Genomic DNA, 54,291 nt, shown 5'->3' with positions numbered 1-54,291 from the left:
CGCCCGAGGCGGCCGAGAAATTTTTTCTGCCGCTCACCGCTGCATTCTGGCGCGGTCGCTTTCCGAACGATGTCGCCAGGTATGAGGCGGAAAATCCCGCGCCCGATTTCGAGCGGCTGTTCGATCTGGTAAAGGCGATGTGGTTGAACGGCGATGCGGGGAACTATCCGGCGGGTATCGAGCGGATCGCCATGCCTGTATTGATCCTGAACGGCGATGCAGATGAACTCGTCTCGCGGCGGGAGACGGTGGCTCTGGCCGAAGCTATACCGCATGCCGCCTTGGCGTTGATCCCCTATGCCGGCCATATGGTCCATATCGAGCAGCCGTCGCTTGTCGCGCGCGCCATCCGGTCTATGCTCGAACGGGTGGCATAACTTTTCCTTGCCCCCGCGGTCTTCTTCCTGTAGGAAGCCGCATCCGCGAGTCCGGGGTTCCCCGGAATCGTCGGTACCTCATTGATCCACCGGGTTGCAGGTCACCCTTGCAGAAGGGGCCGTCCGGTGATTGTGAAAGGAAAAAGGCGATGAGCGCCCAGGAACTCAACAGCAAGACCCCGGATCAGCTCCGGGACGAGCTGGTTGCACTGAAGAAGGAGGCGTTCAACCTCCGCTTCCAGAAGGCGACCGGCCAGCTCGAGAACACCGCCCGCATCCGGCAGGTCCGCCGTGACGCCGCGCGCGTGAAGACCATTCTGAACCAGAAAGCCGCTGCGGCGGCGGCGAACTGAGGATCACGAGATGCCCAAACGTATCCTTCAAGGCACCGTCACCTCTGACAAGAACGATCAGACGATCACCGTTCTGGTCGAGCGTCGCTTCACGCATCCCGTGATGAAGAAGACGGTTCGGAAGTCGAAGAAATACCGCGCCCATGACGCGGAGAACCAGTTCAAGGTCGGCGACAGCGTTCGTATCGAGGAATGCGCGCCGATTTCGAAGACGAAACGCTGGACGGTCGTGAGCGACGCTCAGGCCTGAGCCAGATACATCGAAACCCTGGGGCGGCGGCTGATAACCGTCCCCAAAGGTCGGGAGTAACCCAATGATCCAGATGCAGACCAATCTGGATGTCGCTGACAACTCCGGCGCTCGCCGGGTGCAGTGCATCAAGGTTCTGGGCGGCTCGCATCGTCGGTATGCCTCCGTGGGCGACATCATCGTGGTGTCGGTCAAGGAAGCCATTCCGCGCGGTCGCGTGAAGAAAGGTGACGTTCGCAAGGCCGTCGTCGTTCGTACCGCCAAGGAAGTTCGCCGTGAAGACGGCACCTCCATCCGTTTTGACCGCAATGCGGCCGTCATCCTGAACAACCAGGGTGAACCGGTCGGCACGCGTATCTTCGGGCCGGTGGTGCGTGAGCTTCGTGCGAAGAACTTCATGAAAATCATCAGCCTCGCGCCGGAGGTGCTGTGATGGCCGCCAAGCTGAAAAAAGGCGACAAGGTCGTCGTGCTCACCGGCAAGGACAAGGGCAAGCAGGGTGAGATCACCCAGGTTCTCCCGAAGGAGAACAAGGCTGTTGTCGATGGCGTGAACATCGTCATCCGTCACACCCGTCAGTCTCAGGCGAGCCAGGGCGGCCGGATCCCGAAAGCGGCTCCGATCCAGCTTTCGAACCTCGCGCTGCTTGACACCAACGGCAAGGCTACCCGCGTCGGCTTCCGCTTCGAAGACGGCAAGAAGGTGCGTTTCGCCAAGACCACCGGGGAGGCGATCTGATGCTCGACTCTGCGAACTACACCCCGCGTCTCAAGACGCTCTTCAAGGACACGATCCGCGCCGCTCTGAAGGAGGAATTCTCCTACAAGAACGACATGCAGATCCCCCGGCTCGACAAGATCGTGCTGAACATGGGCGTCGGCGAAGCGGTCAAGGACACCAAGAAGGTGAAGCAGGCTGCCGAGGAGCTGTCGCTCATCGCCGGTCAGAAGGCCGTGGTGACTCACGCCAAGAAGTCGATCGCCGGCTTCCGCGTCCGTGAGGAAATGCCGCTGGGCTGCAAGGTCACCCTTCGCGGTGACCGGATGTACGAGTTCCTTGATCGGCTGATCACCATCGCGCTGCCCCGCGTCCGCGACTTCCGCGGCGTCAAGGGCACGTCCTTCGATGGTCGTGGCAACTATGCCATGGGCCTGAAGGAGCACATCGTGTTCCCCGAGATCAACTTCGACAAGGTCGACGAAGTTCTCGGCATGGACATCATCATCTGCACCACCGCGGCGACTGACGCGGAAGCGAAGGCGCTGCTGAAGCAATTCAGCATGCCCTTCAACAGCTGATCGCGCGAGGAGACTGAAACACATGGCCAAGAAATCCATGGTCGAACGTCAGAAGAAGCGCGAGAAGCTGGTGGCTCAATACGCCTCCAAACGCGCGGCTCTGAAGACCGTCATCGCCAATGAGGAGCTGCCGATGGAGCAGCGCTTCAAGGCGTCGCTGAAACTTGCGGAACTTCCGCGCAACTCCTCGGCCACGCGGCTTCACAACCGCTGCCAGCTGACGGGTCGCCCGAAGGCCTACTACCGCAAGCTTAAAATGTCCCGGATCATGCTCCGTGAACTGGCCTCCTTCGGCCAGATCCCGGGCATGGTGAAATCGAGCTGGTAAGGAGGTCGCGATGTCTGTGAACGATCCTATCGGCGATATGCTGACCCGTATCCGCAACGCGCAGATGCGTGGCAAATCCACCGTCAGCACGCCCGCCTCCAAGCTCCGCGCCTGGGTGCTCGACGTGCTCCGCGACGAGGGCTACATCCGCGGTTACGAGCGCGCGACGACCGAAAAAGGTCTCGATGAGCTCGTCATCAGCCTGAAGTACTTCGAGGGCACCCCCGTCATCCGCGAACTGAAGCGGGTTTCGAAACCGGGTCGTCGGGTCTACATGGCCGTGAACGATCTGCCGTCTCCGCGTAACGGCCTCGGCGTGTCGATCGTGTCGACCCCCAAGGGCGTGATGTCGGATACGGCTGCGCGCACCGCCAATGTCGGCGGCGAAGTGCTCTGCACTGTGTTCTGAGGAGTAGGCAATGTCTCGTATTGGGAAAAAACCGGTCGAGCTGCCGAAGGGGGTCACCGCCTCCGTTTCCGGTCAGACGATCGAAGTGAAGGGCCCGAAGGGCACGCGCAGCTTCACCGCGACCGACGATGTGTCGATCACGGTCGAAGACAATCTGGTGAAAGTCCAGCCGCGCGGCCTGTCCAAGCGGGCACGTGCGCAGTGGGGCATGTCCCGCACGATGGTGTCGAACCTCGTGCAGGGCGTGACCACGGGCTTCAAGAAAGAGCTGGAAATCAGCGGCGTGGGTTACCGCGCTGCAATGACCGGCAACGTCCTGAAGCTCTCGCTGGGCTACAGCCACGAAGTGAACTTCGAAGTGCCGCAAGGCGTGACGATCACCGCTCCGAAACAGACGGAGATCGTTGTCGAAGGCATGGATCAGCAACTCGTCGGTCAGGTCGCGGCCAATATCCGCGAATGGCGCTCTCCGGAGCCCTACAAGGGCAAGGGGATCAAGTACAAGGACGAGTACATCTTCCGTAAGGAAGGCAAGAAGAAGTAAGGACGCAACAGATGGCGAACACAAAGCGAGAGCTGTTCCTGAAGCGCCGCCTGCGCGTCCGGAACAAACTGCGGGCTCAGGCCAACGGGCGTCTGCGCCTGTCGGTTCACCGCTCGTCGAAGAATATCAGCGTTCAGCTGATCGACGACGTGAAGGGCGTGACCGTGGCGGCTGCCTCGACCCTCGAGAAAGATCTCGGGCTCGTTGGCAAGAACAACGTGGAAGCGGCCGGCAAGATCGGTGCGGCGATTGCCGAGCGGGCCAAGAAGGCCGGCGTGGAAGAAGTCTACTTCGACCGCGGTGGCTTCCTGTTCCACGGCAAGATCAAGGCACTTGCCGATGCTGCCCGCGAGGGTGGCCTGAAGTTCTGATCCCGTCTCCCGCCTTTGCGGGAAGGGGCTGGAAATGATACGCCGTGTCTTCGCGACACGGCGTATGTCTGACGAAAGTGAAGGCGCCGCACGCCGCGACGCCTCGATGATCCGGCGATGCGGCTTGACTGCAGCGACCTGGATTGAATCAGCCGGGCCATCATGCCCCCTGAAATTAGGAAAGCCGTATGGCAGAACGTGAGAACCGCCGGGATCGTCGCGAGCGCGAGGAAAATCCGGAATTCGCCGATCGTCTCGTGGCGATCAACCGTGTGTCCAAGACCGTCAAAGGGGGCAAGCGTTTCGGCTTCGCCGCTCTCGTGGTAGTTGGCGACCAGCGGGGCCGTGTCGGCTTCGGCAAGGGCAAGGCCAAGGAAGTTCCGGAAGCCATCCGCAAGGCCACCGAGCAGGCGAAACGCAGCCTGATCCGCGTGCCGCTGCGCGAGGGCCGCACCCTGCATCATGACATCGAGGGCCGTCATGGCGCCGGCAAGGTCGTGATGCGGACCGCTGCTCCGGGTACCGGGATCATCGCGGGCGGGCCGATGCGCGCCGTGTTCGAGATGCTGGGCCTCCAGGACGTCGTGGCGAAGTCGCTGGGGTCGCAAAACCCCTACAACATGATCCGGGCCACCATCGACGGCCTGCAGAAGGAAGCCAGCCCCCGTTCGGTCGCGCAGCGTCGCGGCAAGAAAGTGGGCGACATCCTGAAGCGCGCCGAAGCCGAAGCGGCAGAAGCGTAAGGAGCGGAACAATGGCGAAAACCATCATTGTCAAGCAGATCGGCTCGCCGATCCGTCGTCCGGCCAGCCAGCAGCGCACGCTGATCGGGCTTGGTCTGAACAAGATGCACCGCACCCGTGAGCTGGAGGATACGCCCTCTATCCGCGGTATGGTGAACTCGATCCCGCACCTCGTGCAGATCGTCGAAGAAAAAGGCTGATCCTTAGCCGTCAGCCATCAGGACGCCCCGGTCGCAGGATCGGGGCGTTCTGCTTTTAGGCCGGCTGCGTGGGCGAACAATCCCGCGGCGGATACGCGAAGTGCCTTGATCCGCCTCCCCGCAACCGGTATATGCCGCCGGTGGTCCGCGACGGGCCTTTTTGAATCACCCATATGCCGTGTTCGCCCAACTCGCTTCGGGGGCGATTCCGGTAAGGAGAAGCGATATGAAACTGAACGAACTCCGCGACAACGAAGGCGCGGTCCGCAAGAAGAAACGCGTCGCCCGTGGTCCTGGCTCCGGCAAGGGTAAAACCGCCGGTCGCGGTATCAAGGGTCAGAAGTCCCGCTCGGGCGTTGCGCTGAACGGTTACGAGGGTGGCCAGATGCCGCTCTACCGCCGTCTGCCGAAGCGCGGCTTCACCAAGCCGAACGCGAAGTCTTACGCGGTCATCAACCTTGGCCTGATCCAGAAATTCGTTGACGCCGGCAAACTCGACGCTGCGCAGCCGATCACGGAAGACGTGCTCGTGACCTCCGGTCTCGTGCGCCGCAAGCTCGACGGTATCCGGGTGCTTGCGAAGGGCGACGTGACGGCGAAGCTCGCGCTGGAAGTGTCCGGCGCCTCCCAATCGGCCATCGAGGCGGTTGAGAAAGCCGGCGGCTCCCTGAAAGTTGCTGTCGCCGCCGCCGAATAAGGCGTTGTGTGCGGCGCTCGCGCCGCTTACACCTGCGACGAGATTTTCCGCGCCGCCGGACCGGTCAACGGGCCGGCGGCGCTGTCCATGAAAGAGACGTGGTCTCGGAAAGAGTCTGGGCATGGCATCTGCTGCTGAGCAAATGGCCGCGAACCTGAGCTGGGGAACCCTCGGCAAGGCGACCGACCTGCGCCACCGCATCTTCTTCACCATCGGGTTGCTGATCGTCTACCGGCTCGGCACCTACATCCCCGTTCCGGGCATTGACGCGGCGGCGCTGCGCAATTTCATGGAGCAGGCGCAGACCGGGCTGGGTGGCATCCTGACGATGTTCACCGGCGGCGCGCTCGGGCGGATGGGGGTCTTTGCGCTCGGCATCATGCCCTATATCTCCGCCTCCATCATCGTGCAGCTTCTCGTCGCGATGATCCCCTCGCTTCAGGGCCTGAAGAAAGAGGGAGAGGCCGGGCGGAAGAAGATCAACCAATACACCCGCTACGGTACGGTGGCGCTGGCGATCTTCCAGGCATGGGGTCTGGCGGTCAGCCTTGAGGCCGGCGGTCTCGTCGCCGATCCGGGGATGTTCTTCCGCGTGGCCTGCGTGATCACGCTGGTCGGCGGCACGATGTTCCTGATGTGGCTGGGTGAACAGATCACCGCGCGCGGCATCGGTAACGGCATCTCGCTCATCATCTTCGTCGGCATCATCGCGGAAGTTCCCGCAGCGCTTGCTCGGTTCCTGAGCCAGGGACGCTCCGGCGCGGTTTCGCCTGCCGTCATCATCGGCGTGCTCCTGATGGTCGTCCTGGTCGTCGCCTTCGTGGTGTTCATGGAGCGGGCTCTTCGCAAGATCCATATCCAGTATCCGCGCCGCCAGGTGGGGATGAAGGTCTATGACGGCGGTTCATCGCACCTGCCGATCAAGGTGAACCCGGCCGGTGTCATTCCCGCCATCTTCGCCTCCTCGCTGCTCCTGCTCCCGACCACGATCGCCACATTCTCCGGCGGACAGACCGGGCCGGTCATGTCGTGGCTGCTGGCCTACTTCGGGCCGGGGCAACCGCTCTACATGCTGTTCTTTGCAGCGATGATCGTGTTCTTCGCGTATTTCTATACGGCGAACGTCGCCTTCAAGACGGATGATGTCGCCGACAACCTGAAGAACCAGAATGGCTTCATTCCGGGCATTCGCCCCGGCAAGAAGACCGAGGAATACCTGACCTACGTTGTGAACCGCATCCTCGTGCTCGGCTCGGCCTATCTTGTCGCCGTGGTCCTGCTGCCCGAGATTCTGCGGTTCCAGATGGGTATCCCGTTCTACTTCGGCGGCACCTCCGTGCTGATTGTCGTCTCGGTGACGATGGACACGATCTCTCAGGTCCAGTCGCATCTGTTGGCGCATCAGTATGAAGGGCTGATCGAGAAGAGCCAGTTGCGCGGCAAAAGACGCAATGGCACGGCGCGTAAAGGGGGAACGATCCGGCGATGAACGTCATACTGCTAGGGCCGCCGGGGGCGGGGAAGGGCACTCAAGCCCGCCGTCTCGTGGAGGAGCGTGGCATGGTCCAGCTTTCGACCGGGGATATGCTGCGGGAAGCGCGGCATTCCGGTACGGAGATGGGTCGCAAGGTCGCCGAAGTGATGGACAGTGGCCAGCTTGTGACCGATGAGATCGTGATCGGGCTGATCGAGGAACGTGTTGCGGGCGCCGAGGGTACAGGGTTCATCTTCGATGGTTTTCCCCGGACGCTGCCGCAAGCCGATGCGCTTGGCGCGATGTTGCAGCGCGTGGGCCAGTCCCTCGATGCAGTGATCGAGATGCAGGTGGATGACGCGGCGCTGGTGTCGCGTATCACCGGCCGATTCACATGCGGGAACTGCGGCGAAGTCTATCACGACGTCACCAAGCCCACGAAAGTGGCTGGCGTCTGCGACGTCTGCGGCTCCACCGACATGCGTCGCCGGGCCGATGACAACGAGGCCAGCCTGACCAAGCGGTTGATGGAGTACTACAAGAAAACCTCTCCGCTGATCGGATATTACTACGCGAAGGAAATGCTTTCTCCGGTCGACGGGCTGGATGAGCCGGAAGCAGTTTCGGACGCGGTCCGCAAGGTGCTTGACAAAGGCTGATCCGTTTTTGGCGCCTCTTGACCTGAGGCGCCAAAGCCCATAGATCACAGCCTCTCGCAAGAGAATCGTCCTGACGGGCGGGCTTCGGTCTGCTCCGCCCTTCGGGTCAGAGCGTGTGGGGATCGGTTCAGACCGCAAAACCCGCGTTGTGAAAAAAGGTTCCGGCATTACGGAACCGCAACAGAAAAGGAAGCCCTAGTGGCACGTATTGCTGGTGTAAACATCCCCACGGGTAAGCGCGTTCCGATCGCGCTGACCTATATCCACGGCATCGGTTCGAAGATTGCCGATGAAGTCGTTCAGGCCGTCGGCATCGACCCGTCGCGCCGCGTGAATGATCTCTCCGACGCCGAAGTGCTTGCGATCCGCGAATACATCGACGCGAACCTGACCGTCGAAGGCGATCTTCGCCGCGAAGTTCAGATGAACATCAAGCGTCTGATGGACCTCGGTGCCTACCGCGGCCTGCGTCATCGCCGCAACCTCCCGGTCCGCGGTCAGCGGACTCACACCAACGCCCGCACCCGCAAGGGCCCGGCGAAGCCGATCGCCGGCAAGAAGAAATAAGGGGAGGGTATCATGGCTCGCGACAAGACCCGTATCAAGCGCAAGGAGCGCAAGAACATCGCCGCTGGCGTTGCTCACGTGAACTCCTCGTTCAACAACACCAAGATCCTGATCTCCGACGTGCAGGGCAATGCGATCGCCTGGTCGTCCGCCGGCACGATGGGCTTCAAGGGCTCGCGGAAATCCACGCCCTATGCGGCGCAGATGGCTGCCGAAGACGCTGGCCGCAAGGCGCAGGAACATGGCGTCCGCACCCTGGAAGTCGAAGTGCAAGGCCCCGGCTCCGGCCGTGAATCGGCGCTTCGCGCGCTGGCCGCCGTCGGGTTCAACATCACCTCGATCCGCGATGTGACGCCGCTTGCGCACAACGGCTGCCGTCCGCCGAAGCGCCGCCGGGTCTGAGGAACCGGAAATTTTGCTCGGGTCGCGCGGAAATTCGCGCGGCCCGAGTGTGTCATTCTGAACCTCGGGCGTTCTGCGGCAACCGGTTCATGCGCCGCGGAACAGGTATGGAGGCAATTGCATGATCCACAAGAACTGGCAGGAACTCATCAAGCCGACCCAGCTCGAGGTCAAACCCGGCCCCGACGCTTCGCGTCAGGCCACCGTGGTTGCCGAGCCGCTGGAACGCGGCTTCGGCCTCACCCTCGGCAATGCGCTGCGCCGCGTGCTGATGTCCTCGCTTCAGGGTGCTGCCATCACGGCGATCCAGATTGACAACGTGCTGCACGAGTTCTCTTCGATCTCGGGCGTGCGGGAGGATGTCACGGATATCGTCCTGAACCTCAAGGGTGTTGCGCTCAAGATGGAAGTGGAAGGGCCGAAGCGCCTGACCATTTCTGCCAAGGGTCCGGGTGTGGTCACCGGTGGCGATATTTCCGAGTCGAACGGCATCGAGGTGCTGAACAAGGAGCATGTCATCTGCCATCTGGATGACGGTGCGAACCTGTTCATGGAACTGACGGTGAATACCGGCAAGGGCTATGTCGCAGCCGACAAGAACCGGCCGGAAGATGCACCGATCGGTCTGATCCCGATCGATGCGATCTATTCGCCGGTCAAGAAGGTCGCCTATGAAGTCACGCCCACCCGTGAAGGGCAGGTGCTTGACTATGACAAGCTGACCATGAAGATCGAAACGGATGGCTCCGTCACGCCGGACGACGCGGTGGCTTTCGCCGCGCGCATCCTGCAGGATCAGCTCACCGTCTTCGTCAACTTCGAAGAGCCGGAATCGGCCACGCGTCAGGATGCGGAAGACGGGCTGGAATTCAACCCGCTGCTGCTGAAGAAGGTGGACGAGCTGGAGCTGTCGGTCCGTTCGGCCAACTGCCTGAAGAACGACAACATCGTCTACATCGGCGATCTGATCCAGAAGACCGAAGCGGAGATGCTGCGCACGCCGAACTTCGGCCGCAAGTCGCTCAACGAGATCAAGGAAGTGCTGTCCGGCATGGGCCTGCACCTCGGCATGGAAGTCGAGGACTGGCCGCCGGAGAACATCGAAGACCTCGCCAAGCGGTTCGAAGATCAGTTCTGATTGACCTTTGCGGGGCGTTTCGCTAGAGGCGCCCCGAATGCCCGGATGTCCGGGGAAATCATGGGCAATCCCGCCCCAAGGAGAGCGCGGTTCGCATCCGCGCCGGACAAAGCAAAAGGAGTAAGACCATGCGTCACGCCCGCGGATACCGCCGCCTGAACCGCACGCACGAGCACCGCAAGGCGCTCTTCGCCAACATGTCCGGATCGCTCATCGAACATGAGCAGATCAAGACGACGCTTCCGAAAGCCAAGGAACTGCGTCCGATCATCGAGAAGCTCATCACGCTCGCCAAGCGTGGGGACCTGCACGCCCGCCGCCAGGCCGCCGCGCAGCTCAAGCAGGACGCCTATGTCGCGAAACTGTTCGACGTGCTCGGCCCGCGCTACAAAGAGCGTCAGGGCGGCTACGTTCGCATCATGAAAGCGGGCTTCCGCTACGGTGACATGGCACCCATGGCGATCATCGAATTCGTCGATCGCGATCCGGCGGCCAAGGGCGCTGCCGACAAGGCGCGCGTCGAAGCAGAGTTCGCCGACGCCGAATAATATTCGTCACGTACCGAGAGTATAGATACCCCGCCCGAGAGCGGGGTATTTTCTTTTTTACTCAATATTAATTACTGATATGCATCGTTCGCAAATGAAGAGATATCAGAGACCTGTGTTGTGATCTGTTCTATCAGCTCGTCGAGATCCAAATCTTCCATCGGCGTTGCGCCGATAAATTCGAGAAGATCGAAACGGTCATTCGCGGGAAGGCGCATGAGTTTTGCAAAGAGGTTTGGGCTTATGGATCGCATTGAAACACCTTTCGACCGGTGGTCGATGGATCCACACTTTAAAGTTGACGCTGCAGGGGGCAACTTGTCTAAAAAGACATGTCCTTGACGGTAGGCCTCGAGCTCGAACTTCGCAATCTCGCCCGCATAGCGCCGGTGGGATATTACGTCGCGCTGCACATCCGCTTCGGCGCACCCATGCTGATGTTCCGCACCTTCCCGCAGGACTGGACCGATCGGTACACCGAGCAGGCCTATACGCTGCGGGATCCGCTTGTCGCCTGGGGATTTTCAACCGAAGGCACGACGCGGTGGAGCGAGATCACCATCGATCCGTTCGGCATCATGGCGGAAGCGGCGCGTTATGGCCTTGGTTTCGGAGCCTGCGTCGCCTGTGGCCCCATCAGCTCGCGGACGATCGCCGGTATCGCAAGGAACGACCGAGAGTTCACGGATGCCGAGATCGCGAAGGCGGCCACCCTGGTGCGCCATATCCACGCGATCACCGAGCCGCCGGAAAGCCTCACCCCCGCTCAGATAGAAGCTCTGCGTCTCATCGCCGCCGGAGACCGCCATGCAGCGGCAGCGGCGAAGTTGAACATCTCCGAAAGCGCCTTGAAAGCGCGGCTGAATTCCGCCCGCCAGCGCCTGTTGGCGCGCACGACGGCCGAGGCGATCCAGCGCGCGAAGGATTACAGGCTGCTTTAGGAGGGTGTCGGAGCGTCGCCGCGGGTTCGGATTTCTTTAACCCAACCCACGGAGACGACCATGCAAATCACCACGCTTTCCTTTGAGAACCTGCACAAACACGGCGAACTCTTCGCCAACCTGCTGCGCGCGCGCCACCAGTCCTTCATCGTCCAGAACAAATGGAACCTGCCCGAGGCCATGGGCATGGAGTATGATCAGTACGATACGCCCGCTTCCCGCTGGATCGCCATCCATGACCTGGGACGCGTGGTGGGTGGCATGCGCCTGACCCCGACCACCGCGCAATGCGGTATCTACAGCTACATGATCCGCGACGCGCAACGCGGATTGCTGGGGTCCATCCCGTCTGACCTGCTTTATCATGAAGCCCCGGTGGATCCGCATGTCTGGGAAGTGTCGCGCGGCTTCGTTTGCCACACGGTGCCGATGGCGGCACGGCGCCGGGTTCATGCGCTGATGGTGGCAGGGATGAACCGGGCCGCGCGGGAGCTGGGGGCGACACGGACCATCGGTCTTCTTTCGTCGAGCTGGCCGCGTTGGGCCGCGCGCTGTGCCTTGGATATGGAGGCCGCTGGCCCGGCCAGCATCATCGACGGAGTGGAGAACCAGTGCATCTTCATCAACTTCGCCGGCAAGCTGCATTGAGGAAGGCCAGCACGGGGCGGGAGCGGGCAGCGATCAACCGGCTTTTACGCTGCGTTGAAGCTGCTCCCCCGCTGCTCCATATCAAGCTGCTCAGCCCGGAGGTTGCCCGATGCGCATGATCACTACCTTGTTGGCGCTTTTGCTCGCCGTTCAGCCGCTTGCGGCACAGACCGTGCCGACGAGTCCGGCGGAAATCACGATGAGCTTTACCCCGGTGGTCAAGGCCACGACGCCTTCCGTGGTGAATATCTACACGCAGCGGGTCGTCTCTCAACGGGAGACGCCTTTCGGCATTGATCCGTTCTTTGCCGACATCTTCCGCAACTTCGGGCGGGAGACGCCGCGCGTGCAGAGTTCGTTGGGATCCGGTGTGATTCTTACGGCGGATGGGATCATCGTGTCCAACTTCCACGTCGTGCAGGAGGCCAGTCAGATCCGTGTCGTGCTGACCGATCGACGGGAGTTCGATGCGGAGGTGCTGCTGGCGGATGAGGAGACCGATCTTGCGGTGTTGAGACTAAAGGGCGCGAGCGGCCTTCCCGCCCTCGCGCTCCGCGACTCCGACGAGGTGGAGGTGGGAGAGCTTGTGCTGGCCATCGGCAATCCCTTCGGCGTCGGGCAGACGGTGTCCAGCGGCATTGTCTCCGGGCTCGCCCGATCCAATCTCGGTATCGGCGGGGGGCGCGGCTATTTCATTCAGACCGACGCGGCGATCAACCCCGGTAACTCCGGCGGCGCGCTCGTGGATGTGGCGGGGCGGCTCGTCGGTATAAACACCGCGATTCTCAGCCCCTCCGGCGCATCGAGCGGCATCGGTTTCGCAATTCCCGCCAACCTTGTCCGCGCGGTCGTCACGCAGGCCGAGGCGGGGCGGAGCCGGTTCGAACGTCCATGGGCCGGAATCGCCGGGCAGGCGGTGGATGCGGGTATGGCGGAGAGCTATGGTCAACGCGCGCCGCAGGGCCTCGCCATTCTGGATTTCGCGGACGGAAGCCCGTTCGAAGAAGCGGGGCTGTCGCGGGGAGACGTGATCCTTCAGCTTGATGGCGTGCCGGTCAACACGCCTGCCGAGATGATCTTCCGCATGTCCGTTCAGGGCGTGGGCGCGGAGACGGAGGTCACCTACCTCCATCAGGATCGACAGGAGACGACCCGGGTCCGACTGATCGCGCCCCCCGATACTCCCGCCCGGGATGTGCTCACGCTCACCAGCGGGCCGTTCCAAGGCTATACGGCCGCAAATCTCAACCCCGCAGTGACGAGCGAGATGGCGCTTCCCGATGGACTTTCCGGTGTGGTCATCACCGATGTCGGGCAGCAGACGCTGGGCCTTGGACTGCGCTCCGGCGACATCGTGCGGAGCGTGAACGGCACAGAGATCACGACGACGGCCGATCTCCGCGCTGCCAATGCACAACGGGTGAGCCGTTGGCAGATCGAGTATGAGCGGGAAGGGCGGCGCGCGCTCCTCCGCTTCCGGAGCTGAGGGGATGAGCGACCTGTTCGACACTCCGGAGACGACGGCGGCGGCAAACACGGCCCCGCGCCCCCTGGCGGACCGGCTGCGCCCCCGCGAGATTTCGGAGGTCATCGGGCAGGCGGCGCTGCTGGCGCCGGAAGGGCCGCTCGGCGCGATGCTGGCCTCCGGTAGTCTGTCTTCCCTGATCCTGTGGGGACCGCCCGGCGTCGGAAAGACGACCATCGCGCGGTTGCTGGCGGATGCGACGGAGATGGCTTTCGTTCAGATCAGCGCGATCTTCAGCGGTGTCCCGGAACTGCGCAAGGTGTTCGAGGCCGCGAAGCTCCGCCGCCAGAACGGGCAGGGGACACTGCTGTTCGTCGACGAGATCCACCGTTTCAACAAGGCCCAGCAGGACAGCTTCCTCCCCTATATGGAGGATGGCACGATCCTGCTCGTCGGCGCCACGACGGAGAACCCCTCCTTCGAGCTCAACGCGGCGCTGCTGTCGCGGGCGCAGGTCATGGTGCTGGAGCGGCTGACGCTGGCCGATCTGGAGCGTCTTGCCCAGCGGGCGGAGAAAGAGCTGGACCGCCCGTTGCCGCTCCGCCCGGAGGCGCGGGATGCCCTGCTGGAGATGGCGGATGGCGACGGACGCGCTCTGCTGAACCTCATCGAGCAGGTCATGGCCTGGAAGATCAGGGAACCGCTCGACCCGGGTCAGCTCGGCCAGCGGTTGATGCGGCGGGCGGCGAAATACGACAAGTCGGGTGATGAGCATTATAATCTGATCTCCGCCCTGCACAAATCCGTCCGGGGGTCGGACCCGGATGCCGCGCTCTACTGGTTCGGGCGGATGCTGGAGGGCGGAGAGGATCCGCGCTACCTCGCCCGCCGCATCACCCGCATGGCGGTGGAGGATATCGGCCTTGCCGACCCGCAGGCGCAGACGGTCTGCCTCCATGCGTGGGAAATCTATGAGCGTCTCGGCTCGCCGGAGGGGGAGCTGGCTCTGGCGCAGGCGCTCGTCTATCTCGCCCTCGCGCCGAAATCGAACGCGGGATACATGGCCTACAAGGAGGCCCGCGGCCTGGCCCGCAAGACCGGGTCAGAGCCGCCGCCCAAGCATATCCTGAACGCCCCCACCCGGCTGATGAAGGAGCAGGGCTATGGCGCGGGCTACGCCTATGACCACGATCAGGAAGATGCCTTCTCCGGCCAGAACTACTTCCCCGACGGCGTGCGGCGGCCCGTGCTCTATCAGCCGGTGGAGCGGGGCTACGAACGGGAGTTGAAGAAGCGGCTGGAGTATTTCGCCCGCCTGCGCGAGAAGCGGGGCGAAGGTTGACACCCGGCGAAGGTTGACACCGGTGAAGGTTGACAGGGGCCAAAGGTTGACACGGACTGGCCCACGCGCGAAGGGTCCGCGATGAACTGGACGAGCTTTCTTCAGGTGGCGCTTGGCGGCGCGGCGGGGTCGGTGCTGCGCTATGCGGCGACGTTGGGCATGGCCCGCGTGGTGCCGGGCTTTCCGCTGGGCACGATGCTTGTCAACATTGCCGGATCCTTCGTGATGGGGATGCTGGCGATGTCGATCGCGGCGCATCTGCGGCCCCTGTTGCTGACCGGCCTTCTGGGCGGGTTCACCACCTTCTCGGCCTTCTCGCTGGAGACACTGATGCTCTGGGAGGAGGGCCGGACGCTCTCCGCCGCGGGCTATGTTGCGGGTTCACTCATCCTGTCGCTTCTTGCCGTTCTCGCAGGCGCGACCCTTGCGCGGAGCATGATGTCATGAGCGTGAAACTCTTTACCATTGCCGAGGATGAGGGCGAGCAGCGGCTGGACCGGTGGCTGAAGCGCCATTTCCCCACGCTGACCCAGGGGGCCATCGAGAAGATGGCGCGGACGGGGCAGATACGCGTGGACGGTGGTCGGGTGAAGGCGTCGAGCCGCGTCGCGCCCGGCATGGTCGTCCGCGTACCGCCGATTCCCGAACTCCCGGCTATCGAGCGCCGCGCCCCGGAACCCCGCATCAGCGAAAGCGATGACGAGATGATCCGCCGCGCCGTGCTCTACAAGGACGACCATATCATCGCCATCAACAAGCCGCCGGGTTTGCCCAGTCAGGGAGGCTCCGGCCTCGCCGACCGGCATGTCGATGCCCTGGCGGAGGCGTTGAAGTTTGGTTTGCCGGAGAAGCCGAAGCTCGTGCATCGGCTCGACAAGGACACATCGGGTGTCCTGCTGCTCGCACGGACCAACCGGGCGGTGCGCGATCTGTCGGAAGCCTTCCGCTCCCGTGCGACGCGCAAGATCTACTGGGCGGCGGTGGCGGGCGTTCCTGCGCCGCGCAAGGGCACGATCCGCTACGGGCTGGTCAAGGCCGCCGGTCACGGTGGCCGGGGGGAGGGGGAACGCATGATCGCCATCCATCCGTCCAAGGTGCAGGAGACTGAGGGCGCAAAGCGTGCTACCACCGATTATGCCGTGCTGGAGAGCCTCGGCACCCGCGCATCCTGGGTGGCGCTTGTCCCGATCACCGGGCGGACGCATCAGCTTCGCGCGCATATGGCGGAGATCGGCCATCCCATCGTGGGCGACGGCAAGTATGGCGGGTCGGGGCAGGAGAACCTTGGCGATGGCTGGGGCGCGCAGCTGGGCGGGGATATCAGCCGGAAGCTGCATCTCCATGCCCGTTCGCTGTCTTTCGATCACCCGGTGACGGGCAAGCGCATCACCGTGACCGCGCCTCTCCCCGAGCACATGCAGCGCACCTGGAAGACTTTCCAGTGGGCGGAAGGCGACGTCCCCGCCGACCCGTTTGCGGAGGAGGATGAATGACAGCGCTGCGCCTTGTCGTCTTTGACGTGGATGGCACGCTGGTGGACAGCCAGCAGGCCATCCTTGCCGGAATAGCCGCCGCCATGGCGACAGTCGACCGCCCCATGCCCACACGCGAACAGGCGCTTTCCATCGTCGGTCTGTCGCTTCCGGTCGCGCTGGCACGGCTCGCGCCCGGGGCGGATGTGGCCCGGATGGTCGAGGGCTATCGCGGCGTCTTTCACGGTGACGATGCGCCCGAGGTCTCCCCGCTTTATCCGGGCGCACGCGCGGTGCTGGACGGGCTGGCGGCCGAGGATAGCACACTGCTCGGCATTGCCACGGGCAAGGCGCGGCGGGGGCTGGAGAAGCTGCTCGCGGGACATGGTCTTACCCGGCATTTTCTGACGACGCAGGTCGCGGATGACCATCCCTCGAAGCCCCATCCCGCCATGTTGGAGGCCGCCGTGGCAGAAGCCGGCGTTGCGCCGGCGCAGGCGGTGATGATCGGCGATACGAGCTTTGACATGGAGATGGGACGTGCTTCGGGCGTGCCCACCATCGGTGTCACCTGGGGCTATCACAGCCCTGACCGCCTGCGCGGCGCTGGAGCAGACCTGATCGTGAGCGATTATGCCGAGCTCGCACATGCGTTGGAGCTGAGGGGGATCGCAGCATGAGCGAATGGCGTCCGAGGCGATTCTGGAAGGCGACATCCGTTCTGCCGGAGAGCGAAGGCTACGGTGTCGGGCTGGATGACCGGCCCTTGCGGACACCGGCGCGCCATCCGCTCCGTGTGCGGAGTCGCGCGCTTGCCGAGGCGCTTGCCGCCGAATGGGAGGCGCAACGGGAGCATGTCGCTCCCGAGACGATGCCGCTGACCCGCATGGTCAATTCCGCCATCGACAAGGTGACGGACCAGCGGGATGTCGTGGCGGAGATCGTCGGCGACTATGGGGGAACGGACCTCTTGGCCTATCGCGCCGAGGCACCCGCCGAACTGGTCGCACGGCAGGCGGACCGCTGGGATCCCCTGCTTCTCTGGGCAGAGGAGGCTCTGGCAGCCCCGTTGACCGTGACGGTGGGCGTGATGTTCAGAGCACAGCCGCGGGAGACGCTGGACCGGCTGGAGGCACGCGTGGCGGCGCTCGACCCGTTCGAGCTTACAGCGCTCCATGATCTCGTGGCGCTGAGCGGCTCTCTCATCCTCGGGCTTGCCGTCGCGGATGGACGGCTCACACCGGAGGAGGCGTGGGATCTGTCGCGTCTGGACGAAGACTGGCAGGCCGAGATCTGGGGCAGGGATGAACAGGCGGAGGCACAGTCCGCACGACGGCGCGCCGATTTCCTGGATGCCGCTCGGTTTCTGAGCCTCTACCGTCAGGCTGATTAAGCTTTTCGCACATTTTTTAAGCATTTTAACCGCGAGTTTAATGTCCTCTTGCGGCACATCGTCCGTAAACGACGATCCTATTGACGTTTTCAGGACGTCCCGCGCAAGATTTGCCTGCTGGGCGGCGGTTCTCGCAACGCTGTCGGACACCGGGAGGAACTCCGGGGCCAGCGCTCCGCAAGGAGCTGACCATCAGGAAAGGTAACCTATGAAAACGAAGGTATTTCTCGGCGCGCTGGCAGGGATCGGGCTTGCTGGCGCCGCTTCCGCTGCGACGCTTGACGACGTGAAGTCGCGCGGCGAACTGAACTGCGGGACGAATACCGGCCTCGCGGGCTTTGCCGCCCCGGACGCGAATGGCGTCTGGGAAGGGTTCGACGTGGCGATTTGCCGTGCCGTGGCTGCGGCGGTGCTTGGCGATCCGATGAAGGTGAAGTTCGTGCCGACCACCGGCCAGACCCGCTTCACCGCGCTGGCCTCCGGAGAGATCGACTTGCTGGCGCGGGTGACGACCTGGACCTTCTCGCGCGATGTCGACCTGAAGTTTACCTTCACCGGTATCAACTATTACGATGGTCAGGGCTTTCTCATCCGCAAGGACATGGGTGTGACCTCGGCGAAGGAACTGGGCGGCGCGCGCGTCTGCATCCAGACCGGGACCACGACGGAACTGAACCTCGCCGACTTCTTCAAGACAAGCCAATTGACCTATGAGGCCAAGCCGATCGAGACGCAGGCAGAGGGCCAGCAGGCCTATCTCGCCGGCAACTGCGACGTCTATACGACGGATGCCTCCGGCCTGGCGGCGATGCGGGGAACCTTCCCCGACCCGGAAAACCACATCATCCTGCCCGAGATCATCTCCAAAGAGCCGCTCGGCCCGCTGGTCCGGCAGGGCGACGACCAATGGGCCGACATCGTGCGATGGACGCAGAACGCCCTTGTCGCGGCCGAAGAATACGGTGTGACCTCCGCCAATATCGACGAACTGTCGAAGGCGGCCGGAGATAATCCGGAAATCAACCGGCTGCTGGGCACCGAAGGCAACCTTGGCGCCATGTTCGGACTGGACAACCAATGGGCCTACCGGGCCATCAAGGCCGAAGGAAACTACGGCGAGATTTTCGAGAAGTACCTGGGTGAATCCACGCCGATCGGCCTTGCGCGCGGGCTGAACGCGCAATGGACGCAGGGCGGCCTGCAGTATTCCCCGCCTTTCCGCTGATCTCGGTGGGGGCGCTTCCGGAGCCGGAAGCGCCCCTTTCGATTTAGAGACCACGATGCCGAAGAGCATCGGGCCAAAATCCAGGGAGACAGCCCATATATGGTAACGACCACAGAACAGCCTCCGCGCGAGACGTTTCGTCTGAGCATGCTGCTCTACGACACGCGTTACCGCGCGCTGACGATTCAGATCATCTTTCTCATGGCGTTCATGGCCGGCGCGGCATGGCTCATGCACAACGCGGTCGACAATCTCCGGGCGCTTGGCAAGGATTTCAATTTCGGCTTTCTCAATGTGCGCTCGGGGTATGACATCAACCAGCGGCTGATCGAATATTCCAACGACAGTACCCACGGCCGCGCCCTGCTGGTCGGGCTGCTGAACACGCTCCTGCTGGCCGTCATGGGATGTGTGGCAGCAACGATCATCGGTGTCATCGGCGGTGTACTGCGTCTTTCCAACAACTGGCTCATTTCCCGCCTGGCGGCGTTTTACGTCGAGATTTTCCGCAATGTGCCGCTTCTGATCTGGATCCTCGTGGTCTTCGCGATCTTCAGCGAAAGCATGCCCGCGCCGAATGCCTTCAGGGGCGACAATCCGGCCGCGACCATGAAGCTGTTCGATACCATGGCAATCACCAACCGGGGCGTCTATCTCGCCGGGCCGGTGTTCGACCGCAGCCTTGGCGCCCTTACGCTCGGGCCGTTCACGATAAGCCTCAATTTCCTGGCCGTGCTGGCGGCGCTCGTCCTCGGCTGGTTGATCCACCGCGCGCTTACCCGCAACGCGGAGAAGGTGCAGAACGCGACGGGCCGCAGGCCCATCATCTGGTGGAAAAGCCTGCTGGGTTTCGTCGTGCCCTTCGTCTTCGTGCTCTACGCGCTCGGCTTTCACCTTGATCGGCCGTCGCTGCAGGGGTTCAACTTTCAGGGCGGCATCTACCTGCGCGATTCGCTCATCGCCATGTGGATCGCCCTTTCGCTCTATACCGGCGCCTTCATCACAGAAACGGTGCGCGGCGGTATCCTTGCCGTGCCGCGCGGCCAGTCGGAAGCGGCGGCCGCTCTTGGCCTTCGTCCGTCGCGGACGATGCGGCTCGTGATCCTTCCCCAGGCAATGCGGGTCATTATTCCACCGCTGATCTCGCAGTATCTCAACCTGACCAAGAACACCTCTCTGGCTCTTGCGGTTGGCTACATGGACCTACGGTCGACGCTCGGCGGGATCACTCTCAATCAGACCGGGCGGGAGTTGGAGGCCATGATGCTCATGATGCTCATCTACCTCGTGATCTCTCTGATCATCTCGGGTGCGATGAACCTCTACAACAGCACCGTCAAGCTGAAGGAGCGCTAGGATGAGCGATATTTCCTTCGTCCGCAGGCATATGCTGGAGCCGGAAGACCCCCCCGCGCGGGAGCAGGGCGCGGTGAAATGGCTGCGGGAAAATCTGTTCTCCGGCCCCGTGAACATCATCCTGACGGTGATTGCGCTTTATCTTTGCTACCTGATCATCGCTGCGGTCGGCCCCTGGCTGGCGCGCTCCGTCTGGCATGCGGGCTCGCTGACGGAATGCCGGCAGATCCTCGCCGAACGTTATGGTCCCGATGTCAACGGCGCCTGCTTCGCGGTTATCACCGAACGCTGGAACCAGCTTCTGTTCGGTTTTTACCCGCGACAGTTTTACTGGCGCCCGACACTGGCAATGGTGCTGCTGCTCGTCGCCATCGCGCCGATTCTGTTCAACTGGGCGCCCAGGGCGCTGCTGTACTTCACGCCGCTCTATCCAGCCATCGCCTATTGGCTGCTGTGGGGCGGCACGCTGTGGTATCCGCTTGCCGTGATGGCCGGGCTGGCCCTCATCATACCTGCCTTCAAGCTGGGCGAACGGGTCAGCAAGCTGGTCGGGCTGGTGGCGGCGGTGGTGGTGCCGCTGCTGTGGTGGGGCTTCGTGCAGCAGTGGGTGGTGGCGGGGCTTTCCTCCATTCTGCCGCTTACGCTGACCTATGTGCCTTCGAACAATTTCGGCGGCTTCATGCTCTCCATCATCATCGGCGTGACGGGGATCGCTCTTTCGCTCCCGCTGGGCATCCTGCTCGCGCTCGGGCGGCAATCCGACCTGTTCATCGTCAAGACGATTTGCGTCGGCTTCATCGAATTCATTCGTGGCGTGCCGCTCATCACCCTGCTTTTCACGGCATCGCTTCTGCTGAACTACTTCCTGCCGCCGGGGACAAATTTCGACATCATCCTGCGCGTCGTCATCATGGTGACGCTCTTCGCGGCGGCCTATATGGCGGAGGTGATCCGGGGTGGGCTCGCGGCATTGCCCCGCGGGCAGTATGAGGCTGCCGATTCCCTCGGGCTGGACTATTGGCAGGCTCAGCGGCTCATCATCATGCCGCAGGCCCTGAAGATCTCCATCCCCGGGATCGTCAACACCTTCATCGGATTGTTCAAGGATACGACGCTGGTCGTCTTCATCGGCCTGCTCGACCCGATCGGGCTGTCCAATTCCATTCGGGCCAACCAGAGCTGGAACGGCATCTATTGGGAGCTGTTCATCTTCATCGGCCTTTGCTTCTTCATCTTCTGCTTCGGCATGTCGCGCTACTCCCTCTATCTGGAGCGACGGCTGAAGACGGACCACCGCTAGGAGAGACCCATGTGCGCCACACCCGCGCGGCAGCCCGCGTCCGACATCGCCGTCCAGATCATCAAGATGAACAAGTGGTACGGACAGTTCCACGTCCTGCGCGACATCGACCTGACCGTTGCGAAGGGCGAGAAGATCGTGATTGCCGGCCCTTCGGGCTCCGGCAAATCGACGCTGATCCGCTGCATCAACCGGCTGGAGGAGCATCAGTCCGGCAAGATCATCGTCGATGGCACGGAACTCACCAACGACCTGAAGAACATCGACAAGGTCCGTTCCGAGGTCGGGATGGTGTTCCAGCACTTCAACCTGTTCCTGCATCTCACCATTCTGGAAAACTGCACTCTCGCGCCCATCTGGGTGCGCAAGGTGCCGAAGAAGGAAGCGGAGGAGACGGCGATGCATTTCCTGCGCAAGGTGAAGATCCCCGAGCAGGCGAACAAATATCCCGGCCAGCTTTCGGGCGGTCAGCAGCAGCGGGTTGCCATCGCCCGCTCACTCTGCATGCGGCCGCGGATCATGCTGTTCGACGAGCCGACCTCCGCGCTCGACCCGGAGATGATCAAGGAGGTGCTGGACACCATGATCGAACTGGCGAACGAGGGGATGACCATGCTTTGCGTCACCCATGAGATGGGCTTCGCGCAGGCGGTGGCTGATCGGGTGATCTTCATGGATCAGGGGCAGATCGTGGAGCAGAACAATCCGACGGAGTTCTTCAACAACCCCCAGTCCGAGCGTACCAAGCTGTTCCTCAGCCAGATCCTCGGGCACTGAGCCTCGTTATCGCTCCAGATCGCGGGGCGTGACGAAATCCACGGTGCGACCGCTGCGGGGCGCTATGTCCTTCCAGCGGTCCTCCTCGAAATCCACGATCAGGGTAGCGCCGGTGGGGTAACGCCCGAAGTCGCGATGAACCGGCGGATCCGAAACGATCCGCTGGGCAAATTCGCCGATTCCAGGGTTATGACCGATCAGCGCAACGACGGGCTCCTCCGCCTGACGGAGCAGGGCGAGAATCACCGCAGGCTCTGCATGGTAGAGTTCCGGTACGAAATGCAGCGCCTTGGGTTCTGGGAGATGCTGGGCCATCCGCTCCCAGGTCTGCCGCGTGCGCATCGCCGTGGAGCAAAGAACCTGCTGCGGAAGGTACCCGCGCTCGGCTAGCCACGCTCCGATATCCGTCGCCGCCTGCTGACCGCGGTTGTTCAGCTTGCGGTCAAAATCAGCGGCAGTCGGGTCTCCCCAACTGGATTTGGCATGGCGGGTGAGGATCAGGCGGAGCGTCATGATTGCGGATCATATCCTGCTCGCAGAAAAGCGGAAGGATGGAACTGCGTCATATGATAGGCGGATTGCTCCTCAAGTCTGCCATAACCTTGAGATAGCGGGCAGGCGCGCCGAACGGCGCAACCGCGGGAGAGGTTGTCCGTCCCTTCCGTCGTATCGAGATAGGCGTGGCAGCGATCCAGGTCATAGCCCTCTCCCGTCAACGCGCGCGCAGGACAGGCGGTGAGGCAGGGCCTGCCACAGGCATCACACGGCCGGGGGGAGGGCGGAGAGAGGTCAACAGCCTCCCGAAGTGCCAGCGCGCCACGATAGGATACCATCAGCCCCGCAGTGTCATGCACAAGCAGCGTAACGGGAGAGACGAAGGCCCGCCCGGAGCGTAGCGCCCATCGGGTGAATGGCTTCCATGGCGGCCCGCCAAAGGGGAAATACGCCTTCGCCCGGAGATCGCAGGCCATCCGCCCGATGACACGCCGCGACCAGCGGTCCAGCGGATCGGGGCGACTGTCGTTGAATTCCGGCTCCGCGGTTACATGCGGCCAGAAACCGGGTTCCGCGGGGCCGAGCAGGAGCAATGTGCCGATTCCGTCAGGCAGCCCATCCTCCGGCAGTGGTCGAAAGCCGCCGAAGATCGCGAGCCGATGCCGGGCCGCGATCTCCGCTACCTCGGCCTGGCTCGTCACCGGCGACGCGGCTTGAAGCGCGGCTCGGTCGAACGAATCAGCGTGCCCGCCCCGTGTTCGGTGAACAGTTCCAGAAGGCAGGCATTGGGTTGGCGTCCATCCAGGATGACCGCCGCGCGGACACCGCCTTCGATGGCCTCCAGCGCGGTCTGGGTCTTGGGAATCATGCCCCCCGAGATCACGCCGTCATCCGTCATGCGCTTCACGTCTTCGGGTGAAAGCTGCGTCAGCACGTTGCCGTTTGCATCCTTGACGCCCGATACATCGGTCAGCAGCAGCAGACGATCGGCTTTCAGCGCCGCCGCGATTGCACCGGCTGCCGTGTCACCGTTGACGTTGAAGGTCTCGTTGTCGTCGGTGCCCGTCGCCACGGGAGCCACGACCGGGATGATCCCGGCAGCGAACAGATCCTGCAGCACCTGCACGTTCATCTCCACCGGCCGTCCGACGAACCCCAGTTCCGGATCATCGGCCACGCAGACCATCAGATCGTCATCCTTGCCGGACAGACCCACCGCGCGGCCGCCCTCGTCATTGATGGCCTGAACGATCCGCTTGTTCACAAGGCCGGAGAGAACCATCTCCACGACCTCCACGGTGGCCTTGTCCGTGACCCGCTTGCCCCGCACGAAACGCGATTCGATGCCCAGGCGCTTCAGCAGGTCGTTGATTTGCGGACCGCCGCCATGCACCACGACGGGATTCACGCCCACCTGGCGCATCAGCACGATGTCGCGGGCGAATTCCGCCATCGCCTCATCGTCGCCCATGGCGTTGCCACCGAACTTCACCACCACGATGGCGTCATTGTAGCGCTGGAGGTAGGGCAGCGCTTCCGAGAGCGTCTGCGCGGTTGCAATGGGATCGCGGACCACCTGTTTCCTCACCATTCCTGTCTCCCGTAGGCTTTCAGCCCTGCCTAGTGGTTTCGTGGCAGCGTGCCAAGACTCGCGTCTCGCTACTCCAGCGTCGCGATGATGGCGCGCAGCGTCTCTATCCCCTCACCCTTTTCAGAGGATGTGACGATGATCTCCGGGTAGGCGGCAGGGTGCTTGGCCAGCGCCTTGCGCACCTGCGTCAGCACCTTTTCCCGCTCGGCGGCAAGGATCTTGTCCACCTTTGTCAGCACCACCTGAAAGGTCACGGCGGAGCGGTCGAGCAGCGTCAGGATCTCCTCGTCCACAGCCTTGATGCCGTGGCGCGCGTCGATCAGCACGAACGCGCGGCGCAGGGTGGCGCGGCCCGAGAGATAGGCCTTCAGCAGCGCCTGCCACTTCCTCACCGTGGCGACGGGCGCCTCGGCGAAGCCGTAGCCGGGCAGGTCGACGAGGTAGTGATCCTCTCCCGCCGTGAAGTAGTTGATCTCTTGTGTCCGTCCCGGCGTGTTGGAGGCCCGCGCCAGCGCCTTGCGGCCGGTCAGCGCGTTGATAAGGGAAGACTTCCCTACGTTGGACCGTCCCGCAAAGCACACTTCCAGCCGGTCGGCGGGGGGCAACCCGTCCATCGCGACGACGCCTTTCAGGAAGTCTACCGGTCCGGCGAAAAGCAGGCGCCCGCGTTCGCGCGCGGCGTCTTCCGGCTCCGGGGCAAGGGTAAAGGTCAGGTCGGTCATGGGAAACTCTCGATCAGAATGCGGTCAGGCCAGTTCCACGCGGTCACCCGGGCCGACGGTGCCGCCTTCCAGAACCACGGCGTAGACGCCGAAGTCCTGCACGCCCACCAGTTCACGGAGACCTTTCAGCGTATCGGCATCGACCTTGCCGGTGGCGGGATTGGCAGTGGTCGCCTTGCACCGCCCGATGCGGTCCACGACGCGGAGCCGTGCGGCCCCGATGCGGAGGTCGCGTCCGATCCAGGACACCTCCTCCCAGGCGGGCAGATCGTCCAGCCAGACGTTACCGCGCCAGCGGTGAATGGAAAGATCCGTGCCCATATGGGCCGACAGGGCGGCATTGGAGGCAAGGTTCTTCAGCGACACGGTCGGAAGCTGGCTGTCCGTCATTCCCCGTCCGGCAGACACCAGCGCGACCGGCTGCATCGGGGGCTCCGGGCTGATCGGGCGCACCCAGTCGAGAAACCGCTCCGCCTCCGTCACCGGGTCGAAATCGATAGGGCCAAGGTCGGGATGATCGAGGGCGAGCCGCCCGGTTGCCTCATCGAACCGCGCGGTGATCGCCATCAGCGCCGGCGTGCGTGCGCCACGCTCGAAGTTCACACAAGGCATCCATGCCGGCGCGCCGCTATCGAACTTGGACATCCCGTGGGTCACGGCCCAGTGCCGGTCGAAGGGAAGGCACTCCGCCTCCGAAAGCAGAACGGACGCGAGTTCTTCGCGTCCGTGAGCCTTGATGGGATGGCGGTAGAGGTGGGCGATGGTCGCCATATACCGTTCCTACTTCTTGGCGGGCTTCTTGTCCGCCGGTTTCGCCGACTTGTTCGCGACGGGCGTGGCGGGTTTCTTTCGCCTGAAGCTCGCCTTTATGTTCCCGAACAGGTCCACCCTCGCCCCGTGACTGCGCATGATCGCATATTGCTGGATGAAGGTGATGACGTTGTTGGTGATCCAGTAGAGCACAAGACCGCTCGCGAAGGATCCCAGCATGAACATGAACACCCAGGGCATCCAGGCGAAGATCATCGCCTGCGTCGGATCCGGCGGGGCCGGGTTCAGCTTCTGCTGGAACCACATCGAAATGCCGAGGCAGATCGGCAGGATGCCGAGGAAGATCGTCGCCATCAGCGTGCCGTGCACCGGTGCCGCCCAGGGTAGCAGGCCGAACAGGTTGTAGAGCGACGACGGGTCCGGGGCCGAGAGATCGCGGATCCAGCCGATCCACGGCGCGTGGCGCAATTCGATGGTGACGAAGATCACCTTGTAGAGCGAGAAGAAGATCGGGATTTGCACCAGCACAGGCAGACAGCCCGCCGCCGGGTTCACCTTCTTCTCCTTGTAGAGCGCCATCATCCCCTGCTGGAGCTTCATCCGGTCGTCGCCGACCTGCTCCTTCAGCTTCTCCATCTCCGGCTGAAGCTCCTTCATCCGGGCCATGGAGACGTATGATTTGTAGGCAAGCGGCAGCACCAGCGCCTTCAGAACGAAGGTCAGCGCGATGATCGACCAGCCCATGTTGCCGATGAAGCCGTGCAGCCAGTGCAGCAGCCAGAAGATCGGCTTGGTCAGGAAGAAGAACCAGCCCCAGTCGATCACGTCGACGAAGCGGTCAACGCCCACATCGTTCTGGTAGTGCCGGATGGTTTCCCATTCCTTCGCGCCGGCGAAGAGCATGGTGGAGGAACTGCCGGTCTCGCCTGCCGCGATGGTCAATGTCGGCAGGCGCGCTTCCGTCTGATAGACGTTCGACTGATCCGAATACTTGGCGACGGCGGTGAAGCTCTGTCCCGGCATGGGGACAAGCGTCGTCATCCAGTATTTGTCGGTGAAGCCGATCCAGCCGTTGGAGCCGACGTCGATCGCCTCGGCCCGTGCGCCGCCCTCGCGGTCGGAGCGGGGCAGGTCGGCCATCTTCTTGTACTTGATCTCGGTCAGCTTGCCGTCCGCCATCTGCACGACGCCTTCATGCAGGATGAAGAAGTTCTGCAGATCGGCAGGCAGCCCATGGCGTGCGACGATGCCGTAGGGAGCAAGCCGCACTTCGGCCCCGGTGTTGTTCTCGACCGACTGGGTGACGGTGAACATGTAGTTCTCGTCGATGGCCATCTTCTGATGGAAGACGAGGCCCTGGCCGTTGTCCCAGACAAGCTCCACTGGCGTGCCGACGCCCAGCCTGTCGCCGGAGGCCAGCGTCCAGGGCGTGTTCGGCCCCGGCATCTGCACATAGTCGAGCGTGCCGCCCGGTGCCCAGCCATAGAGTGCGTAATACGCCCCCGGCGCGCCGACAGGGGAGAGGAGCCGCACGAAGGGGCTCGCGTCGTCCAGTGTCTCGCGATAGCCGGTCAGTTCCAGATCGTCGATCCGGCCCCCCACCAGCGAGACGCTGCCCGCGAGGCGAGGCGTCTCGATCGCCAGCCGCGGTGCAGCCTCCGGCGTTGCTTGCGCGGAAGTACCGGGTGCGGCGCCGGGTTCTGCTGTCGGCGGGGGCAGCATCCCCTCCACCTGTTGCGTCACCGCTTCGGGTGTGGTCGGCTGCACCTGATCGGCGGGTGGAAACAGCAGGAACCACACCACGATCACGATGAAGCTCAGGACGGATGCGATGATGAGGTTCTTGTTCTGATCGTCCATCACGGACTTCCACCTGTCGTGCCTTTGGAATCAGGGCCGGTTCAACAGGCCGACCGGGCAAAGGTCAAGCAGATTTCCCCGAATCGTCCCCTGCGTGGTCACTTCCCGGAGAGATGGAAGGTGGTGTCGGGTCGGATCGTGCCATCCGTCCGGGCGACGCCGCGCTCCGCAAGGTCTATCAGGTGGGCGAGGACATTGCGCTCCGCCGCCGGGATGAGCGGCGCGGGCGTGTCGGTATAGATCGCCGCCGCGATGCTGCGGGCCGTGCCGCCGCCCGCCTCCAGCGCCGCGCGGATCTGTCGCTCCCGCATCCGGCGATGATCGCGCAGCGAGCCGATCCGCGCGGCAGCGTCGGTGATCGGTGCGCCATGACCGGGCAGGAACACCGCCTCCGCCTGCGGCATCAGCCGGTCGAGAGAGGCCATGTAGGCCCCCATGTCGCCATCCGGCGGTGAGACGATGGAGGTGGCCCAGCCCATCACCTGATCCCCCGACAGCACGAAGCCGCCCCACAGGAAACTCAGGTGATTGCCGAAATGGCCGGGCGTGTGGAGGGCGCGGAGCGGCTGCCCGCCCACGAGGATCTCCGCCCCGTCGGCCAGTTCCTCATCGGGGGCAAAGGTCGAATCCGCCCCTTCGCCGCCATCCGACATGCCCGCCGCAACCAGCCCTTCCATCAGGCCGCTCCGCCCCGCCGCGCTGTCGCCGAAGGCGGTGACGGGCGCGCCCACTTCCCCTGCCAGACGGGCGGCGAGCGCGGAGTGATCCACATGGCTGTGGGTGACGAGAATCCGTTCGATCCGCTCTCCGGGGCGCAGGGCCTCCAGTATCGCGGAAAGGTGCCGATCGTCATCGGGGCCGGGATCGACCAGCGTCACGCGCCCCTCGCCCAGCAGGTAGGTATTCGTGCCGCGATAGGTCATGGCCGACGGGTTCGGTGCGACGATGCGGCGCAAGCCCACCGCCAGCGTTTCGGGCGCACCCGCCGTCGGATTGAAATCGTCCATCTCTGTCCTCTCCACAGCCTCTGGCCATTCTCCCTGACCCGTCCTAGGGTTCTGGCATGGATTTCGGCTGGTTGAAACGGATGATGCCCCGCGGTCTCTATGGCCGGGCCGCGCTCATCCTGATCGTGCCGGTGGTGACCATTCAGCTCGTCGTCTCCGTCACCTTCATTCAGCGGCATTTCGAGGGGGTCACCCGCCAGATGACCCGCAGCGTGGCGAGCGAGGTGACTTTCGTCGCGGCGATGGTCAACGCCGCTTCCTCGCTGGAGGAGGCGCAGCGCCGTGTGGGCGAGGTGATGGGTCCGCTGGAACTTGGCGTCACGCTGCCCGCGCCCAACGCCCCCCGCACCAACGAGCGTATCTGGATCGATTTCTCAGGCCGTGTCGTGATCGCCACATTCGAGCAGGCTGTGCCGAATATCACCGGCGTTCATCTGCTGGATGAGGAAAAGGCGGTGCGCATCGGGTTGCAGACCCGTTACGGGCCGATGGAGGTGCGGATGACGCGCCTTCGGGTGTCTGCGTCCAACCCGCACCAGCTTCTGGTGCTGATGGTCTCCACCTCCATCCTGATGACGGCGGTGGCCTATCTGTTTCTGCGCAACCAGCTCCGCCCGATCAAGCGCATGTCCGCGGCAGCGGAGGCCTTCGGGAAGGGGCAGACAGTGCGGTTTCGTCCGACAGGGGCCACAGAGGTCCGCTCCGCGGGTCGCGCCTTTCTGGAGATGCGGGACCGGATCGAACGTCAGATCGAGCAGCGGACCCTGATGCTTTCCGGCGTGAGCCACGACCTGCGCACCCCGCTGACCCGGCTGAAACTTGGCCTTTCGCTGGTCGATGACGGCAGCGAGGAGGTGGAGGAATTGCAGCGCGACGTGCGGGACATGGAGGTGATGTTGGACAGCTTCCTTGCCTTCTCGCGCGGAGATGCGCTGGAAGACCCTGTGCCGACCGATCCGGCCGAGCTGCTGGAGCGCGTGGCGGCGGATGCGGAACGCGCGGGCCAGAAGGTCACCATCGGCCATGTGCGCGGGCGCGTGGAACCGGTGCCATTGCGCCCCATGGCGGTGGAACGGGCGCTCCATAACCTCATCGGCAATGCCGTCCGGTATGGCACGCAGGCGGAGCTGTCGCTCGACATCTCCGACCGGGTGGTGTGCTTCACCGTGGAGGATGACGGGCCGGGCATCCCGGAGGAAAGCCGTGGCGCGGCATTGCGCGCGTTCTCCCGGCTCGATTCCTCGCGCAATCAGGACCGGGGGACGGGGGTGGGGCTTGGCCTCGCCATCGCCGCCGATATCGCGCGGAGCCACGGCGGGCGGCTGAAGCTTGGAGAAAGCAGCCGCTTCGGCGGGCTCCGGGCGGAGATCGAGCTGGCCCGCTGATCGCCCCACCTTGCTCTTTGCCCGCAGGCGATTACCTGACAAGCGAACCATCCGAGGAGAGACGTCATGTCCAATACGCCCCACACGCTCGAGGAAGAATTCCCCGACCGGATCGAAGCCATTCATGCGCGAAAGGCGAAGGACGCGGTCTTTGCCCTCCTGCTGAAACAGTATGACGAGGTGAATGACGCAGTTCATCTCGCGGAAACCCGCATCACCCCGATGAGCGAGGACGCGGAGGAGGAACTCCGCCGCAAAAGGCTCGCCATCAAGGATGAGATCGTCCGGTCGCTCGCACAGGAGTGACGGGCGGGACATGCGGTCGCCCCGCCGAAGCGGCGGCCGCAACCCCGGGCGTAGGTCCGTTCTGCGGTGCAGACCCTTCCGGGCAGGGTTCCGGCTATCGGCAGGGTATCTCCGGTCGTCCGGGAACCGCCCTCCGGTGCCCTGTCCCGCGCGAGCGGTCTGCCCGGGTACGGCCGGGCCGGGGGCTGGTGCAACCGTCCGGCCTGTCCTATGTCGGGTATCTCCCCCCTTGGGCTGCGGCCCGGACTTCAGGCAGGACGCGATGGCGAAGATCACCTATATCGAAGCGAATGGCACCGAACATGTCGTGGACGTGCCGAACGGCCTTACCGTCATGGAAGGCGCGCGGGACAATGACATTCCGGGGATCGAGGCCGATTGCGGCGGCGCCTGCGCCTGTTCTACCTGCCACGTCTATGTCGCGCCCGATTGGGTGGATCGCCTGCCCGCCAAGGATGCGATGGAGGAGGACATGCTGGACTTCGCCTGGCAACCCGATCCCGTCCGTTCGCGCCTGACTTGCCAGATCAAGGTCACAGAGGCGCTGGACGGCCTCGTCGTCCAGATGCCCGAGAAGCAGATCTGACTACCTCGCCTCGGCTCCTCTGGTCATGAGCAAGCGATGCGGTTGCACGGCGTTCGCTTGCGGTAGCCTCTGAGCGGTTCGCTGCCCTATGCCCATTCGGCGCTTTCACGGAGCGGATGTCGGGATGACGCATGAGCGGCTCTCTCCCTACGCCCGTCGCCGATCATGTCTCGGGCTGGGGCGGGTCATCGCCCGTTGCCCTGCAGCGGAAGGGGGAGCAGCCTCCTGCAATCCGGGTGACGGCACGGATTTCTCCGTGCCGATGCCGGGCCTGAAGCGGCTCGCGGGCAGGCTGTATCTTCGCGTTCGTGCTTGGCTGGACGTCCGCGCCGGGGGCAATGCCTGGCGGCGGCCATGACAGCGGGCCGGGGCCGTCGCTAGACGTCCGCGCCCGGGGCAGTGCCGGATGCTTGATGGAGGGCGGGTCATTCACCCACGAGGGGGATGGCGCTCTCCGCCCGCTGGCAACGCCGGCTGTATCAGAGGGCGCGCCAGCCGATGTCATGGCGGCAGAATCCCTCCGGCCAGTCCACCCGCTCGACCATCGCATAGGCCCGCTCCCGCGCTTCTGCCAGTGTCGCGCCCCGCGCGGTAAGGTTGAGCACCCGCCCGCCATTGGCAAGGATGCGCCCTTCCCGCTCCACCGTCCCCGCATGAAAGCACATGCGCGAACTGTCGGAGGGCAGCGCGTCCAGCCCGCGGATCTCCGTGCCCTTCACGTAATCGCCCGGATAGCCATCCGCAGCCATCACGACGGTCAGGGCATGGTCATCGGCCCAACTCACCGTCATTTCCGCGAGACGACCCTCCGCAGCGGCGTGGAGCAGGTCGAGCGCCTGCGCCCCGAGCCGCATCATCAGCACCTGACATTCAGGGTCACCGAACCGAACATTGTACTCCACAAGCCGCGCCCGGCCGTCCTTGATCATCAGCCCGGCATAGAGGATGCCCTGAAACGGCGTGCCGCGCCGCGACATCTCCGCCATGGTGGGCTTCACGATCTCGTCGAGGGCCTGCCGCTGGATCGCCTCGCTGAGCACGGGGGCAGGAGAGTAGGCGCCCATGCCGCCGGTATTCGGGCCGGTATCGCCATCGCCGACGCGCTTGTGATCCTGCGCGGTGCCGACGGGAAGCACCGTTTCCCCGTCGCAAAGGATGAAGAAGGAGGCTTCCTCCCCCTCCATGAACTCTTCGATGACGACCTCCGCGCCGGCCTCACCGAACTGCCCGCCGAACATGTCTTCGATGGCCTCCTCGGCCTCCGCCAGCGTCATGGCGACGACCACGCCCTTGCCGGCCGCCAGACCATCCGCCTTCACCACGATGGGCGCGCCGGTCTGCCGCACATATGCAAGGGCCGCCTCCCGCCCGGTAAAGCGGGCATAGCCTGCGGTGGGCGCATGGGCCGCGTCGCAGACTTCCTTGGTGAACGCCTTGGAGGCCTCCAGCCGTGCGGCGGCGGCGGAGGGGCCGAAGGTCAGAAATCCGGCGGCGCTCAGGGCATCGGCGATCCCGGCAGCCAGGGGGGCCTCCGGACCGATCACCACGAAGTCGATGGCATTCGACTCGCAGAATTCGAGCACGTCGGCCGCGTCGAGAATGTCGAGCGCCGCCGTTTCCGCCAGCTCCGCGATGCCCGCATTGCCCGGCGCCACGATGAGCCGGTCGCATTTCGGGTTCTGCTTGATCGCCCAGGCCAGCGCATGTTCGCGCCCGCCGCCGCCCAGTATCAGGATGTTCATGTCTCGGCCCGTTCCGTTCGGTTGGCGGGCGTTCTAAGATGGCCGGGCCCCTTGAGCAAGCGAGTGTGATGTGTCCGACCTGTTTGAAGATCCCGAACCCCAGGGCGATAACCGCCGGAATGAGCCGGAATTCACCGTCTCCGAGCTGTCGGGGGCGGTCAAACGCTCCATCGAGGGCGGGTTCTCCCACGTCCGCGTGCGGGGAGAGGTGGGACGTGTCGTGGTGGCGCGCACGGGCCATGTCTATTTCGATCTGAAGGACGACAAGGCCACGCTGGCTTCCGTCTGCTGGAAGGGTACGGCCTCCCGCCTGACCGTGATGCCGGAGGAGGGGATGGAAGTGGTGGCCACGGGGCGGCTCACCACTTTCGCCCAGCAGTCGAAATACCAGATGGTGGTGGAGGACGTGGCGCCTGCCGGTGTCGGGGCGCTCATGGCGATGCTGGAGAAGCGCCGCGCGCAATTGCAGGCCGAAGGGTTGTTCGACCCCGCGCGCAAGAAGCAGATCCCGTTTCTGCCGGAGGTGATCGGCGTGGTGACATCGCTTCAGGGGGCGGTGATCCGGGATATTCTCCATCGTCTGCGCGACCGTTTCCCGAGGCGCGTGCTGATCTGGCCGGTCGCCGTGCAGGGCAAGGACTGTGCGCCGCAGGTTTCCGCCGCGATCCGCGGGTTCAACGCGCTGCCCGTTGATGGCCCGATCCCCCGGCCCGATCTGCTGATCGTCGCGCGCGGGGGTGGCTCGATCGAGGACCTGTGGGGCTTCAACGAGGAGGAAGTGGTGCGTGCTGCCGCCGGCTCCCGCATTCCGCTGATCTCAGCCGTTGGGCATGAGACGGACACGACGCTGATCGATTTCGCCTCTGACCGCAGGGCGCCGACGCCAACCGCCGCCGCGGAGATGGCGGTTCCGGTGCGGCTGGACCTGCTTGCGGCGGTGGAAGGGCAGGGCGCGCGGCTCATGCGGGCGGCGGGGCAGGGGGTAGCCCTGCGCGGCCAGCGGCTTCGCGATCTCTCGCGCGCGCTGCCCCGGCCTGAGGCGCTGCTGGCCGGCCCATCGCAGCGGCTGGACCTGTGGAGCCACCGGCTTCCCGCGGCGCTCCGCGCGCTAGCCGCCCGGCGCCGGGCGGGGTTCGAGCGGGCGGGCGTCCGGCTGCAACCGGCGCTGCTGTCGCGATTCCTCATTCACGAACGGCGGATGGCGGAGGACAGGGCGGCTCGCCTGCCGGGCCTTTTGGGGCAGGGGCTGGTGCGGCGACGGGAAAGCCTTGGGCGGCTATCGCTGGCTCTGGAGGCCGGGTTTCGCCGCAGCCTTGCCGACAACGCCCGTGCGACCACGCGGGGGCGGGAGCGGCTGGCGGTACTGTCTACCCGGCTCGATACCGGCGTCCTGCAGCGGCTGGAAGGGGTGCGGGTCCGGCTGGAAGCGCTTGAGCGGCTCCGCCAGACGCTCGGTTACCGGGAGACGCTCCGTCGCGGCTATGTCGTCGTCCGGGCGGAGGGGCAGGTCGTCACCTCCCTCATGGCGGCGGAACCGGCCCCTGTGCTGGAGCTGGAGTTCCATGATGGCAAGCTCCTCGTCGGCCCTGCGCTGCCGGCTCCTCCGAAACGACGCAAGAAGGCCCCGCCCGCTGCAGACGGGCCGGAGGGGGAGGACGGTCAGGGCACGCTGCTCTGAGCGGACAGGATTGCGCCTCAGAACTCCCGGACGCCCGCTGCTCGGTTGGTATTGGCTGAGGTGGAGCAATTGATCGCCGTGCCCCGTTCGAGAGGCGCGGGCCCGGTTCGTGACTGAGAGAAGCACTGCTGCGCGGCTGATCCCTTCCGCGCGGCAGAAAGCCGGCAGATCGGCTCTGAGCAGGCCGACGGGGAACTTTCATTCCTGCCTTGAGCAGCCCTGCCCATGTCACGTCGTGCCCAAAGCCGTGCAGCAGCGTTCCTCAAGGGGGCTGAGGCGGGTGTGGCGCCGCTGCGGGACAGATGGCAGTCGCCTGCCGACCTCCTGCCCCGCTCCCTCCGGCGGAGAAGGGTCGCGAGGGCAGGGGCCTGTATGGCGCCAGATTTGCCGGAGAGGCGAAAACGAAAAAACCGCGCCTCACGGCACGGTTCTTGCGTCTTCCGAAGGAGGCAGGATTACTTGATCTTGCCTTCTTTGTATTCCACGTGCTTGCGCACGACGGGGTCGTACTTGTTGACCGTCATCTTTTCGGTCATCGTGCGGGCGTTCTTCTTGGTGACATAGAAATGCCCGGTGCCCGCCGTCGAGTTCAGACGGATCTTGATCGTCGTCGGCTTCGCCATTGGTGTTCTCCTGCAGTCGGACGGTGCGCCCGTCCGCGAAATTCTTTGGAGCCTGCCTTTTACGCATGGCTCGACCGGAGTCAACCGCTTTTGATAGGTTTCGGCCTCTAGGAGTGGTACTCAATGGGCTCATGGTTTGCATTGTATCGCGATTCACTTCAGCGGACAGCGGAATGGTCGATTGAGTCCGCGCTCTAGTGGCCACCCACCCCTTCAGCGGCCGCTTGCGGACGCTGAACCAGTGGCACGAGCAGCAGGGTCACGCTGAACATGACTGCCAGCATGAGGAAGACATCAGCGAAGGCCATCACCGTCGCCTGTTGCCGCACCATCCCCGCGATTCGGGCCAGCGCGGCTCCGTCGGCCGCCGGGCCGAGGCTGCTGGAGAGACCGGCCGCGATATCCGCCAACCGCTCCTCCGCCGCGACGCTACCCCAGCGGACCTGCTCTGCAAGACGCTGGTAGTGCAGGTCGGTACGACTTTGAAGCACGGTGTTGATGGTCGCGAGCCCCACCGCACCCCCAAGGTTTCGGGTGAGATTGAACAGGCCGGAGGCGTTCTTAACCCGATCAGGCGGCAGCGTGCCGAGCGCGATGGTGTTGATGGGAATCATGCAGAGCATGAGCGCAACGCCCCTGAAGGCCTGCGGCCAGAACAGTTCGCCAAATGCCCAATCCGCGGTAAGCGGGGTAACCATGTAAGTCGAGGCCGCGAAACCCGCGAGGCCAAGGCCGATGAGCTTGCGCGGATCCACCCGCCGCACCAGATTGCCGACGATCGGCGCGGTGCAGAACATGGCCGCCCCTGTGACGAAGACCGTCTCGCCGATCTGAAGGGAGGTATAGTTGCGTATCCGCGCGAGATAGAGCGGGTAGAGATAGGTCAGCCCGTAAAGCCCGATCCCAAGAACGAATGTCAGGAGCGATCCGACCGCGAAGTTCCTGTCGCGATAGGTGGAAAGGTCCACGATCGGCGTTCGCGCGGTGAACGTCCGCCAGAAGAAGGCAACCGCGCCGCCCGCGGCCAGCGCGGCCATCAACACGATGGCCTCGTCTGCGAACCAGTCGTTGGTCTGCCCTTCCTCCAGCACATATTGCAGCGAGCCGAGGAACACGGTCATCGTGGCGAGGCCGAGGAAATCGAAACGCCGGAGCAGGGCGTAATCGGGTTCGTCGAAGTCCACGAGAAACCAGGCCAGCAGCGTCGCCGCGATCCCCGGCGGTACGTTGATCAGAAACAGCCAGTGCCAAGACAGAAGTTCCGTCAGATAGCCGCCGATGGTCGGCCCGATGGTGGGGGCGAGTGTCACCGTCAGCCCGACCACCGCCATGACCGGTCCCTGAAGGCGCTTGGGGAAGATGATATAGGAGGCCGCGAAGGCAGTGGGGATCATGCCGCCACCGATGAAGCCCTGAAGCGCCCGATAGACGATCATCTGGTTCAGGCTTGTGGCAGAGGCACAGAGCGCAGAGGCCAGCGTGAATCCCGCAGCCGAAATGGTGAACAGGACCCGCGTGGACAGCGCCCGCGACAGGAAGCCCGAGAGCGGGATCATCACCACTTCGGCGATGAGATAGCTCGTCTGCACCCACGACACTTCGTTCGGGGCGGCGGACAGGCCCGCCTGGATCTGGCTGAGGGAGGAGGAGACGATCTGGATGTCCATGATCGCCATGAACATCCCGAAAACCAGCGCGGCGAAGGCGATGAAGCGGCGCGTTGTGACCACCGGCTCCGGGCGGGAGGCGGGGGATGCGAGAGCGGTGTCGGCCATGGCCTCAGTCCTGACGGGAGGGCGTCGTGCGCGTATCCGCCGTCACCACCACCGACATGCCGGGAAGCAGCCATCCGGCCGTGGCCACATCCTCGGGCACATGTATGCGGACGGGCAGACGCTGAACCACCTTGGTGAAGTTGCCCGTGGCGTTTTCCGGCGGGAGCATGCTGAAAACCGCGCCGGAGGCAGGGGAGATGCCGATCACCGTCGCATCGAAGCTGCGGTCGGGATAGGCATCCACTTCCACCCGGACATGGGTGCCGGGCAGCAGTCTTTCGATCTGCGTTTCCTTGAAATTGGCCTCTATATAGCTGTCCTTGAGCGGCACGACGGCCATCAGCCGTTTGCCCGGCGTGACGTAATCGCCGATGGCGACCGACAGGTTGCCCACGACACCATCGGCCGGTGCCCGGAGCACCGTTTCGTCGAGCACCCGGGCGGCCCGATCGCGCTGGGCGGTCAGGCCCGGAACCATCGCCTCCGCCTCCGCCTTCTGGGCGGAAACCACGCGGGCATTGGCCTCCGCGGCGGTGACGCCCGCACGGGCTTCGGCCAGTGATGCCTCCGCCGTCGCTGCAGCGGCCCGTGCTGATTCGAGGCGCTGGGCACTGGCCGCATCGGTCTGGGCGAGACGGGTATAGCGGGTGAGATCCGCCGCAGCCTGCACGGAGATGGCTTGTGCCGCAGTGACCTGTGCCTCGGCTTGCGTAATGCTGGTCGCGGCGGCTGCCTGCTGACTCTGGATTCGCTGGATGGAGGCTTCCTGGACGGCAAGCTGCGCCTCCGCCTGGGCCAGGGCGTCACGCGCGTCACCATCCTCCAGCGTCACAAGCGTATCGCCCGCATGGACCGCCTGATTGGCGACGGCAGGAACGGTGGCGACATAGCCCGCCGTCTTGGGGGCGAGGATGGCGAAGTCGACACGGACATAGGCATCGTCGGTGGACACCTCGAACCGCCCGATCGTCCAGTAGTGCCACCCATATGCCAGCAGCCCGATGAGCGCGACCAGGGCGAGACCGATCAGGATGAACCGCTTGCGGCCGGGCGGGGCCTTCTGCGCGGCAGGCGGGGCGGCGTCGGTCCGCGGCAGAGCGGCGTCTGAAGGTTGGAGCGAATCTCGGGGCATGTGAGGCTCGTTGGCGGGAGGATGCGACGAATTGACCGAACCGTTCGGTCAGATGTTGACATACTCCTCTCTCCCGCTAAAGCAAGGGCTGATGACACGGAGTTGCAGGAATGAATGCCAGCCCGATCGCAGGCGCGACTATGGCCAGTCCGACGGAAGACGTCTCGCCGGGGGCCTGTGCCAAGCGGGCACAAATCCTGGAGGGTGCGCGTCGCCGCTTCCTTGCCGTGGGATTTGAGGCAGCCAGCATGGAGACCATTGCGCGGGAGGCAGGCGTGTCAAAGGGCACGCTCTACGTCTACTTCCCGAACAAGGAGGCGCTGTTCGTCGCGCTGGTGGAGGAAAGCAAGCGGCAGACGGCGGAGCATCTCACGCCTCTGGACCCGGCGGGTGCTCCAGAGGAGGTGCTCACACGCTACGCCGTCGATCTGATCACCCGCCTGCTGGAGCCCGAGCATATCGCTTTGGTCCGTATGGTCGTGGGCGTGGCGGATCGAATCCCGGCCCCTGCGCAAAGCTTTTTCCAGGCGGGCCCGGTGGCGGGCGCACGGCGGATCGCCGGCTATTTCGAGCAACTCGTCGCGGCGGGGCGGCTCGATATGCCGGATGTGGAGGCAGCAGCGTGGCAGTTCTTGAGCCTGTGCACGCACCCCGTCATGGTGCGAACGCTGATGGCGGCGGACAGGGAGCCGACGGCGGAGGTCATCGCAGCCCATGCGCGCCGATCCGCGGCGATGGTCTTTGCCGCATATCCTTTGCTGAACAGGGGCGGAGCCGGGCAGTCCGGCGGGCGCGCGTAGAGTCGAGCGTTCAGGTGACAGGCGGGAAGGCGGGGGTCAGCCTGCTGGCATGTCCTTGAACTTGATGGACTCACCACAGCCGCAGGCTTCGGAAACGTTCGGATTGTTGAACTGGAACCCGCTTTCCAGCAGCGTGGTGGCGTAGTCGATCTCCGTACCGAACAGGAACATCTGTGCCATGGGGGCAATCAGGACGCGCGCGCCATCCTGCTCCACGACTTCATCCATGGGATTGACCTCGGTCACGTAATCCATGGTGTATTCCATGCCCGCGCAGCCGCCCTTCTTGACGCCGATCCGCAGCCCTTTGGCGCCATCTCGCTCCATCAGCCGGGCGATCTGCCGGACGGCTGACGGGGTCAGGGTAACGGCCTGTTTGCCGGGAATGCTGAACATGGGGAACCTCGCGCTTTGACGTTATAATGTAAGGCCAGAGGCAGCCCTGCTCAAGACCACCCGGTCAAGACGTGAGGACAGACAACAGCGCGCGGATCGCGAAGGCCGTCAGAATGGCCCAGGTGAAGCTCGCAAGCGTTCCGATCAGCACATATTCGGAGGCGGCGCGGTCCTCCCGGATTGCGCCGAAGCGCAAGATGGATTTGGCGGCGAGCAGGAATCCCACCGCCTCTAACTGCCCGACCAGAATGAAGGTGAAGGCCAGCCCGCGTTCCAGCAGGCCGATCATCCGCCCGGCACCCGGCAACCCTTCCTCCTGCAGCGGGTTCCGGGGCGCGACGGAGGTGACGATAAGGCCTGTCGCGAAGTCTCCGCCCCGGATGGCAAAGATCGCGCCGCCGATGACGAGCATCAAGGCAGGCAGCTCCGTTGCCGGAAAGGGCAGTCCGGCCCAGAAACCGCCCTGCCAAAGCCCGGGCTGGCCCAGGCTCGCCGCAGCGAGGATCAGCAGATGGGCCGCCTGATCGGTCAGGAAAGCGCCGGGGCCATGGGGCAGCCGCAGCTTTGCCGCGTCGATCGCGAGATGGCTTGCCGCAATGACATAAAGGGCCGGCGTATCCACCCGGCCGAGTGTCAGGAACATCAGCAGGAGCACCGTGCCCCCATGCAGCAAGAGCACGGAGGGATGGTTCTTGAGAACCACCATGCGGCGGGTCTGAAAGACAAAATCCGCAAGTACATGGGCCAGGAACAGGGCAGCGAAGGTCTCGATCATCAGGCGTATCGCTCTTCTGCTGCCATCACGGGAAGCTAGCCATGCCGGTCAGTCGGGATCAAGACGGTGCCGTCATCCATATTTGGGTGTTATAAGTAAAAACACCTCTATTTGGGTGTTTCAATCAACTCGAGTGCGGCGTCGATCGACCAGAGCCGGGCTGCATCTGCCTGCCGCTGAACGATCTGCGGTGCAATGCCCAGAGCATCCGCCACCGCGGCGCGAGTGCGCCCCGGGCGCGAGAGCAGGTGCAGGGCGATTTCCGCCTGCCGGGCTGTCCAACCTGCCACGATGCCGTCCGAGAGCGCGAGCGGGATGGCCAGCTGCCCCTCCGCCGCCATGCGGCGCTTGGCAGGCAGCCGGTCAAGCAGCCGGCCGGAGGCGAGAAACGCGGCACCGGCGGCATCCGCCAATCCTTGAGCGCCAAGCCGGTCCACCTCACCGATGGCCAGCGCGAGACGGGTGTCCCGGCCTTTGGCCACGGCGCGCACCGCAGCCCGTGCAACCAGCGCCGCGCGAAAGGCAAGCCGGGGCGCCGCCACCATTTGCCAGCCGTCGCCGCGAAAGCGGGTCAGCCGCGGTGCGATGTCCTGAAGGGTCGCCAGCGCATCGGCCGCTTCGCCAAGTGCGCGGAACAGATCGTCGAGGTCTTTGGTGGAAAGCGCGGAGGAGGCGACGATGTCGCCCGTCAGAACGGCAAGATGGCCCGGAAGCCCGTCGCTCACATGAAGCCCAGTTCGAGCCGCGCCTCGTCCGACATCATGTTCATGCCCCAGGGCGGATCCCAGGTAAGCTGGACGTTCACCGTCTTGATGCCATCCACCGGCTCGACAGCCTCGGCAACCCAGCCGGGCATGTCGGCAGCAACGGGGCAACCGGGCGCGGTCAGCGTCATGAGGATGGTGACGTCGTTTTCATCGGTGATGTCGATCGTGTAGACGAGACCCAGATCGTAGATATTGACCGGAATCTCCGGATCATAGACCGTGCGGCAGGCTGCGACCACGCTGTCGTAGAGCGGATGGTCGGTGGTTGAGGGTTGAACGAGGGGGCTGCCCTCCAGGGGGAGTGCTTCGGTCATCGCGTCTCTCGTCTGCAACAGGCGGGCGGTCTTGCCTGATATAGGCAAGCGAGCCGTCGGGGTCCAGACCGGGTGGGGGGACAGGGACGATTCTCCGGGTCATGGGAATAATCCGCGCTGACGGGACGCGGAGCGCTGCGGCGGGAAGGGACTTCCCGGACGCATCGGGACAAGCCGCGGGCCTTCTGTCCTGACCGATCACTCCGTCGTCGGGCAGCCTGGCTCCCCGCCGCTGTGACGGGCCCCGCCCGGCCGCGACTGCGGTTGGCCCGAGCGGAACGCCCCGGCGCCGCGTCACCCGAGCGGGCCAAGGGGCTTGGGCTTCCGCGCCGGATCGCCTATGTCACCGCCCGACAGCGGTGGGGGAGACGCCACAGAAAGCGGAGAAGGCGATGAGCGAGACATTCGGGTTCAGGGTGGCGGCGACGGACGGCAAGGCGCGGACCGGCGTGATCTCCACCCCGCGGGGCGAAATCCGCACACCGGCCTTCATGCCTGTCGGTACGGCGGCAACGGTGAAGGCCATGATGCCCGAGAGCGTTGCCGCCACGGGCGCGGATATCCTGCTCGGCAATACCTATCACCTGATGCTGCGGCCGACGGCGGAGCGGATCGACCGGTTGGGCGGGCTGCACCGCTTCATGAACTGGGACAAGCCGATCCTGACAGACTCGGGCGGGTTTCAGGTGATGAGCCTCACCGCACTGCGGAAACTCAATGAAGAAGGGGTGCGGTTCAAATCCCATATCGACGGTTCGGAGCACTGGCTGACGCCGGAGCGCTCGATGGAGATCCAGCGGCTGCTCGGCTCCGACATCGTGATGTGCTTCGACGAATGTCCCGCGCTGCCCGCGACGGAGGCGGAAGTGGCGAAATCCATGCGCCTGTCCATGCGCTGGGCGCAACGTTCGCGCGACGCTTTCGGTGACCGGCCGGGACATGCGCTGTTCGGGATCATGCAGGGCGGCGTCACGCAGGAATTGCGCGAGGAATCGGCGGAGGCGCTGAAGGCCATCGGCTTTGACGGCTATGCCATCGGCGGCCTCGCGGTGGGCGAGGGGCAGGCCGCGATGTTCGGCGTGCTGGACTATGCGCCGCAGACGCTGCCGGAGGACAAGCCCCGTTACCTGATGGGCGTGGGCAAACCCGACGATATCGTCGGCGCGGTGGTGCGGGGCGTGGATATGATGGATTGCGTGCTGCCCTCCCGCTCCGGGCGGACGGGACAGGCTTGGACGCGGCGCGGACAGGTCAACATCAAGAACGCCCGCCATCAGGACGACCCCCGCCCGCTGGACGAAGACTGCACTTGCCCAGCCTGTCGGAACTACTCTCGCGCCTATCTTCACCATGTGTTCCGCGCGCAAGAGATCATCTCCTCGATGCTGCTGACCTGGCACAACCTGCACTACTATCAGGAGCTGATGGCGGGACTGCGCGGGGCGATCTCAGAAGGACGGCTGTCGGATTTCGTGGCCGCGTTCGAGGCGCAGCGGTCTGCGGGCGATATCGAGCCGCTCACCCTGACCTGAGGGGCGGAAATCCCGGGGCATCGAACCCCGGTCTTTCCGGCTGCCGCGGACGGGGGCACCGGCGGATCAAGAACGTGCTCCTGTCGCCCTTGTCCGGTCACTTTACCCGGGCGAACCATGTGTCCGCCGATACGGGGACGGGAAGATTTACGCGCGTGGGCCCAGAGAATGGGTCAAACCCTGTTTGCACTTCGGGAGCGGCGAGCCGTATGCGGGCGGAGCTTCGTCACAGGACGGCTCCCTTCCGGGAAGATGCCTGGGGAGGGGCGCAGGATTCCCGCTCGCGCGGACAGGCGCAGCCGCCGATGGCCGGTCATTTCAGGGAGCGGAACAGACCGGTGAGGCGCCGCGCCTCATCCTCGGTGCCCCAGGGGGGGTTGAGGATGAACATGCCGCTCCCGACCATGCGATGACCCTGTCGCGCGGGCGGGAAGCGGACCTCGTGGCGGAGCGCATCCGGATGAGCGCGGGTCAGATCGGCCATCATTTCGCGATGCGGATCGCCCGAAAGCAGAGGATACCAGAGCGCCACGACACCCACATTCCATTTGCGCGCGATCGAACCGATGAACCGGGGGAGGGCGGCATAGTCCTCCTTGACCTCATAGCTGGGGTCGATGAGCAGCATACCCCGGCGTGGCTCGGGCGGTGTGCGCGAAAGTGCCATCTCCATCCCATCCTGACGGAGCACCGTGGCGCGGAACGGGGCCATCGTCTCCTCCAGCGCCGCGAATTCCTGAGGATGCAACTCCGCGAGCGTCATCACGTCATACCGCCGCAGCGACAGCGCGGCGATCAGGGGCGAGCCGGGATAGCTCGCGCGGCCGAACCGCTCCCGCACCTCCGCCAGACGCCGCGGATAGGGGTGATCGGCGGGAAACCAGCCCAGCCGCTCCGCCACCGCGATGCCTTGCGCGGCCTCGCCGGTTTTGGCGGCCTCCGGCCCGTCCAGCTTGTAGAGGCCGCGGCCCGAATGCGTCTCCATATAGGTGAGCGGCTTTTCCTTGCGGGCGAGGTAGTCGAGCATGACGGCGAGAAGCGCATGCTTGTGCACATCGGCCATGTTCCCGGCATGATAGCCGTGCTGGTAGGACAGCATCGCGGTTCTCCTTTTCCCCCCGCTAGCGCGATGGGCCGCGAAGAGCAATCTCCCCCGATAGGCGAACCCGCGCCACCCCGCCTTGCAACCCCGCTGCCATCCCGTCATTGTGCGGCGGAAGGCTGCTGCGCGGCAGGTTGAAAGCCGCGCTTCCGCCCCCCAAATATAGCCTCCGAAGAGCGGGGAAGGCCAAGGGTTGCCGAATGAGCGGGACCGGCGCCTTCCTGCCAGGAAAGGAAGAAAGAGCATGAGCGAACACCCGACCAACAGCTACCCCGTGCTGCCGCTCCGCGATATTGTGGTTTTCCCCCACATGATCGTGCCGCTGTTCGTGGGTCGCGAGAAATCGGTCAGGGCGCTCGAAGAGGTCATGCAGGACGACAAGCAGATCCTGCTTTCCTCCCAGATCGACCCGTCCGAGGACGAGCCCTCCCCCGAGGGGATTTACAAGACCGGCGTCCTCGCCAACGTGCTGCAGTTGCTCAAGCTGCCCGACGGCACCGTGAAGGTGCTGGTGGAGGGCAAGGCGCGCGTGAACATCACCGAATTCGTCTCCAACCCGAACTTCTTCGAGGCGCGGGCAGAGTTGCTTGACGAAACCCCGGGCGAGAAATCGACGGTGCAGGCGCTGCTGCGTTCCGTGGGGGATGAGTTCGACCGCTACGCCAAGATCAAGAAGAACATCCCCGAGGAGGCACTCGCCGCCGTTTCCGACACCAAGGAACCGGCGCGGCTGGCCGATCTGGTCGCGGGCCATCTTGGTGTCGACGTGGCGCAGAAACAGGACCTGCTCGAGACGCTCGACATCGGCGAGCGGCTGGAGAAGGTTTATGGCCTGATGCAGGGGGAAATGTCCGTCCTGCAGGTCGAGAAGAAGATCAAGTCCCGCGTCAAGAGCCAGATGGAGCGGACGCAGCGCGAGTACTATCTGAATGAGCAGATGAAGGCCATTCAGAAGGAACTCGGCGACGGTGAGGAAGGCCAGAACGAGGTTGCCGAGCTAGAGGAGCGGATCAAGCAGACCCAGTTCTCCAAGGAAGCCCGTGAAAAGGCCGAGGCCGAGCTGAAGAAGCTGAAGTCCATGTCGCCCATGTCGGCGGAAGCTACGGTCGTTCGCAACTATCTCGACTGGATGCTGTCGATCCCGTGGGGCGTCAAGTCGCGCACCAAGAAGGATCTTGGCAAGGCCGAGGAAGTGCTCGACGCCGATCACTACGGGCTGGAGAAGGTTAAGGAGCGGATCGTCGAATATCTGGCGGTGCAATCCCGGAGCCAGAAGCTGAAGGGTCCGATCCTCTGCCTCGTCGGCCCTCCCGGGGTGGGTAAGACCTCTCTCGGTCGCAGCGTGGCGAAGGCCACGGGGCGGGAATTCATCCGCATCTCGCTCGGCGGTGTCCGGGACGAGTCGGAGATTCGCGGCCACCGTCGGACCTATATCGGCTCCATGCCCGGCAAGATCATCCAGGCGCTGAAGAAGGCGAAGACCACGAACCCGCTCATCCTGCTCGACGAGATCGACAAGATGGGGCAGGACTTCCGTGGCGATCCGGCTTCCGCGATGCTGGAGGTGCTGGACCCGGAACAGAACTCGACCTTCGTCGATCACTACCTCGAAGTGGAATACGACCTCTCCAACGTGATGTTCATCACCACGGCGAACTCGTACAACATGCCGGGGCCGCTTCTGGACCGGATGGAGATCATCTCCGTCGCGGGTTACACCGAGGACGAGAAGCGCGAGATCGCGAAGCAGCACCTGATCCCCAAGCAGGTCAAGAACCACGGCCTGAAGAAGGGCGAGTTCAAGGTGACCGATGAGGGGCTGATGGATGTCATCCGCTACTACACGCGGGAAGCCGGCGTTCGTAACCTTGAGCGGGAGCTTGCCAAGCTCGCCCGGAAGGCCGTGACGGAGATCCTGAAGGGCAAGGTCACGAGCGTGGAGGTCACACCCGAGAAGCTGGAGGATTACCTCGGCGTCCGGCGCTTCCGCTATGGTCTGGCGGAGAAGGAGGATCAGGTCGGCGTGGTCACCGGGCTTGCCTGGACCTCTGTCGGTGGCGACCTTCTGCACATCGAGGCGTTGAAACTGCCCGGCAAGGGGCGGATGAAAACCACCGGCAAGCTCGGCGATGTGATGAAGGAATCGATCGAGGCGGCGGCGTCCTACGTGCGCTCCGTTTCGCCCCAGATCGGGGTGAAGCCGCCGAAATTCGATGCGATCGACATCCACGTGCACGTCCCGGATGGCGCGACGCCGAAGGACGGGCCGTCGGCGGGTCTGGCGATGGTGACGTCCATCGTATCGGTCCTGACCGGTATCCCGGTGCGCAAGGATATCGCCATGACCGGTGAGGTGTCGCTCCGCGGCAATGCCATGCCGATCGGCGGGTTGAAGGAGAAGCTGCTCGCGGCTTTGCGCGGCGGTATCAAGACGGTCCTGATCCCGGAGGAGAACGCCAAGGATCTGGCGGATATCCCGGATAACGTGAAAGAGGGGCTGGAGATCATCCCGGTGTCTCACGTGCGGGAAGTCCTGAAGATCGCGCTCACCCGCCAGCCGGAGCCCATCGAATGGGACGAGGCCGCGGAGGAGGCGGCGGCCCTCGCCGCGCGGCAGGAACGTGTCTCGTCGTCCGGCGCGACGGCGCACTGATACATCACAAAAAGCTTGGAAAGGGCGCCTGTGGCGCCCTTTTTCATGCCTTGCCACACGGCGTCTTGCCAGACGGCGGCCAAGAGAGGTCTTGCCGATGCGCGGGGCCGACAATGCAGAGGATCGGACCTTTCAGCTTCCTCCCCCGGGATTGCCCCGCCCGATATTCGACGCCCCTTTCCTCCCCTTTCGCCCATAGTGACCTGCGAAGAGCGGTTCGTGGGCCTTGGTGTCGTGCTAAAGTATGACGTGCGGAAAACCCTCACGCTGAGTGCATGTTTTCAGCGCGTTCTATTTCATATCTATCACATTGATATAAAACATCTTTTACAGAACTCACCACTTTCATCGGTAGCGCTTCGGTCACAAGCTTTTCGCGGGCGCAGAAATTGCCGCCGGAAATTGCCATTAAGAAAAAGTCTTAGACTCCCGTGGTATCAGCAGTATTCTGTCTCAGGTTCCGGGCGCGTTTGGGGAGAGGCGACCGGAAAGGGAGGAAGTCATGAACGAACGTCCTGTTTTGGACGCCGGATGCGATGTCGCGCGTGGCGCGAACAGCAGCTCTGTGCGGCATGTCCTGATCGTCGACGATCATCCTTTGATGTGTGAGGCCCTCGCGATAGCTCTTCGCCATGCGTTTCGGCTGAGCAGTGTGCGGCAGGCGGCGACTTTGGCAGAGGCACGCGCTGCCATCCGCGAACACGGGCCGGATGCGGTGCTGCTGGACCTGACCTTGCCGGATGTTTCGGGCGTGGACGGCGTTCTGACGCTGCGGCAGCTGGCACCTGCCGCGCCGGTGACAGTGATCTCCGCGCAGCTGGAAAGCTGCAGCATTGCCGCGGCGCTTGGAGCAGGGGCCTGCGGCTATCTGTCAAAATCCCTGCCCCGCGCCCAGATGATCGCCGCTCTGGAACGCATGTGGGCAGGGGAAACCGTCGTGCCGGAGTGTTATGACCCGGAAGGAGGCTCGGAGGCGGAGGAGCTTGCCCGAACCTTTGCGACGCTCACACCGCAGCAGATGAATATTCTCCGGCTCATCTGCCAGGGTCGGCCCAACAAGATCATTTCCTATGAGTTGTCGATCGCCGAGGCGACAGTAAAGACCCATATCGCCGCGATCATGGAGAAGATCCGGGTGCGTAACCGGACGCAGGCCGCCCTTCTTGCCTCACGCGCGAAGATTTTCGATCACTGACGGGCAAATCATGTCTCCAGCGGCAGAAGGGTCGCCGTTCGCTGTCTCGGGCGATGTGGAGAGTTGCATAGCGCGACTGTCCGAAGATGGCCGTCGGCCCGCGCTCGTGCTCGCCTTCGCCGCCGATCGTCAGGATGTCCTGCTGCTGTCCGACCGGATCGGTGCGGCCGTTCCCGGAACGACCGTCGTGGCCTGCTCTTCCGCTGGCGGGTTCGCTTACGGGGGGCCACGCGACGAGGGGGTGGTGCTCGTGGTCTTTCCCACGGCAGGCTTTCGCGCCGGCACCATCTGGCTGTCGGAACTTGCCCGCCATGCGACCTTGGACTGGATGGGCGCGTTGCGGGAACTCTCCGCCGCGATCCCGGAGGAGCCGGGCCGTTCGCGCTTTGGGCTGCTGCTCGTCGACGGGCTGAGCGGTCGCGAAGAGCTGGTCGCGGCGGTGGTGGATTCAACGCTGCCGGGGCTTCTGGTGCTGGGAGGCTCCACGGCGGACGGGCTGCGCTTTACCGAGACGGCACTGGCCCTCAATAGCGAATCCCGGGGGGGAAGTGCGGTATTCTGCCTGCTGTCCACACCTTTCGAGGTGGAAGAGGTGGTCTTTGACCACTTCACCCCAGAAGGCGTTCCGATGGTGGTAACCGATGCGTTGCCTGAGGAACGCCTGCTTCTGACCATCAACGGCGAACCTGCGGCGGAGGAATACGCCGTGCGCACGGGTCATCGTCTGGAGGAGCTGGGGCCTGCAGTCTTTGCCCGTCACCCTTTGATGGTGCGCATCGGCGGGAGGAATTTCGTCCGGGCCATTCGGAGCGTGACGCCGGAGGGCGGGCTGAAGCTGATGTCGTTGCTGGAAACGGGGACGGTGCTGATGCTCGGGCACGCTGTCAGCCCCACGGAGGGGCTGGAGGACAGGCTGTCCCGCTTGTCGCGGCCGGTGGACATGGTGCTTGGCTTCGACTGTATCCTCCGACGGATTGCGCTCGATTCATCAGAGCTTTTTGATGCGGATCGCATCTTCCGCACCTTCCGCGTGGCCGGCTTCAACACCTATGGTGAGCAGCATGGCGGTATCCACGTGAACCAGACTTTCGTGGGTCTTGCCTTTCTGGGCGGGGGAGGGCCCGATGTTTCGGGAGAGTGACGGTCCCCAAAGGCGGATCGACAAGCTGGAGCAGATCAATGCCGCGCTGATGCAGCGTCTGCAGCGGATGGAGGAGACACGCGGTTCCTCCTACGCTTTGACGCGCACGGCCGCCATGCTGGAGCGAGAAGTCCTGGCCCGGAACCGCGAACTGGAGCGCGCCCTTTCCGAATTGTCGGAAGCGAACGCCGAACTTGCCCGGGCGCGGGAGGCTGCGGATCAGGCCAGTCGCGCGAAGTCCCGCTTTCTGCGCGCCGCGGGTCACGACCTCCTGCAGCCGCTGAGCGCGGCGAAGCTGTTCCTCACGCATCTGGCCGAAACATCCGCCGAGCCGTTTCAGGCCGAGCTGGTGGAGCGCATCACTGCCAGCTTCGATTCCGCCGAAGAACTCATCCGTGCGCTTCTGGATATCGCCAAGCTGGATTCTGCCCGCTCCGAGGTGTCGATCTCACCGGTCTCGCTGGGCCGCTTGTTCCAGCGTGTGGGCATTGATCTGCAACCCCTCGCGACCGGTCGGCAGGTGGCGCTGCGATTCGTGCCCACCGCTCAGACAGTGTTGAGCGATCCCGTGCTGCTGCGGTCGATCGCTCAGAACCTCGTCTCCAATGCGCTGAAATACACCACGGGGCACAAGGTTCTCGTCGGAGCGCGGCGGGACGGCGAGGAGATCTGGCTGGAGGTTCTGGATCAGGGGCCGGGCATCGCTCCGTCCGACCAGAGCCGCATCTTCAATGAATTCGAGCGCCTCTCCCGCTCCGATCAGCCGGGATCGGGGCTCGGGCTTTCCATCGTCCAGCGGGCCTGTCAGCGTCTTGGCCATCCGCTCGAGCTTATCAGCGCGCCGGGCCGCGGATCGCGCTTCCGGGTGCGCCTCCCGCGACTGGGGGAGATGTGTCTGCTGCCGCCGCAGCGGGCAGGCATGATCGAGGATCCGGGGGCGCTTCTGGACTTCCTCGCCGGGCACCGCATCCTGATCGTGGAAAATGATCCCAGCGTTCGCAGCGCATTCGCCTTTCTCCTCCGGTCCTGGGGGGTGGATGTCACCACCGCAGCCGGGATTGAAAGCGCGCTCGCAACCCTTGAGGAAGGCGCGCCTGACGCGGTTCTGAGTGACTACCGGCTCGATAACGGCGAGACCGGCTGCGACGTGATCGTCGCGCTGCGCGACAGGCTGGACAAGCCGCTGCCCGCGCTCATGGTCAGCGCGGAACAGGTGGAATTCATCGCCGAAGCGGCCGGCCAGGTCGGCGCAGAAGTCCTTGCCAAACCCCTGGCCGAGATGGACCTTCGCCGGAGCCTTGCACGGCTGCTCGGCGGCCCTGCCGCATAGATCGCGCTCCCGATCCGTTCAGGCATCGCCGTTGCCCGCCGCGGCGCCTTGCGCAAGTCCCGGACGGCTCGGGACGGTACAGTGTCGGCCGCGATATATCGTCCCGGACCGCACCGCTGGCTCACCTCATGCTTGTTCCGCGATCACGGCTCACCGGCGCGGCATATCTCCGAGCCCCGCCAGCGCGAGATCGTTCGCCGGAAGGAAGCTGCCCTTGAGATCGAGCACTTCGGTGCGGATGCGATTCGCTGCCGGTGTCAGCGGCACATGCGCTGGATAGACCAGAAACCACCGTCTGAGGATCGGCAATCCCGGTGCGTGAAGAAGCGCGAGCCGCCCGTGTGCAAGCTCATCCATGACGGTGTGCAACGAAAGAAAGGCGATCCCGAGGCCCGCCATCACCGCCTGCTTGATGGTTTCGTTCGACCCCATCTGGACGATGTCGAACACCTGGCCCTCCGCTTCGGTATCAAGATAGCGCGTCATCAGGATCCGTGTCCCGGACCCTTCTTCCCGCGCGATCATCGTTTCGTTCAGCAGATGCTCCATCGTGACCTGCCGCCCAGCGAGCGGATGGTCCGGCGGCACCAGGATCCCGTGGGGATGCGGGCCGATCATCGTGGCCGAAACCTCCGGGTGGCGGGGCGGCCGGCCCATGATGGCGAGGTCCACGGCATGGCGCTCCAGATCGTCCACTACGCCGCTGCGGTTCGCTTCCCGCAGAACCACCTCAACATCGGGGCAGATCGCCCGGAGCCGCGCGACAAGGCGCGGGGCAAAGTATTTCGCGGTCGAAACAACGCCAAGCGTCACCCGCCCGGCATGGCCGCTCTTCAGAGCGCTGATCTGTGCTGCGCATTGCGTCAGCGCCACCTCGATCCGGCGACCGGCCTCCAGCACCAGCGCAGCCTCCCGTGTCGGCTCGGACCCGGCGCCGTTGTCGGCGCGGCGAAGGAGCGGTACGGCCAGCGCCGTCTCAAGGTTCTTGATCTGCGCATGCACGGCGGACGGCGTGAGACCCAAGCGCTCCCCTGCCGCCGTGAGAGAGCCGTTGGAGGCCACTGCCGCAAGGATTCGGAGTTGCCGGAGGGTAATGGCATCGACGCGAGGCATTTCACTTTTCCTGAAAAGGCATTCGTCATTTTAAAATTTCCATGAAAGCGAACTTCACGCAAGTTCCTTTCATGAGAAGGGAGACAGGCCATGCAGGACGCAACACCCATACTGCCGAAGTCTCATATCCCGGTCGCGCTTCAGGACGTGATCCACAGAATGGCCACCGTGGCCGCATCGCTTCAGACGCGCATTGCGCGGGATGGTCTGGATGAGGTGCTGGACGAATTGCGCGGCCAGAACGCGGGCGGAGACGGACAGAAAGCGCTCGACCTGATCGCGGATGAGGCCTTCCGGGAGGCTCTGACCGGCAGCGCTGTGCGCTTCTACGCCTCGGAAGAGCGGGACGAGGCCGAGGAGATCAACCCCGAGGGCGCCTATGCACTGGCCATTGATCCGCTGGACGGGTCTTCCAACATCGGCGTCAATGTCTCCATCGGCACCATCTTCGCCATCTATCCGGCGGGTGTGACGGCAGAGGAGAGCTTCCTGCGCCGGGGCCGGGATCTCGTGGCGGCGGGCTATGTCATCTACGGGCCGCAATGCTGCCTTGTGGCGACGATGGGCGAGGGGGTTCAGAAATACCTGCTCGATCCCGAGAGCGGTCGGTTCCGGCTCATCCGCACCAGCATCGAACTGGCGCCCAAATCCTGGGAGTTCGCCATCAACGCGTCCAACTACCGGCATTGGTCGCGGCCGATCCGGGCCTATATCGACGATTGCGTCGCCGGCACGGAGGGGCCGCGGACGCGGGATTTCAACATGCGCTGGGTCGCCTCTCTGGTGGCCGAGACGCATCGGATCCTCTCCCGTGGCGGGGTGTTCCTCTACCCGGGAGATTCCCGCAAGGGATATGAACGCGGGCGGCTCCGCTACCTCTATGAATGCGCGCCGATCGCCTTCATCGTGGAGCAGGCCGGGGGTGCCGCAACCGACGGGATCGACCTGATCCTCGATCATGCGCCGCGCAGCATCCATGAACGGACGCCCTTCGTCTTCGGCTGCGCCCAGAATGTCGCGCGCGTGTCCTCCTACCATGACCTGCCCGACAACGAGACATCGGCGCTTTTCGGCAGCCGCGGACTTTTCAGGAGCTGATGAGATGAGCCTGCGCCACCCCATCATATCGGTCACCGGCTCTTCCGGCGCGGGGACCACGACGGTCAAGCATACCTTCGACCAGATCTTCCGCCGCGAAGGTATAATGGCGGTTTCCATCGAGGGAGATGCCTTTCACCGCTACGACCGCGCCGAGATGAAGAGTGAGCTCGCCCGCCGCACGGCGGAGGGGGACTACACCTTCTCCCATTTCTCCTATGAGGCCAATGAGCTGGTCGAGCTGGAGCGGGTTTTCCGCGAATACGGGGAGACGGGCAAGGGGCGCACACGGCATTATGTCCATGATGAGAAGGAGGCCGAGCGCTATCAGGCGCCGTTGGGCACCTTCACCGACTGGTCGCCGTTCGAGGATGGCTCGGACCTTCTGTTCTACGAAGGCCTGCATGGCGCCGTCTCCAACAACGAGGTCAACATCGCCCGCTTCTCCGACCTGAAGGTCGGGGTGGTTCCGGTCATCAATCTTGAATGGATCCAGAAAATCCACAGGGACCGGGCGCATCGGGGCTATTCGACGGAAGCGGTCACCGATGTGATCCTGCGCCGGATGCATGCCTATGTGCACTGCATCTGTCCGCAGTTCACCGAAACCGACATCAACTTTCAGCGCGTGCCCGTGGTTGACACGTCAAACCCGTTCGTCGCCCGCTGGATTCCGACGGTGGACGAGAGCCTCGTCGTCATCCGGTTCAAGGATCCGCACGGGATCGATTTTCCCTACCTCATCTCCATGATCAACGGATCGTGGATGAGCCGTGCGAACTCCATCGTCGTGCCCGGGCCGAAGCTCGATCTCGCCATGCAGCTCATCCTGACGCCGCTCATCGAGCGCCTGGTCTCCAACGCCAAGCGCCATCGCCACTGAGAGGATCCCATGAACACGCAAGCTCCCATAGCCACGCGCGCCGATGAGCGGCTGATGGCCAATGCGATCCGCGCCCTGACCATGGATGCCGTGCAGGCGGCGAACTCCGGTCACCCCGGAATGCCGATGGGCATGGCCGATGTCGCAGCCGTGCTGTTCAACCGCTTCGTCAGGATTGACCCTGCCGACCCGAGCTGGCCCGACCGTGACCGGTTCATTCTGTCCGCGGGGCATGGCTCCATGCTGCTCTACGCGCTGCATCATCTGATCGGCTATTCCGACATGGGACTGGATCAGATCCGCGCCTTCCGGCAGATCGGCGCGCGGACTGCGGGTCACCCGGAATACGGCCATGCGCAAGGGATCGAGGTCACCACCGGCCCGCTGGGGCAGGGTATCGCGACAGCCGTCGGCATGGCGCTGGCGGAGCGGATGGCCGCGGCCCGTTACCCCGATCTGGTCGATCACTACACCTATGTCATGGCCGGCGACGGCTGCCTGATGGAGGGCGTGAGTCAGGAGGCCATCGACCTCGCAGGCCATCTGAAGCTTTCCCGCCTGATCGTGTTGTGGGACGACAACCGCATCACCATCGACGGTTCGACGGCGCTCTCCACCTCCACCGATCAGAGCGCGCGTTTCCGTGCGTCCGGCTGGAAGGTTCTGACGGTGGAGGGCCATACCCATGCCGAGATCGCCGATGCGCTAGCGGAGGCGCGCGGTTCCGACTTGCCGGTGTTGATCGCCTGCCGCACGGTGATCGGCTACGGCGCTCCGAACAAGCAGGGCAGCCACGACGTGCATGGCGCACCGCTCGGGATGGAGGAGATCGGGGCCGCCCGCGCGCGTCTCGGCTGGAGCTGGGGCCCGTTCGATATTCCCGCGGAAGTCTATGACGCCTTTCGCGCCGTCGCGGAACGGGGCGCGCGTGCCCGGCAGGACTGGCAGGCGCGGCTCGCCGTCTCGCCCAACCGCGATGCCTTCCTCAGCGATCTGGCGACCGATCCAGCCCCGCTGGCGCTGCCGATGGCCGCGTTCAAGGAAACGCTTGTCGCCGAACGCCCCAAGGTGGCCACACGCAAGGCGTCCGAAATGGCGCTTGGCGTGGTAAACGAGGCGCTGCCCTTCACCATCGGCGGCTCGGCCGACCTGACCGGTTCCAACCTGACCAGGACGAAACAGCTTGCTCCGGTAAAGCCCGGCGAGTTCGGGGGGCGCTATATCCACTACGGCATACGTGAA

62 protein-coding genes (1 of these 62 only partly in view) are annotated in these 54,291 nt (G+C 64.2%); 45 read left to right on the top strand and 17 right to left on the bottom strand.

The genetic code is table 11. The features are described from left to right. From CN97_RS17685 to CN97_RS17535, 31 genes are all read left to right on the top strand, one after another. On the top strand, positions 1 to 377 hold the 3' portion of the coding sequence (locus tag CN97_RS17685) for an alpha/beta fold hydrolase (protein WP_035714282.1). 373 nt of this gene lie to the left of the window's left edge; only the last 377 of its 750 coding nucleotides appear in the window; its start codon lies beyond the left edge, outside the window; its stop codon occupies positions 375 to 377. 149 nt (positions 378 to 526) lie between these two features. Continuing rightward, positions 527 to 730 carry a 50S ribosomal protein L29 gene (gene rpmC / locus CN97_RS17680; RefSeq protein ID WP_035714280.1) on the top strand — a complete coding sequence of 68 codons (204 nt, stop codon included), beginning with the start codon at positions 527 to 529 and terminating at the stop codon, positions 728 to 730. A 10-nt stretch (positions 731 to 740) separates the two neighbouring features. After that, on the top strand, positions 741 to 980 hold the full coding sequence (gene rpsQ, locus CN97_RS17675) for a 30S ribosomal protein S17 (protein WP_035714277.1): 240 nt from the start codon (positions 741 to 743) through the stop codon (positions 978 to 980). Between the two features lie 64 nt (positions 981 to 1,044). After that, positions 1,045 to 1,413 (top strand): 50S ribosomal protein L14, encoded by a 369-nt coding sequence (rplN, locus tag CN97_RS17670; protein WP_035714274.1) that lies wholly within the window; start codon positions 1,045 to 1,047, stop codon positions 1,411 to 1,413. Beyond that, positions 1,413 to 1,718, top strand: coding sequence for a 50S ribosomal protein L24 (gene rplX, locus CN97_RS17665; protein ID WP_035714272.1), 306 nt, complete (start codon positions 1,413 to 1,415; stop codon positions 1,716 to 1,718). The genes rplN and rplX overlap by 1 nt, the downstream gene beginning before the upstream one ends. Beyond that, positions 1,718 to 2,278: a 50S ribosomal protein L5 gene (rplE, locus tag CN97_RS17660; RefSeq protein ID WP_035714269.1), complete on the top strand. Its 561-nt coding sequence runs from the start codon at positions 1,718 to 1,720 to the stop codon at positions 2,276 to 2,278. Before rplX ends, rplE begins: the two co-directional genes overlap by 1 nt. A 22-nt stretch (positions 2,279 to 2,300) precedes the next feature. Further along, complete coding sequence (gene rpsN / locus CN97_RS17655) at positions 2,301 to 2,606, top strand: 30S ribosomal protein S14 (RefSeq protein WP_035714268.1); 306 nt, start codon at positions 2,301 to 2,303, stop codon at positions 2,604 to 2,606. A gap of 10 nt (positions 2,607 to 2,616) precedes the next feature. Beyond that, a complete protein-coding gene (gene rpsH, locus CN97_RS17650; RefSeq protein ID WP_035714266.1) occupies positions 2,617 to 3,015 on the top strand; it encodes a 30S ribosomal protein S8 in 399 nt (132 codons plus the stop codon). A 10-nt stretch (positions 3,016 to 3,025) separates the two neighbouring features. Beyond that, entirely contained in the window at positions 3,026 to 3,559 is a 534-nt protein-coding gene (gene rplF / locus CN97_RS17645; RefSeq protein ID WP_035714264.1) for a 50S ribosomal protein L6, read from the top strand. An 11-nt stretch (positions 3,560 to 3,570) separates the two neighbouring features. Continuing rightward, positions 3,571 to 3,930 carry a 50S ribosomal protein L18 gene (gene rplR / locus CN97_RS17640; RefSeq protein WP_035714261.1) on the top strand — a complete coding sequence of 120 codons (360 nt, stop codon included), beginning with the start codon at positions 3,571 to 3,573 and terminating at the stop codon, positions 3,928 to 3,930. 188 nt (positions 3,931 to 4,118) lie between these two features. Next, positions 4,119 to 4,673: a 30S ribosomal protein S5 gene (rpsE, locus tag CN97_RS17635; protein WP_035714260.1), complete on the top strand. Its 555-nt coding sequence runs from the start codon at positions 4,119 to 4,121 to the stop codon at positions 4,671 to 4,673. Positions 4,674 to 4,684: 11 nt separating this feature from the next. Next, positions 4,685 to 4,873 carry a 50S ribosomal protein L30 gene (gene rpmD / locus CN97_RS17630; RefSeq protein ID WP_035714257.1) on the top strand — a complete coding sequence of 63 codons (189 nt, stop codon included), beginning with the start codon at positions 4,685 to 4,687 and terminating at the stop codon, positions 4,871 to 4,873. A 226-nt stretch (positions 4,874 to 5,099) separates the two neighbouring features. Then, entirely contained in the window at positions 5,100 to 5,570 is a 471-nt protein-coding gene (gene rplO, locus CN97_RS17625) for a 50S ribosomal protein L15 (RefSeq protein ID WP_035714254.1), read from the top strand. 121 nt (positions 5,571 to 5,691) lie between these two features. Next, positions 5,692 to 7,059 carry a preprotein translocase subunit SecY gene (gene secY / locus CN97_RS17620; RefSeq protein WP_035714251.1) on the top strand — a complete coding sequence of 456 codons (1,368 nt, stop codon included), beginning with the start codon at positions 5,692 to 5,694 and terminating at the stop codon, positions 7,057 to 7,059. Then, positions 7,056 to 7,703, top strand: coding sequence for an adenylate kinase (locus CN97_RS17615; protein ID WP_035714250.1), 648 nt, complete (start codon positions 7,056 to 7,058; stop codon positions 7,701 to 7,703). The genes secY and CN97_RS17615 overlap by 4 nt, the downstream gene beginning before the upstream one ends. 198 nt (positions 7,704 to 7,901) lie before the next feature. Then, on the top strand, positions 7,902 to 8,270 hold the full coding sequence (rpsM, locus tag CN97_RS17610; protein WP_035714248.1) for a 30S ribosomal protein S13: 369 nt from the start codon (positions 7,902 to 7,904) through the stop codon (positions 8,268 to 8,270). Between the two features lie 12 nt (positions 8,271 to 8,282). Beyond that, the gene (gene rpsK, locus CN97_RS17605; protein WP_035714246.1) at positions 8,283 to 8,672 is read left to right on the top strand and encodes a 30S ribosomal protein S11; all 390 of its coding nucleotides are present in this window, start codon (positions 8,283 to 8,285) and stop codon (positions 8,670 to 8,672) included. A 121-nt stretch (positions 8,673 to 8,793) separates the two neighbouring features. Next, positions 8,794 to 9,810: a DNA-directed RNA polymerase subunit alpha gene (locus CN97_RS17600; RefSeq protein ID WP_035714244.1), complete on the top strand. Its 1,017-nt coding sequence runs from the start codon at positions 8,794 to 8,796 to the stop codon at positions 9,808 to 9,810. A gap of 128 nt (positions 9,811 to 9,938) precedes the next feature. Continuing rightward, positions 9,939 to 10,358, top strand: coding sequence for a 50S ribosomal protein L17 (rplQ, locus tag CN97_RS17595; protein WP_035714241.1), 420 nt, complete (start codon positions 9,939 to 9,941; stop codon positions 10,356 to 10,358). A gap of 332 nt (positions 10,359 to 10,690) precedes the next feature. Next, positions 10,691 to 11,299: a helix-turn-helix transcriptional regulator gene (locus CN97_RS17590; RefSeq protein WP_035714238.1), complete on the top strand. Its 609-nt coding sequence runs from the start codon at positions 10,691 to 10,693 to the stop codon at positions 11,297 to 11,299. A 60-nt stretch (positions 11,300 to 11,359) separates the two neighbouring features. Beyond that, positions 11,360 to 11,947, top strand: coding sequence for an acyl-homoserine-lactone synthase (locus CN97_RS17585; protein WP_035714236.1), 588 nt, complete (start codon positions 11,360 to 11,362; stop codon positions 11,945 to 11,947). A 109-nt stretch (positions 11,948 to 12,056) separates the two neighbouring features. After that, positions 12,057 to 13,433, top strand: coding sequence for a trypsin-like peptidase domain-containing protein (locus CN97_RS17580; RefSeq protein WP_035714233.1), 1,377 nt, complete (start codon positions 12,057 to 12,059; stop codon positions 13,431 to 13,433). 4 nt (positions 13,434 to 13,437) lie between these two features. Then, positions 13,438 to 14,754, top strand: a complete 1,317-nt coding sequence (locus CN97_RS17575; protein ID WP_035714319.1) for a replication-associated recombination protein A — start codon at positions 13,438 to 13,440, stop codon at positions 14,752 to 14,754. 81 nt (positions 14,755 to 14,835) lie between these two features. Beyond that, on the top strand, positions 14,836 to 15,201 hold the full coding sequence (crcB, locus tag CN97_RS17570) for a fluoride efflux transporter CrcB (protein WP_035714231.1): 366 nt from the start codon (positions 14,836 to 14,838) through the stop codon (positions 15,199 to 15,201). After that, positions 15,198 to 16,247, top strand: a complete 1,050-nt coding sequence (locus tag CN97_RS17565; protein WP_035714228.1) for an RluA family pseudouridine synthase — start codon at positions 15,198 to 15,200, stop codon at positions 16,245 to 16,247. Before crcB ends, CN97_RS17565 begins: the two co-directional genes overlap by 4 nt. Beyond that, complete coding sequence (locus tag CN97_RS17560; protein ID WP_035714225.1) at positions 16,244 to 16,906, top strand: HAD-IA family hydrolase; 663 nt, start codon at positions 16,244 to 16,246, stop codon at positions 16,904 to 16,906. The genes CN97_RS17565 and CN97_RS17560 overlap by 4 nt, the downstream gene beginning before the upstream one ends. Continuing rightward, complete coding sequence (locus CN97_RS17555) at positions 16,903 to 17,619, top strand: ATP12 family chaperone protein (protein ID WP_035714222.1); 717 nt, start codon at positions 16,903 to 16,905, stop codon at positions 17,617 to 17,619. Before CN97_RS17560 ends, CN97_RS17555 begins: the two co-directional genes overlap by 4 nt. 208 nt (positions 17,620 to 17,827) lie before the next feature. Then, positions 17,828 to 18,844, top strand: coding sequence for an amino acid ABC transporter substrate-binding protein (locus tag CN97_RS17550; RefSeq protein WP_035714220.1), 1,017 nt, complete (start codon positions 17,828 to 17,830; stop codon positions 18,842 to 18,844). A gap of 99 nt (positions 18,845 to 18,943) precedes the next feature. Continuing rightward, positions 18,944 to 20,200 (top strand): amino acid ABC transporter permease, encoded by a 1,257-nt coding sequence (locus CN97_RS17545; protein WP_035714217.1) that lies wholly within the window; start codon positions 18,944 to 18,946, stop codon positions 20,198 to 20,200. A gap of 1 nt (position 20,201) precedes the next feature. Continuing rightward, a complete protein-coding gene (locus CN97_RS17540) occupies positions 20,202 to 21,500 on the top strand; it encodes an amino acid ABC transporter permease (RefSeq protein WP_035714215.1) in 1,299 nt (432 codons plus the stop codon). Between the two features lie 9 nt (positions 21,501 to 21,509). Beyond that, positions 21,510 to 22,277 (top strand): amino acid ABC transporter ATP-binding protein, encoded by a 768-nt coding sequence (locus CN97_RS17535; RefSeq protein ID WP_035714213.1) that lies wholly within the window; start codon positions 21,510 to 21,512, stop codon positions 22,275 to 22,277. Between the two features lie 6 nt (positions 22,278 to 22,283). Here CN97_RS17535 and CN97_RS17530 read toward each other — a convergent pair whose 3' ends face one another. The 7 genes from CN97_RS17530 to CN97_RS17500 all read right to left on the bottom strand — a co-directional run bounded on the left by CN97_RS17530 (position 22,284) and on the right by CN97_RS17500 (position 28,723). Then, complete coding sequence (locus CN97_RS17530) at positions 22,284 to 22,790, bottom strand: SixA phosphatase family protein (RefSeq protein ID WP_035714210.1); 507 nt, start codon at positions 22,788 to 22,790, stop codon at positions 22,284 to 22,286. Further along, complete coding sequence (locus CN97_RS17525) at positions 22,787 to 23,473, bottom strand: ferredoxin (protein ID WP_088217414.1); 687 nt, start codon at positions 23,471 to 23,473, stop codon at positions 22,787 to 22,789. Before CN97_RS17525 ends, CN97_RS17530 begins: the two co-directional genes overlap by 4 nt. Continuing rightward, positions 23,470 to 24,348, bottom strand: coding sequence for an acetylglutamate kinase (gene argB / locus CN97_RS17520; RefSeq protein WP_035714314.1), 879 nt, complete (start codon positions 24,346 to 24,348; stop codon positions 23,470 to 23,472). The genes CN97_RS17525 and argB overlap by 4 nt, the downstream gene beginning before the upstream one ends. 83 nt (positions 24,349 to 24,431) lie before the next feature. Further along, the gene (yihA, locus tag CN97_RS17515) at positions 24,432 to 25,085 is read right to left on the bottom strand and encodes a ribosome biogenesis GTP-binding protein YihA/YsxC (RefSeq protein WP_035714208.1); all 654 of its coding nucleotides are present in this window, start codon (positions 25,083 to 25,085) and stop codon (positions 24,432 to 24,434) included. Positions 25,086 to 25,109: 24 nt separating this feature from the next. Beyond that, on the bottom strand, positions 25,110 to 25,856 hold the full coding sequence (locus CN97_RS17510) for an MOSC domain-containing protein (RefSeq protein WP_035714205.1): 747 nt from the start codon (positions 25,854 to 25,856) through the stop codon (positions 25,110 to 25,112). A gap of 9 nt (positions 25,857 to 25,865) precedes the next feature. Then, on the bottom strand, positions 25,866 to 27,716 hold the full coding sequence (yidC, locus tag CN97_RS17505) for a membrane protein insertase YidC (protein WP_035714203.1): 1,851 nt from the start codon (positions 27,714 to 27,716) through the stop codon (positions 25,866 to 25,868). Between the two features lie 98 nt (positions 27,717 to 27,814). Further along, a complete protein-coding gene (locus tag CN97_RS17500; RefSeq protein WP_035714202.1) occupies positions 27,815 to 28,723 on the bottom strand; it encodes an MBL fold metallo-hydrolase in 909 nt (302 codons plus the stop codon). Positions 28,724 to 28,779: 56 nt separating this feature from the next. Between CN97_RS17500 and CN97_RS17495 the strand changes: the two genes are divergently transcribed. From CN97_RS17495 to CN97_RS20810, 4 genes are all read left to right on the top strand, one after another. Continuing rightward, positions 28,780 to 30,108 (top strand): ATP-binding protein, encoded by a 1,329-nt coding sequence (locus CN97_RS17495; RefSeq protein ID WP_035714201.1) that lies wholly within the window; start codon positions 28,780 to 28,782, stop codon positions 30,106 to 30,108. Between the two features lie 66 nt (positions 30,109 to 30,174). Continuing rightward, on the top strand, positions 30,175 to 30,414 hold the full coding sequence (locus CN97_RS17490) for a YdcH family protein (RefSeq protein ID WP_035714199.1): 240 nt from the start codon (positions 30,175 to 30,177) through the stop codon (positions 30,412 to 30,414). A 262-nt stretch (positions 30,415 to 30,676) separates the two neighbouring features. After that, complete coding sequence (locus CN97_RS17485; protein WP_035714197.1) at positions 30,677 to 31,000, top strand: 2Fe-2S iron-sulfur cluster-binding protein; 324 nt, start codon at positions 30,677 to 30,679, stop codon at positions 30,998 to 31,000. A gap of 124 nt (positions 31,001 to 31,124) precedes the next feature. Then, the gene (locus CN97_RS20810) at positions 31,125 to 31,358 is read left to right on the top strand and encodes a hypothetical protein (protein WP_131389527.1); all 234 of its coding nucleotides are present in this window, start codon (positions 31,125 to 31,127) and stop codon (positions 31,356 to 31,358) included. Between the two features lie 121 nt (positions 31,359 to 31,479). On the opposite strand, the gene purD is transcribed toward CN97_RS20810, so the two are convergent. Beyond that, positions 31,480 to 32,742, bottom strand: a complete 1,263-nt coding sequence (gene purD / locus CN97_RS17480) for a phosphoribosylamine--glycine ligase (protein WP_035714195.1) — start codon at positions 32,740 to 32,742, stop codon at positions 31,480 to 31,482. Between the two features lie 70 nt (positions 32,743 to 32,812). On the opposite strand from purD, the gene xseA reads away from it, so the two are divergent. Next, positions 32,813 to 34,420: an exodeoxyribonuclease VII large subunit gene (gene xseA, locus CN97_RS17475; protein ID WP_035714193.1), complete on the top strand. Its 1,608-nt coding sequence runs from the start codon at positions 32,813 to 32,815 to the stop codon at positions 34,418 to 34,420. Between the two features lie 455 nt (positions 34,421 to 34,875). On the opposite strand, the gene rpmG is transcribed toward xseA, so the two are convergent. The 3 genes from rpmG to CN97_RS17460 form a co-directional block, all read right to left on the bottom strand. After that, on the bottom strand, positions 34,876 to 35,043 hold the full coding sequence (gene rpmG, locus CN97_RS17470; protein WP_011750518.1) for a 50S ribosomal protein L33: 168 nt from the start codon (positions 35,041 to 35,043) through the stop codon (positions 34,876 to 34,878). Between the two features lie 194 nt (positions 35,044 to 35,237). Then, positions 35,238 to 36,818 (bottom strand): DHA2 family efflux MFS transporter permease subunit, encoded by a 1,581-nt coding sequence (locus tag CN97_RS17465; protein WP_035714190.1) that lies wholly within the window; start codon positions 36,816 to 36,818, stop codon positions 35,238 to 35,240. Between the two features lie 4 nt (positions 36,819 to 36,822). Then, on the bottom strand, positions 36,823 to 37,950 hold the full coding sequence (locus CN97_RS17460; RefSeq protein ID WP_051911413.1) for an HlyD family secretion protein: 1,128 nt from the start codon (positions 37,948 to 37,950) through the stop codon (positions 36,823 to 36,825). A 110-nt stretch (positions 37,951 to 38,060) separates the two neighbouring features. On the opposite strand from CN97_RS17460, the gene CN97_RS17455 reads away from it, so the two are divergent. After that, positions 38,061 to 38,750, top strand: a complete 690-nt coding sequence (locus CN97_RS17455) for a TetR/AcrR family transcriptional regulator (RefSeq protein WP_051911411.1) — start codon at positions 38,061 to 38,063, stop codon at positions 38,748 to 38,750. A 36-nt stretch (positions 38,751 to 38,786) separates the two neighbouring features. Here CN97_RS17455 and CN97_RS17450 read toward each other — a convergent pair whose 3' ends face one another. From CN97_RS17450 to CN97_RS17435, 4 genes are all read right to left on the bottom strand, one after another. Further along, entirely contained in the window at positions 38,787 to 39,146 is a 360-nt protein-coding gene (locus CN97_RS17450) for a HesB/IscA family protein (RefSeq protein ID WP_035714188.1), read from the bottom strand. A gap of 64 nt (positions 39,147 to 39,210) precedes the next feature. After that, the gene (locus tag CN97_RS17445; RefSeq protein WP_035714186.1) at positions 39,211 to 39,921 is read right to left on the bottom strand and encodes a DUF3307 domain-containing protein; all 711 of its coding nucleotides are present in this window, start codon (positions 39,919 to 39,921) and stop codon (positions 39,211 to 39,213) included. Positions 39,922 to 40,028: 107 nt separating this feature from the next. Then, positions 40,029 to 40,646: a hypothetical protein gene (locus CN97_RS17440; RefSeq protein WP_035714184.1), complete on the bottom strand. Its 618-nt coding sequence runs from the start codon at positions 40,644 to 40,646 to the stop codon at positions 40,029 to 40,031. Next, positions 40,643 to 41,002 carry an SUF system Fe-S cluster assembly protein gene (locus CN97_RS17435; protein ID WP_035714183.1) on the bottom strand — a complete coding sequence of 120 codons (360 nt, stop codon included), beginning with the start codon at positions 41,000 to 41,002 and terminating at the stop codon, positions 40,643 to 40,645. Before CN97_RS17435 ends, CN97_RS17440 begins: the two co-directional genes overlap by 4 nt. 392 nt (positions 41,003 to 41,394) lie before the next feature. Between CN97_RS17435 and tgt the strand changes: the two genes are divergently transcribed. Further along, on the top strand, positions 41,395 to 42,534 hold the full coding sequence (gene tgt / locus CN97_RS17430; RefSeq protein ID WP_035714179.1) for a tRNA guanosine(34) transglycosylase Tgt: 1,140 nt from the start codon (positions 41,395 to 41,397) through the stop codon (positions 42,532 to 42,534). 313 nt (positions 42,535 to 42,847) lie between these two features. Here tgt and rlmJ read toward each other — a convergent pair whose 3' ends face one another. Next, positions 42,848 to 43,633, bottom strand: a complete 786-nt coding sequence (gene rlmJ, locus CN97_RS17425) for a 23S rRNA (adenine(2030)-N(6))-methyltransferase RlmJ (RefSeq protein ID WP_035714177.1) — start codon at positions 43,631 to 43,633, stop codon at positions 42,848 to 42,850. A gap of 247 nt (positions 43,634 to 43,880) precedes the next feature. Here rlmJ and lon point away from each other — a divergent pair, with 247 nt between their 5' ends. The 4 genes from lon to CN97_RS17405 all read left to right on the top strand — a co-directional run bounded on the left by lon (position 43,881) and on the right by CN97_RS17405 (position 49,955). Continuing rightward, a complete protein-coding gene (lon, locus tag CN97_RS17420) occupies positions 43,881 to 46,289 on the top strand; it encodes an endopeptidase La (protein ID WP_035714176.1) in 2,409 nt (802 codons plus the stop codon). Between the two features lie 502 nt (positions 46,290 to 46,791). Further along, the gene (locus tag CN97_RS17415) at positions 46,792 to 47,484 is read left to right on the top strand and encodes a response regulator (RefSeq protein ID WP_051911409.1); all 693 of its coding nucleotides are present in this window, start codon (positions 46,792 to 46,794) and stop codon (positions 47,482 to 47,484) included. A 10-nt stretch (positions 47,485 to 47,494) separates the two neighbouring features. Continuing rightward, positions 47,495 to 48,625, top strand: coding sequence for an FIST signal transduction protein (locus CN97_RS17410; protein ID WP_051911408.1), 1,131 nt, complete (start codon positions 47,495 to 47,497; stop codon positions 48,623 to 48,625). Then, the gene (locus CN97_RS17405) at positions 48,609 to 49,955 is read left to right on the top strand and encodes an ATP-binding response regulator (protein ID WP_035714174.1); all 1,347 of its coding nucleotides are present in this window, start codon (positions 48,609 to 48,611) and stop codon (positions 49,953 to 49,955) included. The genes CN97_RS17410 and CN97_RS17405 overlap by 17 nt, the downstream gene beginning before the upstream one ends. A 150-nt stretch (positions 49,956 to 50,105) precedes the next feature. Here the strand turns inward: CN97_RS17405 and cbbR are convergent, their stop codons facing one another. Next, positions 50,106 to 51,068: a LysR family regulator CbbR gene (gene cbbR / locus CN97_RS17400; RefSeq protein WP_051911406.1), complete on the bottom strand. Its 963-nt coding sequence runs from the start codon at positions 51,066 to 51,068 to the stop codon at positions 50,106 to 50,108. 90 nt (positions 51,069 to 51,158) lie between these two features. Here cbbR and CN97_RS17395 point away from each other — a divergent pair, with 90 nt between their 5' ends. The 3 genes from CN97_RS17395 to CN97_RS17385 form a co-directional block, all read left to right on the top strand. Beyond that, the gene (locus CN97_RS17395) at positions 51,159 to 52,166 is read left to right on the top strand and encodes a class 1 fructose-bisphosphatase (protein WP_035714172.1); all 1,008 of its coding nucleotides are present in this window, start codon (positions 51,159 to 51,161) and stop codon (positions 52,164 to 52,166) included. A 4-nt stretch (positions 52,167 to 52,170) separates the two neighbouring features. Beyond that, positions 52,171 to 53,049: a phosphoribulokinase gene (locus CN97_RS17390; RefSeq protein WP_035714169.1), complete on the top strand. Its 879-nt coding sequence runs from the start codon at positions 52,171 to 52,173 to the stop codon at positions 53,047 to 53,049. A 9-nt stretch (positions 53,050 to 53,058) separates the two neighbouring features. Beyond that, positions 53,059 to 54,291, top strand: a 1,233-nt coding sequence (locus tag CN97_RS17385; protein ID WP_035714167.1) for a 1-deoxy-D-xylulose-5-phosphate synthase N-terminal domain-containing protein, incomplete at its 3' end; no start/stop codon positions are given.

The sequence above is a fragment of the Haematobacter massiliensis genome, assembly GCF_000740795.1.
GTDB classification, from domain to species: Bacteria; Pseudomonadota; Alphaproteobacteria; order Rhodobacterales; family Rhodobacteraceae; genus Haematobacter; species Haematobacter massiliensis.
The sequence above is the reverse complement of the archived record's forward strand: the minus strand, read 5'-3'. Positions and strand labels throughout refer to the sequence as shown.

What these genes read in the sequence shown, in the direction of transcription:
- CN97_RS17580 (WP_035714233.1), top strand. Translation starts at nt 12,057, where the DNA reads ATGCGCATGATCACTACCTTGTTGGCGCTTTTGCTCGCCGTTCAGCCG.
- CN97_RS17530 (WP_035714210.1), bottom strand. Translation starts at nt 22,790, where the DNA reads ATGACGCTCCGCCTGATCCTCACCCGCCATGCCAAATCCAGTTGGGGA.
- CN97_RS17545 (WP_035714217.1), top strand. Translation starts at nt 18,944, where the DNA reads ATGGTAACGACCACAGAACAGCCTCCGCGCGAGACGTTTCGTCTGAGC.
- CN97_RS17510 (WP_035714205.1), bottom strand. Translation starts at nt 25,856, where the DNA reads ATGGCGACCATCGCCCACCTCTACCGCCATCCCATCAAGGCTCACGGA.
- CN97_RS17585 (WP_035714236.1), top strand. Translation starts at nt 11,360, where the DNA reads ATGCAAATCACCACGCTTTCCTTTGAGAACCTGCACAAACACGGCGAA.
- rplX (WP_035714272.1), top strand. Translation starts at nt 1,413, where the DNA reads ATGGCCGCCAAGCTGAAAAAAGGCGACAAGGTCGTCGTGCTCACCGGC.
- yidC (WP_035714203.1), bottom strand. Translation starts at nt 27,716, where the DNA reads ATGGACGATCAGAACAAGAACCTCATCATCGCATCCGTCCTGAGCTTC.
- cbbR (WP_051911406.1), bottom strand. Translation starts at nt 51,068, where the DNA reads ATGCCTCGCGTCGATGCCATTACCCTCCGGCAACTCCGAATCCTTGCG.
- CN97_RS17540 (WP_035714215.1), top strand. Translation starts at nt 20,202, where the DNA reads ATGAGCGATATTTCCTTCGTCCGCAGGCATATGCTGGAGCCGGAAGAC.
- CN97_RS17460 (WP_051911413.1), bottom strand. Translation starts at nt 37,950, where the DNA reads ATGCCCCGAGATTCGCTCCAACCTTCAGACGCCGCTCTGCCGCGGACC.
- rplR (WP_035714261.1), top strand. Translation starts at nt 3,571, where the DNA reads ATGGCGAACACAAAGCGAGAGCTGTTCCTGAAGCGCCGCCTGCGCGTC.
- rplQ (WP_035714241.1), top strand. Translation starts at nt 9,939, where the DNA reads ATGCGTCACGCCCGCGGATACCGCCGCCTGAACCGCACGCACGAGCAC.
- CN97_RS17560 (WP_035714225.1), top strand. Translation starts at nt 16,244, where the DNA reads ATGACAGCGCTGCGCCTTGTCGTCTTTGACGTGGATGGCACGCTGGTG.
- CN97_RS17600 (WP_035714244.1), top strand. Translation starts at nt 8,794, where the DNA reads ATGATCCACAAGAACTGGCAGGAACTCATCAAGCCGACCCAGCTCGAG.
- rlmJ (WP_035714177.1), bottom strand. Translation starts at nt 43,633, where the DNA reads ATGCTGTCCTACCAGCACGGCTATCATGCCGGGAACATGGCCGATGTG.
- rpsE (WP_035714260.1), top strand. Translation starts at nt 4,119, where the DNA reads ATGGCAGAACGTGAGAACCGCCGGGATCGTCGCGAGCGCGAGGAAAAT.
- lon (WP_035714176.1), top strand. Translation starts at nt 43,881, where the DNA reads ATGAGCGAACACCCGACCAACAGCTACCCCGTGCTGCCGCTCCGCGAT.
- rplO (WP_035714254.1), top strand. Translation starts at nt 5,100, where the DNA reads ATGAAACTGAACGAACTCCGCGACAACGAAGGCGCGGTCCGCAAGAAG.
- rplE (WP_035714269.1), top strand. Translation starts at nt 1,718, where the DNA reads ATGCTCGACTCTGCGAACTACACCCCGCGTCTCAAGACGCTCTTCAAG.
- CN97_RS17395 (WP_035714172.1), top strand. Translation starts at nt 51,159, where the DNA reads ATGCAGGACGCAACACCCATACTGCCGAAGTCTCATATCCCGGTCGCG.
- rpmC (WP_035714280.1), top strand. Translation starts at nt 527, where the DNA reads ATGAGCGCCCAGGAACTCAACAGCAAGACCCCGGATCAGCTCCGGGAC.
- CN97_RS17465 (WP_035714190.1), bottom strand. Translation starts at nt 36,818, where the DNA reads ATGGCCGACACCGCTCTCGCATCCCCCGCCTCCCGCCCGGAGCCGGTG.
- CN97_RS17565 (WP_035714228.1), top strand. Translation starts at nt 15,198, where the DNA reads ATGAGCGTGAAACTCTTTACCATTGCCGAGGATGAGGGCGAGCAGCGG.
- rpsQ (WP_035714277.1), top strand. Translation starts at nt 741, where the DNA reads ATGCCCAAACGTATCCTTCAAGGCACCGTCACCTCTGACAAGAACGAT.
- CN97_RS17495 (WP_035714201.1), top strand. Translation starts at nt 28,780, where the DNA reads ATGGATTTCGGCTGGTTGAAACGGATGATGCCCCGCGGTCTCTATGGC.
- rpsN (WP_035714268.1), top strand. Translation starts at nt 2,301, where the DNA reads ATGGCCAAGAAATCCATGGTCGAACGTCAGAAGAAGCGCGAGAAGCTG.
- rplF (WP_035714264.1), top strand. Translation starts at nt 3,026, where the DNA reads ATGTCTCGTATTGGGAAAAAACCGGTCGAGCTGCCGAAGGGGGTCACC.
- CN97_RS17405 (WP_035714174.1), top strand. Translation starts at nt 48,609, where the DNA reads ATGTTTCGGGAGAGTGACGGTCCCCAAAGGCGGATCGACAAGCTGGAG.
- rpsK (WP_035714246.1), top strand. Translation starts at nt 8,283, where the DNA reads ATGGCTCGCGACAAGACCCGTATCAAGCGCAAGGAGCGCAAGAACATC.
- CN97_RS17435 (WP_035714183.1), bottom strand. Translation starts at nt 41,002, where the DNA reads ATGACCGAAGCACTCCCCCTGGAGGGCAGCCCCCTCGTTCAACCCTCA.
- yihA (WP_035714208.1), bottom strand. Translation starts at nt 25,085, where the DNA reads ATGACCGACCTGACCTTTACCCTTGCCCCGGAGCCGGAAGACGCCGCG.
- rplN (WP_035714274.1), top strand. Translation starts at nt 1,045, where the DNA reads ATGATCCAGATGCAGACCAATCTGGATGTCGCTGACAACTCCGGCGCT.
- CN97_RS17500 (WP_035714202.1), bottom strand. Translation starts at nt 28,723, where the DNA reads ATGGACGATTTCAATCCGACGGCGGGTGCGCCCGAAACGCTGGCGGTG.
- CN97_RS17455 (WP_051911411.1), top strand. Translation starts at nt 38,061, where the DNA reads ATGAATGCCAGCCCGATCGCAGGCGCGACTATGGCCAGTCCGACGGAA.
- CN97_RS17450 (WP_035714188.1), bottom strand. Translation starts at nt 39,146, where the DNA reads ATGTTCAGCATTCCCGGCAAACAGGCCGTTACCCTGACCCCGTCAGCC.
- rpmD (WP_035714257.1), top strand. Translation starts at nt 4,685, where the DNA reads ATGGCGAAAACCATCATTGTCAAGCAGATCGGCTCGCCGATCCGTCGT.
- CN97_RS17550 (WP_035714220.1), top strand. Translation starts at nt 17,828, where the DNA reads ATGAAAACGAAGGTATTTCTCGGCGCGCTGGCAGGGATCGGGCTTGCT.
- rpmG (WP_011750518.1), bottom strand. Translation starts at nt 35,043, where the DNA reads ATGGCGAAGCCGACGACGATCAAGATCCGTCTGAACTCGACGGCGGGC.
- secY (WP_035714251.1), top strand. Translation starts at nt 5,692, where the DNA reads ATGGCATCTGCTGCTGAGCAAATGGCCGCGAACCTGAGCTGGGGAACC.
- CN97_RS17555 (WP_035714222.1), top strand. Translation starts at nt 16,903, where the DNA reads ATGAGCGAATGGCGTCCGAGGCGATTCTGGAAGGCGACATCCGTTCTG.
- CN97_RS17415 (WP_051911409.1), top strand. Translation starts at nt 46,792, where the DNA reads ATGAACGAACGTCCTGTTTTGGACGCCGGATGCGATGTCGCGCGTGGC.
- CN97_RS17485 (WP_035714197.1), top strand. Translation starts at nt 30,677, where the DNA reads ATGGCGAAGATCACCTATATCGAAGCGAATGGCACCGAACATGTCGTG.
- CN97_RS17410 (WP_051911408.1), top strand. Translation starts at nt 47,495, where the DNA reads ATGTCTCCAGCGGCAGAAGGGTCGCCGTTCGCTGTCTCGGGCGATGTG.
- CN97_RS17590 (WP_035714238.1), top strand. Translation starts at nt 10,691, where the DNA reads ATGTCCTTGACGGTAGGCCTCGAGCTCGAACTTCGCAATCTCGCCCGC.
- tgt (WP_035714179.1), top strand. Translation starts at nt 41,395, where the DNA reads ATGAGCGAGACATTCGGGTTCAGGGTGGCGGCGACGGACGGCAAGGCG.
- CN97_RS17490 (WP_035714199.1), top strand. Translation starts at nt 30,175, where the DNA reads ATGTCCAATACGCCCCACACGCTCGAGGAAGAATTCCCCGACCGGATC.
- CN97_RS20810 (WP_131389527.1), top strand. Translation starts at nt 31,125, where the DNA reads ATGACGCATGAGCGGCTCTCTCCCTACGCCCGTCGCCGATCATGTCTC.
- CN97_RS17535 (WP_035714213.1), top strand. Translation starts at nt 21,510, where the DNA reads ATGTGCGCCACACCCGCGCGGCAGCCCGCGTCCGACATCGCCGTCCAG.
- CN97_RS17390 (WP_035714169.1), top strand. Translation starts at nt 52,171, where the DNA reads ATGAGCCTGCGCCACCCCATCATATCGGTCACCGGCTCTTCCGGCGCG.
- rpsH (WP_035714266.1), top strand. Translation starts at nt 2,617, where the DNA reads ATGTCTGTGAACGATCCTATCGGCGATATGCTGACCCGTATCCGCAAC.
- CN97_RS17615 (WP_035714250.1), top strand. Translation starts at nt 7,056, where the DNA reads ATGAACGTCATACTGCTAGGGCCGCCGGGGGCGGGGAAGGGCACTCAA.
- purD (WP_035714195.1), bottom strand. Translation starts at nt 32,742, where the DNA reads ATGAACATCCTGATACTGGGCGGCGGCGGGCGCGAACATGCGCTGGCC.
- CN97_RS17445 (WP_035714186.1), bottom strand. Translation starts at nt 39,921, where the DNA reads ATGATCGAGACCTTCGCTGCCCTGTTCCTGGCCCATGTACTTGCGGAT.
- crcB (WP_035714231.1), top strand. Translation starts at nt 14,836, where the DNA reads ATGAACTGGACGAGCTTTCTTCAGGTGGCGCTTGGCGGCGCGGCGGGG.
- CN97_RS17575 (WP_035714319.1), top strand. Translation starts at nt 13,438, where the DNA reads ATGAGCGACCTGTTCGACACTCCGGAGACGACGGCGGCGGCAAACACG.